Genomic DNA, 56568 nt, shown 5'->3' with positions numbered 1-56568 from the left:
GCACCTTATCCCAATACTAAGGTAATTGAGTTGGGTACGAAGCACTTCTTGGGCCGTGCTCCTCGCAATCAAGCGGAGATTCGGACTTATAACCAAATCTTGGCAAGTAAAGGGATTAAGGGCTTTATCAACGCGATGTTGAACAGCGTTGAATATGCTGAGGCTTTTGGTGAGGATACTGTTCCTTACCGCCGCTTCCCGACTCTACCTGCTGCTAATTTCCCGAATACTGAAAGACTGTACAACCAGTTGACTAAGCAGAATGGTGAAATTGTGGTTCCGAGTTTTGAGCCTGTGGCTGCGATCGACAGAAGCTAACAACAAACTGCAAGAAAGTTGATTTTGTAGGTTGACAAAAATCCCTCGCTATGGTAATGCTGTAGCGGGGGATTTTTGGTAATGTTACGCTGTTGATCGATCGGCGAGTCCCATAGTCCGACAGGGATTGAACTCCCTGTGTCCTAGCTAAAGTCCTTGCTATGAGGACTGAGGTGGGCGATCGTTTGATTTGGCGTTTCAGTCGGTTTTAACTGATATCTTGCACCATTCTCAATTAGCCCTAGGGGCGGGTTCGCCAACAGCCTTAAAGCTTGCAAATAGGTTCTATAAACCCGCCCGACCCCACGAAAAATCCTCTTATTGATATTGCTGCAAGATGTCAGTTAAAACCGACTTTAACTCTCTCGACGGGGATTTCTATCACTGCTAGGACTCAAAGCAAAACCCGATCGCCCCAAAAGTGCGATCGGGGTCGATCGATGAGTCCGAGAGTCCGACAGGGATTGAAATCCCTGTCTCATAGCTGAAGTCCACTTAAGTGGACTAAATTGAACCACAGTTTGATGAGACTGAGAAATTTGATAACGGGCAGGCAAGCGTGAGAAATGGTTGGCAATTCAGTATGGTCTCTGACCACGAATTTCTTGATGGTACCCGCCACGTGATTTATCCGTGGAATCAACCCAAAATCGAAAATCGAAAATCCTCAAGAAAGAGCATTTATCCGTGGGGTCGCCTCTAAAATCTAAAATCTAAAATCTAAAATCGATTGACTGTACTGAGTATATTTAGGATTTGAATAATTAAACTAACTGCCACTCAAGAATACCAAACTACAAAGTATAGGACGAAAAGAATATGGGTTTGTCGATCTAAGCTGTTGTGCATTTAATTTGTATGTTAACGGCGGGCTTTCGGGCCCAAGCCCTACTTCCCACAAGAGAAAAAATTTATTTTACTATGCAATTTAAATGCGGATTAGCTTATTGATTTCGCTAATCTTAGGATTATTAATTACAGCCATGATTAATCGGTTAATGGCGATATAGCAACCGCCTTGGCGGTTTCTATACTAGCGTGTTTTTTTATTCAAACTGACAACAAGTATTTTTTGTATCGGAGGCGGAATATGGATAATTTATCGGACAATTCAGCATAGAAAACACAATATATTGGTTTATGAAGTCGGGGCGGAAACTTGCACCCGCCCTTTAGATATTCGGTTAACCGTACTCAAATAGCCACTTTAACGCGAGAACATTACCGCCCACTCTTCGTCGTTGATTTCAATATACAAAATTGCGATCGGCACAGACAGATCCATTACCTAGTTATCGGGCATTAGTGATTTCCCTTCATTCCCTATAGGCAAAAATTAGGTATAATTGGTTAGCGCGTATTATGATAAAAGTTTAAAAAAAGAAGGGCCAGGGAGGGAAGAACCCAAACGCGATAGTGATGAGTCATTACCCATCTAAAATCTAAAATCTAAAATCTAAAATCTAAATTTGTATGAGCTACATCAAGATATTGACCGCAAAATAAAACAGCACAATAAACGGGCCACTTGTTCTGATTAGTAAAGTAGCGAAATGAATAAGGTATTAGGGCATAATGTTGTGAAAGATGGAACAGGGTATGGAACTAAATTTACAGAAATTTTATAGCGCCTGCAATCCCAGCTACACCCTGGCAGTAGCAAATCAACAAGACCGACAATACTATATCGATTTCTCTTCAGTGCGGGGCGGCACGATCGTAGAACAATTGGAGCGCACCATCAGCCGTCTGTCCCCCGATTCACCTACCTGTCAATTATTCACCGGTCACATCGGCTCTGGTAAATCAACTGAATTGCTGCGGCTACAAGCTCAATTGCAGCAACAAGGATTTCATGTTGTTTATTTTGAGTCGAGTAAAGACTTAGACATGGCAGATGTAGATATCACTGACATTTTATTGAGCGTTGCTCGTCAGGTGAGCGAAAGTATCGAGAAAATGAAAATCAAGCTGCAACCGACGGGTTTTAAAGCTTTGCTCAAAGGGGTTGCTGATGTTTTTCAAACTCAAATAGACTTGAGTGCTGAAGCTAATGTCCCTGGTTTTGGGGAAATAAATGCCAGCACGGAGGGAGAATTTTCTCTGTCTTTGGGAATTGGGAAAATTACTGCTAAGGCGAAAGATGCTCCGAATCTGCGATCGGAGTTAAGGCAATATTTGGAGCCGCGAACTAACGTAATTTTAGATGCACTGAATAAGGAGTTGCTGGAACCGGCTAACCAAGAACTGAAACGCCAGGGAAAACAGGGACTTGTGGTAATTATCGACAATCTCGATCGCATACACCTGTGCGCGAAACCGACGGGGCGACTGCAGCCGGAATACCTGTTTGTCGATCGCGGCGAACAATTGGCAAGACTAAATTGCCACGTCGTGTATACAATTCCTTTGGTGCTGATTTTCTCTAACGATTTGGGCCAGTTGACCAATCGATTTGGGGTAGATCCGAAGGTTTTGCCGATGGTGCCGGTGCAGTTTAGCGATGGTTCTGAGTGTTCTGAGGGTGTGGAATTGCTGCGGCAAATGGTTCTGGCGCGGGCTTTTCCAACGGTGCATCCTTCACAGCGCTATGCTTTGGTGGGCAAAGTTTTCGACTCTGCGGAAACTCTCGATCGCCTGTGTCGAGTCAGCGGCGGTCATGTCCGCAATTTGCTGCAACTACTGTATGGCTGTCTGCAGAAACAAGACCCTCCTCTGTCGCGGGAAACTTTGGAAAATGTGATCGTCCAGCGCCGCCACCAGCTTACTTTGGCGATCGAACCTGATGAGTGGCAATTGCTGCGCCAAGTATCCGTTACCAAAACTGTGAACGGGGAAACTAAATACCAAATATTGCTGCGGAGTCTCTGGGTGTTTGAATACCGTTACGGCGAAGATTATTGGTTTGATGTCAATCCGATTTTGGCTGACGCCAAAGAGTTTCGGGAAACAGTTGAGAGTTGACAGTTGACAGTTGACAGTTGATGGTTGAGAGTTGATGGTTGATGGTTGAGAGTTATCTCCGCCTAATCATAAACAGTCAACAGTCAACTAACAAAAATGATTAAAGGCACGACTAAACTGTTAGGAGTAATTGGTCATCCCGTCGAACATTCTTTGTCGCCGGCGATGCACAATGCTGCTATTTCCCACTTGGGAGTCGATTTTGTTTACTTGCCGTTTCCGGTAAAACCAGGGGATTTAAAAGCTGCTCTTGCAGGATTTGCGGCGATCGGCGTTCGGGGATTTAGCATCACGATTCCCCACAAACAAGCAATCTTACCGCTGTTGTCAGAAGTTTCCCCGATCGCCCGATCGATCGGCGCAGTCAATACCGTATACCTGACTGACAAAGGTTGGTGCGGCACAAATACAGACGTTGAAGGCTTTCTCGCGCCCCTGCAAACCCCCCCAACCCCCCCTTACCAAGGGGGGGCTAGGGGGGATTCCGAAGAAACGGGCAATACGGCAGTCGAATCCTGTCCCCCCCCTTACCAAGGGGGGGCTAGGGGGGGTTCCGAAGAAACGGGCAATACGGCTGTTGAATCCTGTCCCCCCCCTTACCAAGGGGGGGCTAGGGGGGGTTCCGATTGGAGTCAGAAAGTAGCGGTAATTTTGGGGAATGGCGGGGCCGCGAGAGCTGTTGTGGCTGGATGCGCTCAATTGGGATGTGCAGAGATTCACGTTGTCGGCCGCAACGAACAAAATTTAGGGGAATTTCAGCAGAGTTGGGTCAATTCTCCGATGCCCGTGCATAATTTGCAGGTGCATACTTGGGATAATTTGTCAAGCTTAATCTCGCAGGCAGATTTGCTGGTGAACACGACGCCTGTGGGGATGTATCCGCAGGGGGAAAAGTCGCCGGTTGCGGCTGGTGAGATCGATCGAATTTCAGCAGGTGCGATCGTCTATGATTTAATTTACACCCCTAATCCTACCCAGTTTCTCAAAGATGCGAAGCTTCGGGGAGCGCGAGCTATTGACGGACTCCCCATGCTAGTTCAACAAGGAGCAGCCGCCTTAAAAATTTGGCTGGATCAAGAATCCGTCCCAGTCGATGTGATGCGCCAAGCCTTGCGCCAGCATTTAGGTCTAGATTAATGCCATTTCTTCAAAAAGTAGCTGTAGTTTTCAGAATTCCTATAAGCAGGAATTTGAGGCCCAATTCGCGCTAAGCTGAGAATTAAAATATACTTGCCCCCCCATTTATGAAATTTCGAGCTATCAGCCTTTTTTTTGCTACTTGCCTAATCGGAATTTTTAGTTTGGTATTCACTCCACCTGCTTGGGCTTTGACGCAGATTAAACTTTCAGACCTTTCTTATCGCGAATGTCCGGCAGAAATGGGAGAAGGAACAGTCACCAGCGGCAGTTCTATGGAAGCTACCTGCTTTTTGATTACTGGGAAAGCTGAAAATAGCACCGGCAAACCAGTTGTCAATGCCGATATTTTCGGCCGCATTTATGATGCTGACGACAATCCGGTGATGCAAAACCGGACTCGGTTGGGTTCTATAGAAGAAGTTCCTCCCGGAGTTAGCGATTTTCAGCTCAGAATTTCCGTTGCCGCCAATCAACGAACACCTTTGAAGCTCAAGCAATTTAAAGCTACAGGTTTTACTGGCGTGGTTCGCCGCTAACGAAACTCTTGGAGATTTTGGGTTGGCTGCCGATGAAATTGCGATGCAGTTTTCGATTTTCGATTGTTGAGCGGCCGGCAATTTCTCATTTCTAATTTACGATAAACTCCCCAGCTTTTCAACCGGGGAGTTAATCTAAAAATGTCAAATCTAAAATTTAGTTGCCGGCGGCTAGGTCTGCCAAACAATTTACGCTCGATGCTGAAAAACTTAAGCTTTTCCAACTACAAAGATGTTTGCAGGCTGGTCAAAAGACCGATCAAGAATTCCGAGCCGAATTGCAGTACAAAAAACGCAATTAGTGGTGAAAAGTCAATCCCTCCCAAGGGGGGGATAATCGAGCGGAATAGATTGAGGTAAGGGTCTGTTAACTGACTCAAAATTGAAAACGGGGGGTCGTACCAATTGATGTTAGGGAACCAGCTTAACAGCACCCGAATAATCATCAGGGCTACATAGATTTGCAGAAATGTGGACAGCGTGGTTGCCAAAAGGCCTAGGGAATAACTCATATATTCTCGTTGAAGTTTGAGTAAAGTTTACAGACACTTTAACTTAAAGTTTAGCATAGGTCGGGGAGAGGGGGAGCATGAGGCTGTTTACGGGCGGGCTAGAAGAGTAACGACCCACAATAAAATTCACTCTTGGCTTCACAGGCCCGAAAGGCCTGTTAAGCGAGAATGGTGCAAGATGTCAGTAGCCCCCATCGATCGGCCCGACTAATCTAAAATTTTAAAGGGATTCAGGAGTCTTGGGCGATCGAACCCTCGCTGCCCGACGCCGGCGCGTTGCCGTTTACGTCGCCGAGTTGCAGCCGCACGTCATCTATTGCCTGATTGAGCTGGGCAATTTTATCTTCTAAACTCAGCCTTGCTACTTCCATCCCTTCGGCTTCGAGTTGGCTGGCTTTCCTCTGGCGGATCTTTCTTGTCTTTGCTTCTGAAGGTTCACTCAGCAAAGCTTCAGCAGCGCGCCGCGACAGCACCGCGCCCAAAACGGCACCCACCAAGCCGCCAACTGCGGCTCCGGCAATAAATCCCCCCGTAAAACCCTCTCGATTGCTCATGGCTCAACTCAACAGCGCGATATTTCTTTGATTTGTTTATTTTGACACTCTCCCGGTGAGAAACCGGCAGACGATTTTAGATTTTAGATTTTAGATTTTAGATTGAGATGCCCAGCGCGAAAAATCATCCGCAAAGAGAAAGCCTAATGAGCATCAAGTCGGTTAGTTGTCAGGTAAGGCGAGAATTCCGACTTCCGAGTTAAAGCGGATCATTTCCAAAGATCGATCGCCATACAAATCTTCTATGTGTTCCAAGCAGCACTCGATCGCGAAATCGTTCAATTGGGCCGGCTCAACGCCGTACATTTCCTCAAACACCTCTGAGTCTACCCGACAAAAGCGCGGTCGATCGGCATAAATTCCGCATTCTCTGGTGGTTTTGTCAAAATTGATACACCAACCGTCATCTCCGACTAAGCTCAAATAGAGCGATAATTCGTCTTCTGATAAATACTCGTCTAAGTCTGGGCGCTCTGTTGGGTCGAGGTAACAACAAGCACCGCACTGCTTTACGCAACGCCAAGTAGCCATAGTTTGATTTTAGATTTTAGATTTTAGATTTTAGATTTTAGATTCGGAGCATTATGTGGAAAATGCCAAACTTTAGGAGATTTGGGCTCTTCAAGTATATCAATTGCCAGCGCCGGAGGCCCATATCCCGAAGGGGCGGTTGGATTTGAGATTTGAGATTTGAGATTTGGGAGACTTTCCGGGAAGGGGCATCAAGTCCGCAGTTCCCTGTGACCAAGACTTTCTTCATGTGGTACCCGCCACGTGATTTATCCGTGGAATCAATCCAAAATCGAAAATTGAAAATCCTTGCGTCCCCCGAATTTATCCCTGGGGTCAATCCAAAATCTAAAATCTCAAATCTAAAATCGAATGACTGAGAGGTCGATCGTAGTTTACATTTTGTTGAATTTTGTAAAGTTCCTTAAAAAATATGGTCGATCGCCCGGTAAAATCAGAAGCGGATTTTCTAATGCAACAATCTAGACTTAATCACTACAGTCAGGAGGACAAATGGACTTTATAACCGATCTTTTCAGTGGTATGGGTGGTGTAGACTACCAACTCATTGTTCAGGTAGCTTTACTCGCAGCCGTCGTGCTTTCTGGCCCGATCGTGATTTTTCTCTTGGCAGCTAAAGGCGGCGACCTGTAATTATAGCACGCTAGGCGGCGATCGAGAGTTGGGAGTTTTGAGTTTTAAATTAGGCAAAATTCACAACGCTCGATCGCCAAATTTCCCAGCAGCACGAGCTTTCTTATCAAATACCAAGGGCGTGTTTAGCAGTTTGAATCAAATTCTCAAAAAAAGGTAGAGATACATCGACTTCTCTAGCATCTTTGCGGGAGTTACCTAACAAACCGATGTTTTGTCCGGGTGCAACAGCCAAAACTTGCCCTTGAGAGTTGCGAATTCTCAATTCCTCGATCGAGCCGGCGGGAGACAGACTGCAAGAATAAGTGCGATCGCAATAATCAAACTCAACTTTTCCGAACCTCGGTGGCCTGGAAGTAGCAGCATTTGCCGGTAGCCGAACGCCCAACAATTCTAACTCAACCGATGTCTTGCCATTAAAACTATTTTCCCGCAATCGGTAAGCAAGATCAACCCGCCGAGGCAAAGGAAAATATTCGCCCCAACGCCAAGCAATCGCCTTCACACTAGCCGATACATTTCCATCTTGAGTTGCAGTTAATTTAACGTGACCTCCTTTACCAACAATTTTCTGTTCAGTTATGCAAACATTAGGCGTCCAAAATACAGGAGCCTTATTTTCAATCCCGCAAGGTTCCAGAGCATCAATTTGTCGGTAAAGGTCAAGATTAATCTCAGCCAAATCTGCTCGCACGTCAACTGAAACCAGCGGTTTTAAGTGTTCCGGCTGCAAACATTGATTGGCAAAAATTGACAATTGGCTGCGGAATTGTTCGAGATTCTCAGCAGGCATAGAAAAACCGCCAGCCGCTTTGTGTCCGCCAAATTTAGTTAATAAATCCGCGCAAAAATTCAGCCCATCAAATACATTAAACTCAGGAATTCCCCTCGCCGAACCCCTGATAATTTTATGGGCGATCGTCCCTACAGCCTCGTTTTCGCCAGCCTCATCCTCAAAAGTACCGATAAACACAGGCACGCCGTAGCGTTCCACCAACCGAGAAGCCACAATCCCGATCACCCCGTGGTGCCAACCCGGTTGCACGACAACTAAAACTCGTTCTTGCTGCAAATCGATCGCCTTTTCCTCGCACCAAGCAATTGCTTCCTGCTCAATTTCCTGGCACAACTCCTGCCTGCGCTGATTAATTTGTTCGCACTGCATCGCGTTTTTAAGAGCTAATTCGCGATCGTCCGTAGTCAGCAACTCTATCACAATTTGAGGGTCAGCCAGCCGCCCCACAGCATTAATCCGGGGCCCAAGCCTAAAACCAATATCTTCAGGCTTTAACGAATTTTGAGTAGGGGCGGTGCCCCCGTGCCCGCCCTTGAGTTTTGAGTTGAGAATAGATGAACTTTCCGCACTTCCAGGCTGCACTCCCGCCACCTGAATCAAAGCCTGAATACCCGCCAATTGCGAGTGAGGCAACAGCCGCAAACCCCGCTTTACCCAGCGCCGATTAACTCCAGTCAAAGGTGCTAAATCCGCAATAGTTCCCAACGTGAATAACTCCAGCAGGGGATTTACCAACCCCCCAACTTTTTTCATATCCTGAGCCAAAGTAATAGCCAAAACATAAGCAACGCCTACGCCAGCTAAACCGCGATAAGGCGAAGATTCCGCGATTAATTTCGGGTTGAGAATAGCATCTGCCGGCGGCAGTTTTGGCGGCAAATCGTGGTGGTCTGTAATAATAACTTTGACACCGAGTTCTCGTGCTCTGGCAACCGGGCCGTAGGCTGCAATTCCGTTGTCAACCGTGAGAATGAGAGCGACACCTTCCGAGTGAAATTCTTCTACAATGCGATCGTTAATCCCATAACCTTCTCGCATCCGGCTCGGAATAGCATAATCCACATTCGCCCCCAGAACCCTGAGAGCGCGTAACAACAAAGCCGTGCTCGTCATCCCGTCAGCATCGTAGTCGCCGCAAATCGCAATTTTTTGCCCTCCCGAAATCGCCTCCCGCAACAATTTGACACTCGCAGCCAAATCTGGAAACTCATCCATTGGCGCCGGCAAAACCAGAGATTCCGGTTCGATAAACCCTTGCACTTCTTTAACCGAATCGATGCCCCGGTTAATCAGCACCTGGGCCAGCAAAGGCGACAAACTGATTTCAGTGGCAAACTGTTCGGCTTGCTGTGTTTGAGGCGAATAAATTTGCCACCGTTGGTTTGGCAATCGGTGAAAATGCGGGGGCACAGATGTCGGTAGCTCTTGCACGGAAGCTGAGGTTTAAAGATACATGATTAATCTTACCGAATTAAGTGCCTCAGTCAATCAATTTTAGATTTTAGGTTTTAGGTTTTAGATTTTAGATTGATGCTGATGAGTTTTTTGGGTAAAATCCAAAGGTTGTTTGTAGGAAAGCTTTTTTCGGAAGCTCTCACCGCACCCAAATAGGGATCAAAGCCCTGCCAACAGTCATGGAGACCAAAAAATTTTAGACCAAAGTTCAAACGCCCCAGATTTATCTGTGGAGTCAATCTAAAATCTCGAATCTCAAATCGACTGGTGGGAGCCGAAGAAATAAGTGTAGCAGGCAGTTGTGCCGCCCGTGCTAGGGCGAGGCTAATTTAATTTAATGAGGAGACTTGCATGAGAGACGATCGACCACCTTGGTTTAAAATGGCATTACAGGTTCGGGGGTCTGTCATTCTCTCAATTTTGCCCCGCGTTTTGCTGTGCGGCGGCTTTGGAGTTTTTATTTCCCTACTGCACTTTTTTAAGTGGCCAGTTTCCTTACCAATTTTGTCGAGTATTGTACCCAGTATAGTCCTGGGTCTACTATTAGTTTTTCGGACAAATACAGCCTACGAAAGATTTTGGGACGGCCGAAAAATGTGGGGAACTTTAGTCAACAACGTCCGCAATTTGGCGCGCCAAATCTGGGTAGCAATTGAGGAAAAAGACCCGCAGGATATCGAACTCAAAAAGTCAGTCCTGCGCCTGTTACCCGCCTTTGCAGTGGCCCTAAAACTGCATTTGCGGCAAGAATCAGTCAATCCAGAGTTGGAGCCGTTAATGTCCCCAGCGCACTACCACAAGCTCAAATCAATGAACAATCCGCCTCTAGAAATTGCCTTTTGGATTGAGGATTACTTGCACGAGCAGTACGAGCGCAATTGCCTCGATGTTTATCAGTTAACTGGTATGAATGAGTTGCTCAACTCTATGATTGATGTATTAGGTGGCTGCGAGCGGATTTTGAAGACGCCTATCCCTTTGGCTTACGCGATTCACCTGAAACAACTATTGTTGCTTTACTGTTTAGCCCTCCCCTTTCAAATGGTGAAAGATTTGGGTTGGGGAACCGGCTTAGTTGTGGCTTTAATTAGTTTTACTTTGTTCGGCATCGAAGAAATCGGCATTGAAATAGAAAATCCCTTCGGGCACGATGACAATGATTTGCCTTTGGACAATATTTGTGCTGCCATGCAGCGCAATATCGACGATTTAATTTCTTTATCTCCTAGCGTTCACGAACACGTGAAAGATAAGTAGAGTCATTCGATTTTAGATTTTAGATTTTAGATTGGTACATAAAATCTAAAATCTAAAAGCTTCGGATTAATTTTTTTTAACAATCAACCGCATTAACCCCGCTAATACTAACAATACAGGTGTCAGCCAATCTCCCCACCGCACGTAAAAAGTCCGAGTTTGCCGCCGATAGATAGTAGCATCTCGGACTTCATAGGTATTAATCCCAGACTTCCAAACCGTCTCGCCGCGAGGATTTACAAAAGCAGAGTAACCCGTATTAGTTGCGATAACTGCCCATCTATCCGTCTCAATTGCCCGCATCACATCTAGAGCGTGATGTTGATCCAACATGGGCGGTTTGTAGTGGGCATTGTTGGAAGCTGTGAGCATAAATTCGCCTCCATTCGCCGCCTGATATCGGAAAATTTCCGCAAAGGCCGAATCGTAACAAATTCCGACAATGGCGCGGCCAAACGGCGTATCAAACAATTGTTGAGAATTGCCGGGTACTAAATGAGCATCTAAGGGCGAAAGTCGATTAATAATCCCGCCTAAGATTTCGTAAAAAGGGATATATTCGCCTAAAGGCACTAGCTTTAGTTTATCGTAGCGGCCGACAATTTCTCCAGTGCGATCGATCGCCAATAAGCTGTTAGTGATACTATTATCTTGCTGTCCGAATCCTCCAACCCAAGCCACAACGCCGCGTTCGAGAATAGCTTGGTAAAAGGAAAGAGTAGAACGCTGATACTCGTTTGTCCAGATAAAAGGCAAAGCTGTCTCTGGAATTAACACAGCATCGACTTTTCTGTCGGCTAACTGTTTGTATCCAGTGGTGTAACCTTCTAAAGCGCGCCCCCAACCCGCTGAGTCAAACTTAATCTCGTTAGGAATATTGCCTTGAATAATGCCAATTTTTAATGATGTTCCCGCCTCTTGAATTAAAGGCCGATTGTACAAACTCCAGCCTGCAATATGCAAAACTAAAAATAAACCCGCAGGCAAAATATAAGCAACCGACTTCTTCCCTCGGACTTCTCCCTTCTTACCTCGGACTCTCTCCTGCTTCCATCCATCCGTTACATCCGTTACATCCGTTACGTCCGTTGCCGAACTTCCTTCTTCCTTCTTCCTTCTTCCTTCAATAAAAGCTTCTGCGATTAAGCCATTTACTGCTACAATAGCCGCTGTTACTGCGCTGGGCCCGGAGAGTTGACCGAGGTGCAATATTGCTAAATTGTGCGGGCTTTGCGTGTAAGATAGTGATGTCCACCACAGCGAACCTGTACTCCAAATACTTTCTAAGGCACACCACAAAGCTGTGCCAATTAAAACGCGAGTTAATGCTGAAAATTTAGAGCTACCCCCCCCAGCCCCCCCTTGTAAAGGGGGGGAGTTAGGAATAGGATTTTTGCTGGGTAAAGTGAGGGAGTTGAGAATTACAAATAGCCACGCCCAAACGGCGACTAAGGCTGCTCCCCAGAGGGTGATGAATGCCCAGCAAAAAAGTGCGATCGCCAAACTCGGCCACCAAGGAACTCCCAACCAAGTCATCGGGTGAATTCCCATAATCCAAGATAAAGCTAATCCGTGATAGCCAATTCCCCAGAGTGAAGGAAGAAGGAAGTTCGGCAACGGATTCTGTAACGGATGTAACGGATGGATTTTGAGGAAAGAAGGAAGAAAGAGAAATTTTTGTTTTTGTTGTTCTATTTTTGGCTTTTGATAACTGACAACCAAAACCCACAGCGGAGCTAATGCTACCCAAGCCAATAGCCAAGCATTTACTGGTGCGGTTGTCAATGCCATCAAAATGCCGCTGAAAAGTGGGATCGCCCAGGCTAATGTTTTTGATTTATGAACCACGAGTTTTTCAAATTTGTGCCTGTTAAATATCGCCACTTTGATGCTTGCCAAAAATAATAATTCTTAATCAATATATCAGATCGATCGGGAAGAAGGGAGTTTGGCAACGAGCAGTGTACGGAATTTAACGGATTTAATGAATTTAACTCACATTTTGCACCCTTCTCAAGAACAGGCTTTTCGGCCTGTTCCACAAAGAGTTAGTTTTCTTGTGGAACAGGCCGAAAAGCCTGTTCCTAAACAATTAATTGAGAATGGTGCAACATCTCAGATTTAACGGATTTAACCGAAAAAAATCTCTCAAATTCTACTTGCTCAAACAAAAAGCGCCCCTATTTCTAGGAGCGCTTTTTGTTAAATCAAAAGCTAAATTTAGCCGTTGATGGAAGGAGCAACCATTGCTACTGGGGTGACTTCACCGGCGGCCAAGTCGAGGGGGAAGTTGTGAGCGTTGCGCTCGTGCATTACTTCCATGCCCAAGTTAGCGCGGTTGATGACATCAGCCCAAGTGTTGATGACGCGACCTTGCGAGTCGATAATCGATTGGTTGAAGTTGAAACCGTTGAGGTTAAACGCCATCGTGGAAATACCCAAAGCGGTAAACCAGATGCCGACAACAGGCCATGCACCTAACAAGAAGTGCAAAGAACGGCTGTTGTTAAAGCTCGCGTATTGGAAAATCAAACGACCGAAGTAGCCGTGGGCTGCAACGATGTTGTAGGTTTCTTCTTCTTGACCGAATTTGTAACCGTAGTTCAAAGATTCAGTTTCGGTTGTTTCGCGAACCAAGCTAGAGGTAACAAGAGAACCGTGCATGGCGGAGAACAGAGCACCGCCGAAGACACCAGCTACTCCCAACATATGGAAGGGGTGCATCAGGATGTTGTGCTCGGCTTGGAACACGATCATGAAGTTGAAGGTGCCGGAGATACCCAAGGGCATACCGTCAGAAAAGCTGCCTTGTCCGATCGGGTAAATCAAGAATACTGCGGTGGCTGCTGCAACAGGTGCAGAGTAAGCGACGCAGATCCAAGGACGCATACCTAAGCGGTAGGACAGTTCCCATTCACGACCCATGTAGCAGAAAATGCCAATCAGGAAGTGAAATACTACCAATTGGTAGGGGCCGCCGTTGTACAACCATTCGTCTAAGGAAGCTGCTTCCCAGATGGGATAGAAGTGAAGCCCGATCGCATTCGATGAAGGCACAACAGCACCAGTAATGATGTTGTTGCCGTACATCAAGGAACCAGCTACTGGTTCGCGGATGCCGTCGATGTCCACTGGAGGAGCAGCGATGAAGGCGATGATGTAGCAGATGGTGGCACTCAGCAAGGTGGGAATCATCAAGACGCCGAACCAACCGATGTAAATCCGGTTTTCAGTGCTTGTGACCCATTCACAAAAGCGTTCCCAAACGTTGCCGCTTTCGCGACGCTGTACGGTTGTTGTCATTTGGTTTATGATGGCTTAATTGAATTTTCAAAGTTCGTTGTGGGGATGCCCCACGCTTATATTAGTAACACCATTCCCTAAAGTTTGCCAAGGGATTTCTGCTGACAATTTCAACATTTTACAAACTTTTACAAAAACTGGATTCTTGGTAAATATTTGTAGTTTTTTACAAAGCAATATTACCCACATAACAGGTAAAATATAGCGGCCTGAAGAACTGAATTTATTAGCTGTAGATGGGTTCAGCAGTTTTAGCAAATTATTTTTGTTCAGGTCGATTCTCTTTCTGTTTAAATATCTCTTAATTACGTCTGGGATAGAGAATTTTTAATATTTATTCACATATACCCTGTGGATTCTGCGAGGGAAAATTTTTATCTGGAGAATAGTGAAAACCGGGTTTCTAGTGCGGGCTGCATTCTCAATAATCTCCAATCAACCGGGTTTATTGACGAAAAAAGAAACCCGGTTTCTGAGGCGCTTGGCAATAGAAATCAACCGGGTTTCTGAGGATGAGTCCGCAAGTTCGGCGTAAAAATTAGGATTTAGCCTGGGGGCCAGTTCATCTGCCGACCGCCGAGAATGTGAAGGTGCAGGTGGTCTACAGTTTGGCCGCCGTCGCTGCCGCTATTAATGACGACGCGATAGCCGTTGCTAAGTCCGAGTTGTTCTGCTACGTGCTTGACAGTCAGCAGCAGGTGTCCCATGAGAGCATGATCTTCCGACTCGGCATCGGCTAATTTGGCAATAGGCTGTTTGGGAATGACGAGGATGTGGACGGGTGCTTGCGGATTGATATCTCTGAAGGCGAGGGCCAAGTCGTCCTCATAAACGATGTCTGCGGGAATCTCTTTGCGGATGATTTTGCTGAAAAGCGTTTCTTGAGTTGTCATCAAAAGTCCTTGGGTCTGAAACCCCGTCCTTACAGGACGGCTTTACGTTGTAATTGAATCCCCTTGCGGGGTAGGGGGGTATGGTTGCCCCCCCGTGAGGATATGGTTGTCCTCAATCTCCCATTTCTGGGGTAAAGTTAGCTTCGCCAATGTTTAGTGAGCTTGTTAGGCTAGCAGCACTGTTCCTGTTACCTGAGAACTGTTTAACCACTAGCGACAGAGCAAGGGACTAGCTTCGTATCCCAGGGTGTCGTGACTCAAAAAACGTAGTCAGTTAAGACTTAGGCTGGTCAGAATGGCTTGTTAGATTTCTCTTTCAAGCCTCATGCCGTCAGGGCTGAGGTTCCTGACGGGTGTTAACGAAGGAAGAAGGAAGAGGGAAGAAGGCCCAAGTGGGAAGTGGGAAGAGGGAAGGCCCAAGTGGGAAGGGAGAAGGGTTCGAGGGAAGAGGGAAGACCCAGCAGGATAGAAGGAAGAGGAGAAAAAGAAGAGGCAAGGAAAAGTTTTTCTTGCCTCTCCCGATATTCATTAGTCATTGTTAATCATAATAGATGATGAATCAAGGACAGGCAAATTAAGGATAAAGAAAAATGCTTGCTAGGGTTTGGAGTGCATCGATCGTTGGAATTGACGCGGTAAAGGTGGGTGTTGAGGCTGATGTGTCAGGGGGGCTACCGAAAATCGTCGTTGTGGGGTTGCCCGATTCTGCGGTGCAAGAAGCTAAAGAAAGGGTTAAGGCTACGCTGAAAAATTCGGGATATGCTTTTCCGATGCGGAGTATTGTGATTAATTTGACTCCGGCGGATTTGCGGAAGGAGGGGCCGAGTTTTGATTTGCCGATCGCCATTGGCATTTTAGCAGCATCAGAACAAGTCAGCGGTCAACTTTTAGGAGATTATTTGTTTTTAGGGGAACTTTCTTTAGATGGGAGTTTACGGCCTGTGGCTGGGGTTTTGCCGATCGCCGCTGCTGCTCAAAAAATGGGTATTTCAGGATTAGTTGTACCGGCTGGTAACGCGCAGGAAGCGGCTTTGGTGCACGGAATATCTGTTTATGGTTTTGAGAATATTTTTGCAGTTACTGATTTTTTGAACAATCCTGAAGTTTATTCGCCTGTCGAAGTAAACGGTCGAGAAGAGTTAGCTAAAACGCGGTTTTCGGGTTTAGATTTAAAGGATGTAAAGGGGCAAATTCACGCGCGGCGGGCTTTGGAAATTGCGGCGGCGGGGGGACACAATTTAATTTTTGTGGGGCCGCCAGGGAGCGGTAAGACGATGTTGGCGAGGCGTTTGCCTGGTATTTTGCCGCCGCTGACTTTTGATGAAGCTTTGGATGTAACTCAGATTCATTCGGTGGCTGGGTTGTTGAAGGATAAGGGAAGCTTGGTGGGCGATCGGCCTTTTCGCAGTCCTCACCATTCAGCATCGGGGCCTTCTTTGGTAGGTGGCGGCAGTTTTCCGCGTCCGGGTGAAATTTCTTTAGCACATCGCGGCATTCTTTTTTTGGATGAATTAACTGAGTTTAAAAGAGATGTTTTGGAGTTTTTGCGACAACCGCTGGAAGATGGTTATGTGACGATTTCTCGAACTAGACAATCCGTGATGTTTCCGGCTCAATTCACTTTAGTTGCGAGTACAAATCCTTGCGCTTGCGGTTATTACGGGGATTCGATTCAACAGTGTACTTGTTCGCCGCAAAAGAGGGAGCAATATTGGGCAAAACTTTCGGGGCCTTTGATGGATCGGATTGATTTGCAAGTGGCCGTAAATCGTTTGAAACCCGAAGAAATTACGCGACAGCCGACGGGGGAGGAGTCGGAACCGGTGCGGGTGAGAGTACAGCGGGCGCGAGAGCTCGCAACTCGCCGTTTTCAGTCGGAATCTAGTTTGCGCTGTAATGCGGAAATGCAAAGCAGTCACATTAACAGATGGTGTCAGTTGGATGATGCTTCTCGGAATTTATTGGAGATGGCGATTCGGAAGTTGGGGCTTTCGGCGAGGGCTAGCGATCGCATTTTGAAGGTTGCTAGAACTATTGCTGATTTGTCGGGGGATGAAAGCTTGAAAACGAATCATGTGGCGGAGGCGGTGCAGTATCGGACGATCGATCGAATGCAGTAAGTCAATCGATTTTAGATTTTAGATTTTAGATTTTAGATTTTAGAGGCGACCCCACGGATAAATGCTCTTTCTGGAGGATTTTCGATTTTCGATTTGGGATTGATTCCACGGATAAATCACGTGGCGGGTACCACATGAAGAAATTCGCTTGTCAGCAGCGGCTCAAAAGACACAATCCCCCGATCCCCGACTTCTTAAAGAAGTTGGGTATTTAACAGTTGATTCGGCGATTTAAATTGCTTCTAAACATACGAAGTCGCAGCAGAGGGGGACGAAGGGATTGAGGGGGTATTGAAGCTCGATTGATGTTGTCCCATTATTTAATTGAGCCACTGAAACGCCCCGATGTTCCCATGTTTATTGTCTGATTTTGTGCTGCATGGTGCCAGTATCACTTGTGACCGAAAGCATCCAGGATACCCGCCACGTGATTCATCCGTGGAGAAATCAAAAACGTGTATCCGATAAGCAAGCCCCCGAATTTATCTCGCGCAAGTCAATGCTTCAATCTAAAATCTAAAATCTAAAATCTAAAATCGATTGACAGTTGCGTAAGTTCTGTTAGTGTTAGATTGGGGGAGGTCACAGCAAACCAAGGCAGCAGTTAAAGTGGCGAGCGAGGAAGCTTTAGACCAACTGCCCGAAAGCTAATCAACTGAAGTTTATCAGCACGTCTAGGAATCTTATTCTGAGGCCACACGCAGTATTTAGACCACCGCAGCTTGAAGCTGGTGTCAATGCCACCCACCCACAGCTTTTGTCAAAAATCCCTCATAATTTCCTCAAAAATTCATCAAGTTTTTACCCACTTTTTGTCATTTTTACTGTAATTTATGATACCGATCGCCCAAGTTGCCCGAATCTCCACAACGGCAGAATTTTTAATACTTAATTTCTCTCCCTCGCTCTCCCTCGCTCTCCCTCGCTCTTCCTCGCTCTTCCTCTTTCCCTCGCCCCCTCTCCCTGTTTCACCCTAAAATTTGAAATTTTTGAGTGACGAATTATGGCACGATCGCAGCGCGTTTTGATACCATGCAATCAAGCGCAAGACAATCAGGGAATGCACTGGAGGTGTGTAAATGGAGCTTTTGGCAGAACAAAAACGGTGCTTGGATTGCTTGGTAAGCTCGATCGAGCAATTGGGAGGTCAAGTAGACATTCCCAAGCTGGAGCAGATAGCTGAGCTAATTATTCAAACGATGAGAGGGCCTTGGCGCTACTTTCACACGTCGGAACACATTTTTGAGGTCGGGGGGTCAGTCGATCCGATCGAGGTGCTGGCTGCCCTGTTTCACGACCTCGTGTACGTGCAAGTCGATCAGGGGGTTAGTTTCAATATTAGCAGCGCCCTTTGTCCTTTTGTCAAAGAAGTGCGATCGCAGTTAGTTATTAGAGATGAAACCGAACTGCCCGACGATGCCATGTATCACCTAGTGGCCTCAGTATTTGGGTTTATTCCCGGCAAGACTCTCTCTCCGTTTGGCGGCCAAAACGAATTTTTGAGTGCCGTTATTGCTGCCAAATCTTTGGAGCCTTTTTTGCCAGCTAGTACGATCGCCGAAATCGCCGCTTGCATCGAAGCTACTATCCCTTTTCGCCCCGTTTCGCCCAGCGGTTTGAGTGCGATCGAACTTTTGTACCAGCGTTTAGCAAGTGCAAATCGCGATTTTAACTTGGGATGGAGCGATGCCCAAACCTTAGAAATTGTCAAGCGTGCAGTCAGGTTAGCAAATAGAGATGTCGAGAATTTTGCATCTCCAAATTCCTCTAATTTCTTAGACAATACCTGGAATTTGATGCCAGAAACCAACCACGAATTGACCAATGTTAATTCCTATACTGTTGCCGGATATCGCAGGTCTCTGCAAAAAATGGAAGGATTTTTGAACTTCCTCAAACCCGAGCTGGTTTTCCAGCAGTTTATGCAAGAGCCGGACGATGCAACCTACGCTAACCTGATTGCCCGAACTCGCAAAAATATCGAAGTTGCTAAACTTTATCTGGGTATCAAGCTAATTACCATCGCCATTTTAGAAGCTCTTTCCTACCGCTTGGGGCGCGATATTCCGCTTTCTACTATGATGGGAGAATTGCGCGCACCCGGATTTAAGACCTCAGTTTTGGAGGATTACTTGCCCAACAAACAGATTGCCTACCCATTAGAAACTCAGTTGGAAAAAGAGGTTTTAAATTTGTTAGCAATAGGACGAAATCAAGAATCTCCCTATGATATTAAAAACTCTCCCGTAGCTACGTTTATTATCAAATCTATCGGTTTTGCTGAAACTGAAAACTTTTTGAAGAAAGCTCAAGAGTTTTTTGCCGGTCATATTTCCTCGGAAGAGTTTCTCTCTTACTGTTCTCCCGATGTCATCGAGACCATCTCCTCCGGGGTGATGAAACTATTTGACAGCAGAAAGACGGCTTTAGGGAAAGTTAAATTAGTTCACCAAACAGTTTCTTAGGATAGATTGGCAAAATCTTAAAACGTTTTCCATCGCAGAAACCTGGTTTTTTGAGTTCAGCCACAATGTGCGGTTAGTCTGAGATGTTGCATTATTCTCGCTTAACAGGCTTTCGAGCCTGTTCCACAACAAGTGCATTTTCTTGTGGGGAGTAGGGGTTGGGCAGGATATCCCGCCTATAGCAGGCTTATTGATAATGGTGCAAGATTTCACTTTAAACCCTAAAAAAAGTCCTCTTTAACTAATATGTTGCACCATTATCAATAAGCCTTTTATGAACAGGCTTTTCGGCCTGTTCCACAAGAAAATTTATATTTTGTGGAACAGGCCGAAAAGCCTGTTAAGCGAGAATGGTGCCAGATATCAGCTTTAAAGGACTTTAGCTATGAGTCTGGGGTTTGAACCCGTAGCGGACTAATTCGACATCAAACTTTTATTGTGGTGAACCAGTCGCACCCTCTGCGCCGGAGTTGCTATTAGGTACAGCCGTATCCGTAGGATTAGAATCGCTCTGGCTTTCCGTATTAGTTTGGCCACTGGTACCTGCTCCAGAAGCACCATCATCTTGAGTTGGAGATGGAGTAGCTGAACTCTCAGGTGCTGGAGTTGTTGGAGTGGAATCTGGCTCATTCTGCGGAGTCGGAACCGTAGTATTGGTATTATTTGACGGCGAAGATGGAGACGGCGCTGCTTCCTGAGCGGGTGCATCTTGCTGCTGTGAATTTGGAATTGTAATATTGATATTGGGAGCCGGACTTGCTTGAGGAGCCGGAGTTGCGTTTTGAGCTGGACTTGGTTGAGGATCAGGCGTAGGGTTTTGAGCTGGAGATGGTTGAACCGGAACCGGAACAATCTTTTGAATGATCGTTTTTTCTCTCTCTATAGTCCGAGTCGGAGCTGGTGTTGCTGAAGGCTGATTCGCTTTCGGTACAACAATCACAGGAGCAGAAGCCGGAGTAGGAGCCTCCTCACTCCGATTGAAGTAATATACACTGCCCAGAACTAAGCCTGCCAAAGAAGCAAGAAGAATTCCTAACAGTAACCCGCGACCAGCATTCTCATTATCGCGGACTTCTTGGACTCCAACTTGGCGGTGATTTTCCGCCATTTGACCCTGTACATAACCTTGGTGATGAGCTGCTTCTTTAGAAGCCTTCCCCGTTGTACTCGGAACACTTGTAGTGGTTCGCGTTGTACTGACGTGACCGTTAGTTGCATCGGTGTGAACTTCTTGATGAATTTCACGGCTAGAGCTATTTTCTTCGTTAGGTTTCATAATTATCTTCGCCACAACTATTCAAAAAATATTGTCTGTAGGAGATGCCCTGGTTTGAAAACTTGAGCTAAGCTGTTGAGCATTTAAATCACTTATTTCGATTTACCGTCAAGATTCAGGTGTAAGCGTTGGGTGTTTGGCTCATGAGTTTAATTGCTTAACAGCTTTTAGCTTAGGGAGTTTAGAGAACTTTTGGTTTTTCCTTCATTTGTATCCAATGTAACTCGTTAAGGTATTAACCAGGCTCTACCCTCAGAGTGATTCCCAAGTCCCCAAAGGCATAGAATTAGCCGTACTTCAACAAAGAATATCGGCTAAATGAGTGATTTATAATGCTTGCGGTGCAAGCATATAGCAATCCTTGCAGGAGTCGTGATTTTTTACGACTCCTGCAAGGATTGCTATAGTAGTTGTAGGTTGGGTTGAGGAACGAAACCCAACTTGTTACTTTCACAGAGAGTTGGGTTTTGCTTAGCTCAACGCAACCTAGGAATAAGTACATAAATGACCGATCGCACTAAAGACAATTACCCACCGATTTGAGACATGGTGCGACTGTAATTTCCTTGAGTAGTTCCCGAATCCCGCTGTTTGAAATTAATTTCCGGTTTCATCTCTAATATGTGCCGCACTCGATCGCGCAATTCAACCGTAGACACCCCATTCCGCAAAGCAGTTTTCAAGTCAATTTGCCCGGTTTCGTTCAGCAGACAAGGCCGCAGCCACCCGTCAGCAGACAAACGCATCCGGTTGCAGCGATCGCAAAAACACTCGGACATTTGGCTGATAAATCCTAAAGTGCCCTTCGCCCCCGGAATTTGAAACACATCCGCCGGCCCATTTCCGCGAACACCCGACTCCGCTAACCCGTATTTGTCGCTAATTCGTTGCCGCAATTCGGCTGAGGCTACCCAACCCTTATCGCCAAATAAATCCCCATTGCCGATCGGCATAAACTCAATAAAACGAACGTGCCAATTCCGGTTAATAGTTAACGCCGCTAAATCCAATATTTCGCCGTCATTCACACCGGGAATTACCACAACATTCAGTTTCAGCGGGTCAAATCCTGCGTGATAAGCCGCTTGAATTCCCTCCCAAACCTGCGTCCATCGCGATCGTCCCCGACTGCCAATTATCTTATCAAAAGTCTCCGGTTCCAGCGAATCCAAACTAATATTAATCCGGCGCAAACCAGCATCGTAGAGATTTTGGGCCATTCCCGCCAGCAAAAAGCCATTAGTTGTCATTGACAAATCTCGCGTTTCCGGCAAAGATGCGATCGACCTTACCAAATCCACCACCCCAGGGCGCAGCAGCGGTTCCCCACCCGTCAACCGAAACTTGGTAAATCCCACGGGTATAAAAACTTCCCGCAGCAGAGTTAGCAATTCCGAGTGAGTTAACAACTGCTGCTGCAATACATAGTCCAACTCACTACCTTCCGGCATACAGTAGAGACAGCGGAAGTTGCAGCGGTCTATCAAGCTAATCCGAAGGTAGTCTACGGTATCCATGTCAATAGTTTGTAATATTATTTAATTATAAATGCTGACTCGATTTTCTGCAATTATTGATAGAAAGCAAAAAACCTGCATAGATTTCTCTCTCTTCTCTTACTCTGCGCTCTCTGCGCCCTCTGCGGTTAATAAAAAAAAATCTCATTCACAAATTTGTATATTTATGTTCTTTGAATTTGAAGCCGATTTTGTAGAAGCCCTGCGGTGCATCCCGATGCAAGTACGTCTCAAGTTAGATACTTGTGGCATTAAATTAAAGTTGCAGGATTGGAATCATTTTAACCAAGCAGAACGTCAAATGCTTGTAGAGAAACCTTGCTTGACAGAAGCAGAAATTATCGATTACCGAGAACAGCTAAACCAAGTATTAATTCAACAGACAGGCAAACCGGGAACAGATTTGACCGTTGATGAAAATCCCCCGTGGATGGATGCTGCAACTGTACCGGAGTCTGTTTCTGCAAAAGCGCAAGAGTTCGGCGTCACAATAACTTTGGCACAGTGGGCGAGTTTGCAGCCGCTACAGCGATTTGCTTTGATTAAGCTTAGTCGATCGAGCCACGAGAATAAAAACTTTCTCCCCGCTGTTCGAGAGTTTCAACTTATTGAATAAGTATATGGTAAAAAGTTTGTAGCCAGCACGAGCAATCGCTCAATGTAGGTTGTTGGTTGGCAGCGATTTCTTTACCATATCGCCTCATTTTCAGCGAGAATATAACTTTTAAGTAGCATTTACTTTCAAGACACCATGTCTAACAATCCTCAGTTTTTTGATCCACTGCCCTACTGGGCTTTCAACAATCCATCAGCAGGAAGTGCCATCAGCCCATTTAGCCCAGTTAGGTTCACTTACTTTCATTTAGAAGACTTTGAAGACGGCGCTTTAAATACACCGGGTGTTACTGTTTCTGAGTTTGCCACAACAAATATCACAATAGGGTTCAGCGACTCGGTGGACGGCGATGACGGAGTTATTGATGGTCAGGGCAGAGGAAACAGCAGCAGCTTATTCTCGAATTTGAGGACTAGCAGCTTTACCTTCAACTTTTCTGCTAATGCACTTGGGGGTCAATTACCAACCCATGCTGGAATTGTCTGGACGGATATTGGCAGGAATGGTGGCGGCACACCCCTGTCTGGCGACCTGCTAAATAACACGTTATTTGAGGCGTTTGGGCCATCGGGAGAATCTCTGGGGGTTATCGGTCCCTTTTCGCTGGGTGATGAGAGTATTTCGCGTACAACCTCAGAAGATAGATTCTTTGGAGTCGTCAATCAAAACGGGATCTCATCAATTCGATTGTCGATGCCCGGTAAAAATAACTGGGAAGTCGATCATCTTCAATATGGTTTCACACCTGGAACCATTTCTCCTTCCCCCTTGGGCCCCAATGACCTCTTCTTCAACCTCTCCACCAATGCCGATAACTTTACCATCGATCCAGCTCTAGTCGGCAATCTATTGGTTCAAGGTTTAGATGGTAACGACTTGATCCAAGGGTCGCCATCGGTCGATCGGGTAAATGGCAATGCCGGCAACGATACTATACTAGGAGGCGACGGCAACGATACGCTCTGGGGCGGTCGCGATAACGATCGCATCGATGGCAACGCCGGCAATGACACGATCGCTGGAAACCTCGGAAATGATACGCTCTCTGGCGGTGCGGGTGACGACCTCCTACGTGGCGGACAAAACAACGATGTGCTCAATGGAGGAGAGGGTAACGACCAATTGGTAGGTGACTTAGGTAGAGATATTCTGACAGGTGAAGCTGGAAACGATCTGTTTGTACTGCGGGTGAATGCAGCCGCCTCCAATGTATCTGAAGCCGATGTTATTGCGGATTTTACGGCGGGTCAAGATGCGATCGCCCTCACCAACGGACTTGCATTTGCAGGAATTGCCTTAGATGCTTCGGGTAGCAATACAGCGATTCGGATTGTTGCTACCGGACAAATTTTAGGGGTTGTTACCGGAGTCCAACCTGCTGCTCTAAGCGCAGCCAATTTTACCACGTTGAATGGGGACTTTTAACTGTTATCAGTTATAGCAATCCTCAAGCTGAATGCGGTGAAGTAGTTTTCTGAAGACGACTGCAAGAAGACTAAAAATTATAGGATTTCAGTCGGTTTTTAACCGACTTGTGCTATGAGACAGGGAATTAATTCCCTGTCGGTCTTCTGGACAATCCGACAGCCCGACAATCCGACAATCCGACAGCCCGACAGTCCGACAGTCCGACAGCGGGTTGCAAACCCCTGTCTCATAGTGAAAGTCGTCGGTCGCCGACTCAAAATGATGATGCGTTCAGTCGGTTCTGCCTCGTAACGCAGATAGGCGAGAAGAGCCTCCAATTTACCCTTCGCCACGCGAGGCAGAGCAAGAGTGACATCGGTTCCCAGGCTCTTCCTAGAAACCAGTAAAGTAAAAAATATGATTAATTTTATTTTAAGTATTGTTACCGCAGCGTGGTATTATTTTTCTGAGTTTGCAAAGCACTCGCCTGCTACCTGCATTAGTTTCTGAGCTTCGTGAACACGCAAAACACACCCACCGAACCCACACCAGCAACCGAGGATATTCCTCAAGCTGGCACAGTCTCAACAGTCTCGACAGTCTCGTCCGAGACAACGAATCCCATGCAAGACTTTTATCGCCTCCAACAAGAGTTGTTGGCGTACACCCTTGCGTTTACGGCGATTATTTTTATCTCCGTTTGGATTTTTTACTCGCTCAATATTGCCCTGAATTATTTGCTTGGGGCGAGCACAGGTGTGGTTTACTTAAAGATGTTGGCTAGAGACGTTGAACGAATCGGCAGCCAAAATCAACGCATCAGCAAGACAAGGCTCGGTGTGTTTTTAGCGGTGATGATAGTAGGAACACAGTGGAATCAGCTACAGATTTTACCGATATTTTTGGGATTTCTGACTTACAAAGCTGCGCTGATGGTTTACGTGATCCGAAGTGCATTAGCACTAGACTACAGGTAAGTCAGGCAATTCGAGCAAAACTCAACTCATCGATTTGTATGGGGAAGCCCGTTGAATGGCAATGCTTGACGTTCTAAACACCTTTAATCGTTTCCCCCTCGCCGAATTGGAAGTTGGCCAGCAGTTGTACTGGCAACTGGGCAATCTGAAAGTGCACGGGCAGGTTTTTCTAACCTCGTGGTTTGTAATTGCTGTTTTAGTCGTAGTTTCGATTTTAGGAACCAGCAAAATCCAGCGAATTCCCAGCGGAATGCAAAATTTTATGGAGTATGCGCTGGAATTTATTCGGGACTTGGCTAAAAACCAAATTGGGGAAAAAGAATATCGCCCTTGGGTACCGTTTATTGGTACATTATTTCTGTTCATCTTTGTGTCAAACTGGTCTGGCGCTCTAATTCCTTGGAAGCTGATTAAGCTGCCATCAGGGGAATTGGGAGCTCCTACCGCTGACATCAACACGACGGTAGCATTTGCACTGCTGACTTCTCTAGCATATTTTTATGCAGGTCTCAGCAAAAGCGGCTTGGGGTATTTCGCCCACTATGTTGAACCGGTGCCTTTTATGTTGCCGTTCAAAATCATAGAAGATTTCACTAAGCCTCTGTCCCTGAGTTTCCGTTTGTTTGGCAACATTCTTGCGGACGAATTGGTGGTCGGAGTGCTAGTGTTGCTAGTGCCTTTATTTGTTCCTCTGCCAGTGATGGTTTTGGGACTATTTACGAGTGCAATTCAAGCTTTGATTTTTGCTACCTTAGCCGCCGCCTACATTGGTGAAGCTCTAGAAGGCGGTCACGGCGAAGAACACCACGATTAACTAACGATAAACGGCGAAGCATGAGGGAGGAAAAAATAAATTTCTGAACTTAAACTTTCGGCCGTAAAATCGGACAATTCTCTAGACTTTCTGTTCTCAATTTTGTACTTTAGATAAGGAAAATCATCATGAACCCAACAGTTGCTGCCGCTTCCGTAATTGCCGCCGCTTTGGCAGTAGGTTTAGCTGCAATCGGCCCTGGCATCGGTCAAGGTAATGCAGCAGGTCAGGCTGTAGAAGGTATTGCCCGTCAGCCGGAAGCAGAAGGTAAAATTCGCGGCACCTTGCTGTTGAGTTTGGCGTTCATGGAAGCGCTCACAATTTACGGTTTGGTCGTAGCCCTAGTGCTGCTGTTTGCCAACCCCTTCGCATAATAATTGGAAATTTTAGATTTGAGGTTTTGGCGATTCTAATCCAAAATCTCAAGTCTAAAATCGATTAAGCGAATTAGATGGAAGCCGTCAAAAAATCATGATGCACTGGACAGTATTACTAGCAGTTGAAGAAGCGGCTAAGGAAGGGGGACTGTTTGATATAGATGCTACGCTGCCTCTGATGGCGGTGCAGTTTTTAATTCTAGTCGCAGTCTTGAATGTAATTTTTTACAAGCCGCTCAGCAAGTCAATTGACGATCGCGCCGATTACATTCGCAACACTCAAGTCTCCGCCAAAGAACGCTTGGCAAAAGCTCAGCAACTAGCGCAGCAGTACGAGCAAAAACTGGGAGAAACTCGCAAACAGTCTCAATCAGTAATTGCTGCTGCTCAAGCTGATGCCCAAAAAATTGGGGCAGCAAAAGTAGCTGAGGCTCAACAAGAAGCTCAAGTCGCGCGAGAAAAAGCTGGGCAAGAAATAGAGCAGCAAAAGCAAGAAGCAATGCGCTCACTAGAACAACAAGTAGACGCGCTCAGCGGCCAAATTCTCGAAAAGCTATTAGGGCAGTCGTTGGCCAAATAGCGAGACCGAAGAGTTTTAGATTTTTGATGGAATCTCAAATCTAAAATCGCTTCACCCAATCTGCACGCGCAATTATGGAAGAGTATCATGGGGACTGTTTTATTGCTAGCCACAGAAGCTAGCGGCGAAGGTGGTTTCGGTTTAAATTTCGATATTTTAGAAACCAACCTGATTAACCTGGTCATTATTATTGCAGTGCTGTTTTATTTCGGGCGCGGATTTGTAGGTAAAATCCTGACAGAGAGGCGTTCGGCTATCCAAGAGGCGATTCAAGATGCAGAAAAACGCCAAAAAGATGCAGCAGCAGCTCTAGCAGAGCAACAGCAAAAACTGACTCAAGCGCAAGCAGAAGCCGAACGAATTCGTGCCGCTGCTGAAGAAACTGCCAAGAAAGCAAAAGAAGCAATTCTAGCTCAGGCAGCGCAAGACGTTGAACGAATGAGAGCAACAGCAGGTCAAGAGTTGGAAGCGGAGCGGGAAAGAGCGATCGCCCAACTGCGATCGGCTGTTGTATCTCTGGCATTAGCAAAGGTGGAAAGCCAGCTAAAAACTAGCTTAGACGACAGCGCTCAACACCAATTAATCGATCGCAGCATTGCGTTACTGGGAGGCTAAAACGTGAGTACAGTCAGCACAGAAGTCTTACAGCCTTACGCATCTGCCTTGATGTCACTGGCTCAGTCCAACAATCTCTCAGAGAAGTTCGGCGAAGATATTCGTTCCTTGCTGAGCCTGCTAGAAGGTTCGGAAGATTTGCGTCAATTTTTAGCCAATCCGCTGATAAAACCGGATGCTAAAAAAGCCGTAATTGGGCAAATAGCGGGTGAAGAAATGAGCCCCTTGATGCACAGCTTTCTGAAGCTATTAGTAGACAAAGGAAGAATTCTTTTTTTAGAAGGGATTGGCAAACAATACTTGGCAAGGCTCCGAGAACTAAACCAAACAGTATTGGCTGAAGTTACATCGGCAGTCCCGCTTTCAGACGCTCAACAGCAGACTGTTCGCGAGAAAGTGCAGGCGATGACCAGCGCTAGAAGCGTAGAAATTGAAACCAAAATAGACGCAGATTTAATCGGCGGTGTGGTAATCAAAGTAGGCTCTCAAGTAATTGATGCCAGCCTGCGGGGACAATTGCGCCGTCTAGGAATTCGCTTGAATTCCTGAGAGTTAATAGCTGATGACTATTAGCTAATTTAATTAGCAGTTAACGGTTGGTAGTTTTGAACAACTGATAACTGACAACTGACAACAAACAACTGACAAAAAACAACTGACATGGCAGCAATCAGACCTGACGAAATTAGCAGCATTATTCGCCAGCAAATTGAACAGTACGACCAAGACGTAAAAGTCTCTAACGTCGGTACTGTTCTGCAAGTAGGCGACGGCATTGCTCGGATTTATGGCTTGGATAAAGCTATGTCTGGGGAATTGCTAGAATTTGCCGACGGCACCGTGGGCATTGCACTGAACCTCGAACAAGATAACGTGGGTGCAGTGTTGATGGGCCAAGGCCTCGGCATTCAAGAAGGTTCGGCAGTTACTGCTACTGGCAGAATTGCTGAAGTCCCCGTGGGTGAAGCAATGTTGGGACGGGTAGTTGATGCTTTGGCCCGTCCGATTGACGGCAAAGGAGAAATTAAAACTACTGAATCTCGCTTGATTGAATCTCCGGCACCGGGGATTGTTTCTCGCCGTTCTGTTTACGAACCCATGCAAACAGGAATTACCGCTATTGATGCGATGATTCCGGTGGGAAGAGGACAGCGGGAACTGATTATCGGTGACAGACAAACCGGTAAAACTGCGATCGCGATCGACACAATCATCAACCAAAAATCGGAAAACGTGATCTGCGTTTACGTGGCGATCGGTCAAAAAGCTTCTACAGTAGCTAACATCGTCAACGTCCTGCAAGAAAAGGGCGCGATGGACTACACGATCGTAGTAGCAGCCAACGCTAGCGACCCCGCAACCCTGCAATACTTGGCTCCCTACACAGGTGCTAGCTTAGCCGAGTATTTCATGTACAAAGGCAAGCACACTTTGGTCATTTACGATGACCTTTCCAAACAAGCACAAGCTTACCGCCAAATGTCCTTGTTGCTGCGCCGTCCTCCCGGTCGCGAAGCTTATCCCGGAGACGTGTTTTACCTGCACTCTCGCTTGCTAGAACGCGCTGCTAAATTGAGCGACGATTTGGGCGAAGGCAGCATGACTGCTTTGCCAATTATCGAAACCCAAGCTGGTGACGTTTCTGCTTACATTCCGACGAACGTAATTTCGATTACAGACGGTCAAATCTTCCTTTCTTCTGACTTGTTTAACGCTGGTTTGCGTCCTGCAGTAAACCCCGGTATTTCGGTATCGCGGGTAGGTTCGGCGGCTCAAACTAAGGCTATGAAAAAAGTAGCCGGTAAGGTGAAATTGGAATTGGCACAGTTTGAAGAACTGGCAGCATTTTCTCAGTTTGCTTCTGACTTGGATAAAGCTACTCAAAATCAATTGTCGCGCGGTCAGCGCTTGCGGGAACTGTTGAAACAGCCCCAAAGTTCGCCTCTGCCGATGAACGAACAAGTTGCTGTAATCTATGCCGGTATTAACGGCTATATGGATGACATTCCTGTGGAAAAAGTCAGCAAGTTTACTGTTGGTTTGCGCGACTATTTGCGGACTAGCAAGCCGAAGTACGGCGAAATTGTTCAAGGCGGAAAGGCCTTGACTGATGAAGCTGAGAAGCTGCTGAAAGAAGGCATCACTGAATACAAGCAAAGTTTCTTGGTTTCTGCGTAATTAGTCTTTAGTCATCAGTGATTAGCGGGTGAAATTGTTAGGGACACGGCTCTTGGAGTGTCCCTAGATTAAGGACACGGCATTGCCCATTGGTGTCAACAAACACGTTAAACCCGCAGTCCGACAGGGGTTAAAACCCCTGTCTCAAAGCAAAAGTCCTCTGAAGAGGACTGAAGAAATTATTAGTCCTCTTCAGAGGACTTTCGCTATTAGACAGGGACTTCAGTCCCTGGCGGGCTTTCGGCTTAAGTTGACACGAATGGGCAGTGCCGTGTCCCTACGGTGGGTTAAAAAATGCCGTTTCTCGATCGCGCACAAGCTTAAAAATTGATGACTAGGAACTAAGAACTCAGAATAAAAGCTAAGAAAAAAGGAGAAAATTATGGCAAATCTGAAAACTATTCGCGATCGCATTAAGTCGGTCAAGAACACTAAAAAGATTACAGAAGCAATGCGCTTGGTGGCCGCTGCAAAGGTGCGCCGCGCTCAAGAACAGGTGACTGCTACTCGACCTTTTGCCGATCGACTGGCAGAGGTATTATACGGTTTGGCGGAACGCTTGCAGTTTGAAAACCTGGATTTGCCGCTGCTGAAAAAACGCGAAGTGCGATCGGTGGGACTGTTGGTAGTTTCGGGCGATCGGGGTTTGTGCGGCGGCTACAACAGCAACATCATCAGATACGCCGAAAATCGCGCTAAGGAAATCAAAGCTGAAGGCTTAGACTACAAATACGTGTTGGTAGGACGCAAAGCTACTCAGTATTTCCAGCGCCGCGAACAGCCGATCGATGCTACTTACGCTAACTTAGAACAAATTCCCACAGCACCGGAAGCGGCACAAATTGCTGACGAATTGCTTTCTTTGTTCCTGTCGGGAACTGTGGACAGAGTTGAGCTAATTTACACCAAGTTTGTGTCATTAATTAGTTCGCGTCCGGTAATTCAAACTTTGCTGCCCCTCGACCCCCAAGGTTTGGAAACTCCCGATGATGAAATCTTCCGCTTGACATCGCAAGGCGGACAGTTTCAAGTATCGCGCGAGAAGGTTGCTTCACCTACGAAGAGTTTGCCCAGGGACATGATTTTCGAGCAAGATCCGGCGCAAATTCTGGAGGCTCTTTTGCCCTTGTATTTGAACAACCAATTGCTGCGGGCTTTGCAAGAGTCTGCTGCTAGCGAGTTGGCTGCGCGGATGACGGCGATGAACAATGCTAGTGAGAATGCTAGCGATTTGATCGGTAGTTTGACGCTGACTTATAACAAGGCGCGGCAAGCGGCAATTACTCAGGAAATCCTGGAAGTTTGCGGCGGTGCTGAGGCTTTGAATGGTTAGGTTAGGGTTGACAATTTGTTGATTTTATGGTATGCGTCTGAGGAAACTCAGGCGCTTTTTTTAAGATAATTCGGCGGTTGAAACCGCTTTTACACAAACGAAGTCCTTCTCTAAGAGACTAAGAAGGGTATTTAAGCCAGATTTGTTATTAGACTATCTTCCCGCGTTCCTCTAACCACCGCTGAAATGACTTCTGACTTTCTCCAGAGGGTTTACCGAGAATGATATTTTTGATGCTAATGTCTTCGTCAATATCAGACCAGTGGATTCCCTCATTTCCACCAATAAATCGCCAATTATTGCGTTCGTTTGGTGTGCTGTGCAATAGCCGAGGATACCAAGCTAAAGGAACAGAAATAGTACGACCATCGGATAGATCGACTGTTAGCGCGTCGTCTGTAAGGACTACGTTTTGTGCTTGGGGAATTTCTAGTAACTCAACCATTAAAGAAGTCATTCCAACCTGCTAATAACTGCTGTTGATGTTCTTCAACAAGTTTCTGAATGCCATTGATTTCTGTACGATTGAAGCCTTTATTATTTTGAAGGCGAACTGGACTAAGCCAAAACTTAGCTTCTTCTCGATCGCGCTCAACGTGAACGTGCGGTGGTTCATCCCGATCGCCCGCATAGCAGAAGAAACGGTATGGGCCGACTCGGAGTAACGTAGGCATTCAGACTTATCGATCGCAAAATTACTTCTCTATTTTAACCGATGCACGAGCTTTCATCTCTGATATAGTCGAAGTATTGAACGCGATTGTGCGATCGTCTTTAAAAAAATGGCAAAAAAAATCTGGATTGTCTACAAAACCGAAAGCATGAGTGCTCCGGGCTGGGAAGAACGTCAGCTTATGCCGAGGGGCGGTCTCACTAATATACTTTGGGAAAATTGGACTTGGGAAGAAAACCCAGAAATTCCTCAAGTAGGGGACAAAACCCGCGATTATGAAAACCTATCTGACCCCGGTAATGGAGTCACCCACGGGAAAGATGGAGATTGGGTAGTTACTCGCGTTCAGCAGTTTTCTGCTTCCGATACTGAGGAGCGAATTGTGGTGTGTTACTGTTCTTACCAACCTGTTACATCGGATTGGGAAGCACTACAACGGGGTGAGTCTGTCAATCAGATGCTAGCAACTGTCGAACAATATTGAGTGGATAATTAGTTCGTAAAAGCGATCGACTATTCCTGCACAATCTCATACAAATCTTCGATCGACAAATCAAAAGTCCTCGCTTTCCTTGTGCAAGGCCGTCACGTCAACTGTTGCTAATCCGGGCGATCGGGCATAGGTTCTGAGGGTACTGTAGACTACGCCCGATCGCTCAGAAACCTCTTTGATCGTCGGGCCTTTCTCAGCAGCCAACTCTCGAACCCGCAATCTAATTAAACCCATCGACAGAACACTAGATTTAGTCTGGGATAAAATTTTATCCTAAAAAGCGATCGCTCACTCTTGCACAATTTCCACCAAGTCTTCAATCATTACATCAAAAGTGCGAGCCAATTTGTGTATAGAAATAAAGTCAATGGTTGACACTCCCGGACAGCGGGCGTAGTGTCTGACGGTGCTGTAAATTACTCCCGATCGTTCTGAAACTTCTTTCAGCGTCCAGCCTTTCTCGCTAGCTAGTTCTCGGACTTTTAACCTGACTAAACCCATACTTGACAAATGATGGTGTACCATCATCGGATAGTTTTATCCCAAAAAGCGATCGACTACTCTTTGACGACCTCAACCAAGTCTTCCACCATCACGTCAAAAGTACGTGCCAACTTGAGCAGACAAGTAAAATCAACCATTGCCATTCCTGGAGAACGTGAATAGGTGCTGAGGGTGCTGTAGTTGACTCCCGATCGGTCAGAAACCTCTTTGATCGTCCAGCCTTTCTCACCAGCAAATTCTTTAACCCGCAATCTAATTAAACCCATTGACAGACCACTAGATTTAGTTTGGGATAATTTTATCGTAAAAAGCGATCGGCTAATCTTGGACAATCTCATACAAATCTTCGACCATCACGTCAAAAGTCCTCGCCAACTTGTCCAAGGCTGTCACGTCAATTGTTGCTAATCCGGGCGATCGGGCATAGGTTCTGAGCGTACTGTAGACTACCCCCGATCGCTCTGAAACCTCTTTGATCGTCCAGCCTTTCTCAGCAGCAAACTCTCGAACCCGTAATCTAATTAAGCCCATAAGCTCTTGACAGATGATTGATATAGGTCATACAATTATAATGTAAAAAGCGATCGCCCCTAGGCCTGGAAAACTCAAGGACGATCGCCTATCCAAATTCAATCCCTTTACAAAAGTTTGCACTCTTTACAAAGGATTTGCTTAACATCATGTTAACAAAATTTTCGCGAAAATCAACCCCCAGACACAGATTGAGCCGGTTTGTGACGAAAGAGGCGATCGCGCGGCTGCTCAAAATCAAGGTAGAACAAATATATCGCTTCGAGTGCTGGGCGCATATCCTGTACGTGCACGCTAAAGGGATGAGTCGGTTTGTGAGTTATGCCGACTTTCCGCCTGTTTTGGGAGTGGAATCGCCCTCTGGTTTAGATTTTGGTTATTGGAAGCGGCGGATAGCGAGTCAGAAACAGAGACACGCGCCGGATTTTTGGGTGGATTTCTATGCGGATAGATTTCATAAAGCTGTTTCTGTTTCTGAATTGTTCGAGTGGGGAAATTTGGTGGGGGTGATTAAATTGATGTTAAGTCGAATAGCCCTGGAGTCGCTGCGAAAAGTTTACGCCCAAGAGAAATCTCTGCTGGAACATTTCTAAATGCTGTGTTTTTTTATAACTGGACTTACGAACTCGTGACCTAAAAAGTAGTGCTACAAGATTGTACCCCATATCCGTAGGGAAACGGCAATGCCGTGTCCGGTGCCGGGAGCTACGACTTTTAAGAATTGGCATAAGTTCAGGGCAAGAAACCAAAGTGATGATACCATGCAGCATCATTCCAGTCTAAGAGTCAATAATATCTTCCTCTCCTATTCCCACACTCGGCAAACTGCTGACAATTTGCACAGTTTCCAAACTGACTGCGATGACTTGGCCAATTAACCGGACAATGTATTGTTCGTCATCCAAGCGATTCGGGTCATTAACAATTCCACTCCGTTTATCAGTTTTGAATTGATACTGGTCTATTACCCAATCTAACGCAGAACGGTTCCCCAGACGGTACTCAAATGCTGAAGAGGGAATGCCGCTTAAGGTGAGAAAATCGTTGTAAATCAGTTGAGTTTTATCTTTACTCAATCTCATCTTTTCTACCCGCCAATTTAACGGCACGTCAGTATTTTCTATCCACTTAAGCGGATATTCGGGTTGCTGTTCGTAATTGACGTGAATTTCTGCTAAACGTTTGCCCGCATTAGCGAAAGAATGAAAATCGGGAGTGTAGGGAATATGGGGCAATTCCCGTTTCAAATTGGCCGCGTAGCGAGTGCAATAGGTGGGATGGTGCAAAACAGCATAGACGTAATAGAAAATATCCCATTTGGTAATCCTGTCGTCTTCGTAGTGGCTGCGGAATTCTGTTAGCGCCCAGTCTGTGATATTTTCGCGGCGGTTTGTGCCGTCTTCATCGTAGATGTAGAATGGGAAACATTGTCCGGGACGCCCCCCTACTCCCACATCAGACATACAATCAGTCATCTGTACTAGAAAGGGAATTTGGGAGTGATTTGTCACGGCAATTACTCGATTCTCTTTCTCAGTATCTGGTACAGGAAATATATAGGGAAATTGACCGCGACGATGAGTTAAAACTTCATCAAAATACAAAAATTGCAAACTGAAAGGGCGATAAAGTGCAAGCCGGATTTTTTCAGGATTAAAATCGGTTTTGACATTGGCTGCAAGGCATTCTTTTAGACGGCTACTCCACTTGATTTGAGTATCCTCATATTCCACAAAGTTATCAATAGTATCCCCCGGTTTTCTTAGATGATGCCAGCGATAAACTTGGTGATTATAATTGTCTATAAATAATCTAATATTTTCCACTAAATCATCTTTTGTAAAATTATATGCCCAGGTATCGCGATTGGTTTGGACTCCATTACTATATAACGTAAAAATGACTCTTTCATCCATTTTCTTAGAAGCTTTAGCTTCTTTACCACCAATCGGTATCAACGTCTCAAAATCATCCTGCAACCCTTCAGTTAGCCAATTATTTTTTTTATCGGGGGTGATTTCTTGCCATTCTAGCTTTTCAATTGTTCCTGCTTTTTCCAGCAACTCAAACTTTTCTTTCCTAGTTGCTTTCCAATCCACCTCATTATAAAAGATTTTACAGCCTTCAGTTTGTTTCCTTTTGACAAAAAATGTTACAGATATACCCACCATTGCTCCCAAACCAAATATGGTATGTTTTTCTCCGATGGCTATGCCTTCACGCATTGAGTCTTTTCTGACATTACCTTTTAAGTCTAAAACATAAATGCTATTAAAATCTTTCGCTAAATTTTTTCTCATTCCATCAAAAGCAATATCATTGACAAAGCTGTTATTAGTTACAAGAGCTAAAATCCCCTCATCACCAATTCTATCCGATGCCCAGCGAATCGCTTTCACATAAGGATCTGACAGTGCATTTTTATTAGTTGCTTTCGAGTCTTTAGAATAAGTTTCGGCAACGCGGCGGTCTATTTCTTCATACTTGCGATTTTTATTGTTATCATTTTCACTAATTTGAAAAGCATTGTAAGGTGGATTGCCAACAACAACAAAAATCGGCGAACTTCTCTGCCTCTCTACCCTAGCTGTATTTGCCGCCGTAAACAAAGAAAGTTGCTGTACTTTTTGGTCAGAAAAAGTATCAACTAAACAAATACCTTCAAATGGTTGATAAGTCCCCGTTGCCTCAAAATACTCATGTTCGATATTCATCGAAGCAATGTAATAAGGCAGTAACATCAATTCATTGCAGTGCAATTCGTCAGCATATTTCTGCGGTAGTGCCGTTTTCCGAATCTCCCGCATTACCCGCATCATAAAATTCCCCGTCCCCACAAAAGGATCTAGGATATGCACTCCTTTATCGCTTAAGGATTTGCCAAACTCTTTTTGCAAGATATCCTCAACACTTTTGACCATGAAATTCACAATCGGTTGAGGAGTGTAAACGATGCCGTGAGTGTCCGCAACCTTGATGGCAAATCCTTGGAAAAACTTCTCGTAAATGGTGTTTAGAAAGTGCTGTTTTTCGCTAAATTCATCAATTGTAGCGGCGGTTTCTTCTAAGGCACGGTAAAAATAGTCAACTTCTCCGAGGAAATGGTCGCGGCTGAAAGATTTAGAAGTTAAAGCATTAATAACTTTTTCGATTTCAACAGCGATGATATTGCGGTTGGTAAAATCTTGGTTGTCAAAAATGCGGCGAAAAATGCGTTCCGTGAGGATGTGCTGAATTAGCATTTCCTCGACAGCAGCTTCGGAGAGATTGGGGTTAATTGATTGGCGGCAGACGGCGGTAAAGTCATTAAATGCTTCAATAAATCTTTTGTTAGTTTTGCGTTGTCCGTCAATCAAACTAATCATTTTTCCGGCTAAATCTTTGACTCTGCTGCCAAATTCAGCGGCGGCGACTTCCCACTGGGCGATAGCGGGAGTTCGGTATTCAAAAAATAGCTTCAGCGTATCGACTAGGGATTGCGGTTTTGTGATATCTTCATCACAGAGTTGCTTGCCGCCTTGCCAAATAATTGCCCGTTCCGGTGCTTGAAAAATAATGTTATCTTTGGGATAGCCAACAGCAAATTTTTGTTTAACTTCGCGTTCCAGCTTGTCATGGGTGTCTTTTGCTTCCCAGATACCGTGTCTGAGACTGTCGGCGCGCACTAATTCCCCATCAACTCTGATCCGCTTATTGTTGCCGATTTTCATCTCTTTTTCCGGCACCAGCGTCCACCCAAATTGCTGACAGCAAGACTTTAGCAAATCGGCAAAAGCATCCTTTACTGCTAATTCGTGAGATATCCCCAATTTCGCAAATTGTCCCAGGGCATTGTAATATGCTTTAACAGGTTGGTGGGTTGGCTTGAGGTTGAGATTTGGCATGGGGGATGGGCGATCGCAAATTGCTGATTTAATTTTAAGCGATATTGTAACTTTTTTACCGTCAAACAAAACAAAATAAAAGTACACGCGGGGTAGCTATCCCGTAGGGAATTGCCCGCACCTATCGCCCCCAACAATTCCCACGGCATCAGCGATAATAGTATTAGCGAACTATTTAAAATCGAGGAAACACCTATGCGAGCGACTGCCGCCCTACAGGATAATCTTACCATAGAAGAGTTCATCACCGAGCCACCCGACAACATGGAATTGGTAGACGGCCAACTTGTGGAGAAAAATGGCATGACACTAAAGACGGGTAAAATTCAGTTAAGCCTGGGGGATGCTTGGAAAAATTACAAAGATTCAAGCGGCCAAGGGGGAGAGGCTTATGTCGAGGTTCCTTGCCGTACCAACCGACAAATTCGCCGTCCCGATGTCGCCTATCTCACACCCGAATTAGTTGCACAATTTGGCAATCTTGCCACTTTACCCCAAAGTTTCCCTTTAATTGCCGAAATAGTTTCACCCACCGATATCGCTGAAGATGTCTTTCTCAAAGCACAGGAATATTTAGAATCTAGCTGTCAGGAAGTTTGGCTAGTTTTTCCCGAAAGTCGTTTAATATTCGTGATGACTCAAAATCAAATATTGACATTTCGAGCCGGCGATACCGCCAGCACCCAACAAATCCTGATCGGTTTTAGCATCGATGTCGATGGATTGCTAGGTTAAACTAAATTATGAAATCCGAAACTCAGTAGGTTGGGTTGAGTTTACGAAACCCAACAATTTCTGGGATTTGTTGGGCGGAGCATTTAGCGGAGGGTTCGCTGTCGCGGTTCCTGAGCGGAGTCGAAGGGCTACGCAACCTACTACTACAATATTCTTAGGTTGATGACCAAGAAATGGAGTCAAACAAAATGACAACTATCCAATCAATAACAACTGCAATAACATCTCTTTATGAACGGGATTTTTATCTTTGGTTACAGACAACAATCAACTTATTGAAAGAGGGAAAGTTTTCTGAAATAGATTTAGAGAACTTACTAGAGGAACTGGAAAGTATGGGAAAAAGCGATAAGAATGCTTTAAAAAGTAATTTAAGGGTACTTTTAATGCACTTACTTAAGTATAAATATCAGCCAGAAAAACGAACAAATAGTTGGGTGTACACCATTCGTGAACATCGTCAACGCATCCGAGATACCTTCAAAACCAGTCCAAGTTTATATCGTTTTTTTGAAGAAATTTTTAATGAATCTTATCAAGATGCTAGGGAATTAGCCGCAGATGAAACAGGTTTATCTATTCAGATATTTCCCCCAGAGTCTCCATTTACTGAAGAAGAAGTTCTTAATCCTGATTTTTTACCGCCTGACAGCGAGCAGCCTGAAAATCCTGAAAATATTGAATAATTGAATCAGATATCCTTTCCACTGGTTCTGAAATCAAATTGCTACAATATATTTAATACTCCCCCAGTCCGCCTTTGCGGACTTCGTTTGTAGAGCATCGGAATTCTATTCGGTGGTATTGAATTAATATCCCACCATTATCGGAGCAAACCGCCATGTCAGACGACTTTTCCTTAGACGAGCTTTTAAATAGAAGTTATTACGCCTTCAAAGACGCAGAAGACCAAGTGGGACAGTGCAATGTTTTAGTCATCGGCAAAACTGGCGTCGGCAAAAGTACCCTAATAAATTCCGTTTTTCGCCAACGCTTAGCAGAAACCGGAGTCGGCCGCCCCATAACTCAAGGCATTCGCCAATATACAAAACCGAATTGCCCCATTACAGTCTACGATACTCCCGGACTCGAACTTAACGCCGAACAAATTAAAGTTATTCAATTAAACGTTGCTAAACTGATTGAAGACCAAAGACTCCTGCACCCAAAAGAACACATTCACGTCATCTGGTACTGCATCAATCACAGCGCCAATAGAATAGAATCTGTGGAGGAAAGCTGGCTAAAAGAAATGGAAGTCAAAGATGTACCAGTTCTTTTAGTGCTGACTCAGACCACATCTAAAAAGCCGAGCGAGTTTTTCAAGCAACTGGAACACATGAATTTGCCAGTCAGTCAAATCATCCCCGTCATGGCTGAACCGGAAGAAATTGATGAGGATTATACAGTAAAATCTCACGGTTTAGATAAGTTGGTAGATGCAACTTTTCAACTGCTGCCGGAAGTAGCTAAAAAAGCTTTTGTTAAAGAACAAATTGCAAATATTGCGCTCAAATCCGATATGGCATTTAAGTATCTAAGTGCTTATGTTGCAGGTTCTGCAATTGTCGGTGCGACTCCTGTACCCTTTGCTGATGCGCCGATTTTGATGACGATGCAAACGGCCATGATTGCTAATATTACTGTGATTTTTGGAATGCCCTTTGATAAGGGGTTTATTTCGGCGATGCTGTCTGCTATTAGCGGCGCTGGTGGGGTGACTGCTGTTGGCAGAAGTATTGTTACTAATTTGATTAAAATGATTCCTGGTGCGGGTACAGTTGTCGGCGGTGCTATCTCTGGTGCAACGGCGGCAACTCTCACGCTTGCCCTCGGTTTGGCTTACATTGAAGTGCTTAAAGCTTATATGAAAGCTCAAGTTAATGGGGAACAACTTTCTTTGCAGCAGTTGACAAAGATGTTTGTGGATTTGTATAAGGATTATGCTAGTTCTGGGCGTAAAACTTTGAAGGATGACAAACCGAATCAACCTAAACCACCCAATCAAATTAATATTGAGTAAATTGGGCATGGGGCATGGGGCATGGGGCATAGGGCATAGGGCATGGGTTATTTTGTTACTCCAACTGAGATATTGCACCATTCTCAATAAGCCTTTTATGAACAGGCTTTCCTGCCTGTTCCACAAAGATATTGATTTTCTTGTGGAACAGGCCGGAAAGCCTGTTGCTGAAAATGGTGCAATATCTCAGTTCCAATTACCAATTACCAATTACCAATTACCAATTACCAATTACCAATTACCAATTACCAATTACCAATTACCAAAGATTGCTATAATTTAGTGAATTCTGCAAAAGGGAGTAAATGGCTATGGTAATGACAGCCGTTTTATCAGACAATGTTTCTCTAGAAGACTTTATAGCCAGTCCCACCGACGATATGGAATGGGTGGACGGGCAAATCGCGGAGAAAAATGGCATGACAGTAAAACACAGTCGAATCCAATCTAGACTAGATCGTGCTTGGGGAAATTACAAAGATTCTAGCGGACAATGCGGCGAAGTCTATACAGAAGTTCCTTGTCGTACTGACAGGCGAGTGCGCCGCCCTGATGTAGCTTATCTGACTGCTGAACTTGTTGCTGAATATGGCGATGTTCCTACTTTGCCTCAAAGCCCGCTGTTAATTGCTGAAATAGTTTCTCCTACTGATATTGCGGAAGAGATTTTTCTTAAAGCACAAGAGTATTTAGATTCGGGTTGTCTGGAAGTTTGGATAGTTTTTCCAGAAAGTCGCTGGATATTGATAATGACTCAAACTCAAAAGTTAACTTTTAACCTGGGTTCTACCGTCAGCACTCAGCTAGTGCTGCCGGGTTTTAGTCTTGCGGTTGATGAGTTGTTGGCTTGAAGGCAAAAAATTAATTAGGTATAAGTGCTTTGTGGCACAGTTCCGCCGTGAGGTTTGTAATAATTTGTGAAAAAGTCATTGACAAAATGCCACTCACTCGCCCGGCCAATTAATAAAAAAAATTATCAATAAAAAATGCAGTTGTAAAATTGCACAAAAGCACCAACAGCGGTAAAATACTGATTGCTTTGTTTCCAAATCTAGCGTAAATTCCAATTGGGGAATTAAAACCAATAATTGATATATGTCTAAGACTTACACTGTTGAATTGATCCACCAAGGCTCTACCTATACCGTAGAAGTACCCGAAGATAAACAAATTCTCCGCGCCGCCAACGCCGCTGGCATTGAGTTGCCGAGTTCTTGCAATGCGGGGGTTTGTACTACTTGCGCTGCTAAAATTATTGAGGGTCAAGTTGATCAAGTTGATGGCATGGGCGTTAGTCCCGAACTTCAGGCAGAAGGTTATGTGTTGCTGTGTGTTGCTTATCCCCGATCGAACTTGAAGATAGAAACAGAAAAAGAAGACATTGTTTACGATCGCCAATTCGGTAAATCCTAGCACTAAGCTAAAATTGACCTAAGTACCGTTAGCGGTAAAACCACTATGGATCGCCCTATGACCACCCATTTCATTTCCGCAGAAGTTGACCTCCACGATACCGCCGAGCAACTGCACTCGGCTATTGAAATTGAACTGCAAAAGCACGGCGAACCCCTACGGTGGGCAGTCACAGACGTGGATGTCGATCGGCAAAAGGCTGTGGTAGAAGGCTACGTGCTCGTGGAAGCATCCCCCGCAACATCGTGAACCCCCGCCCTTTGACAGTGGTTTTGATAGTCCCCACAGGCGTTGGAGCCTCGATCGGGGGGTTTGCAGGAGATGCGCTGCCCGTGGCTAGGGCGATCGCCCAAATTTCAGACACCCTGATCACTCACCCCAACGTCCTCAACGGCGCTCAACTTTATTGGCCGATACCTAACGCTCTCTACGTTGAAGGTTACGCTCTTGACAAATTTGCTGCGGGATGCTGGGGACTGCAACCGGTACATCAAAATCGCATCGGCTTAATCCTCGATGCCGGCATTGAACCAGACTTGCAGTTGCGCCACTTGCAAGCGGCTGATGCAGCGAGAGCTACATTGGGTTTGAATATAACCGATTGGGTTTTAACCGATCGCCCCCTGCAAGTAGAATTGCGTATTTCCGAATCCGGGGCATCCTGGGGGACGATCGGCAATCCAGACAGTTTATTGCGCGCGGCAGAAAAATTAATCACACAAGCAAGAGTAGAGGCGATCGCAGTTGTAGCCAGATTTCCCGACGATGAAGGCAGCCTCGCCCTCGAAAACTACCGCCGTGGCAAAGGAGTTGACCCCCTCGCCGGCGCGGAAGCTGTGATCAGCCACCTCATCGTCAGGACGTTTAAAATCCCCTGCGCCCACGCCCCTGCGCTTTCCCCACTTCCCCTCGATCCGCACCTGTCCCCGCGATCGGCTGCTGAGGAAATCGGCTATACTTTCCTACCTTGCGTGCTTGCCGGACTCAGCAAAGCTCCTCAATTGGTAGCGCCAGAAAGCCAGCAGCACAATCAATTATCAATTACCGCCGATCGAGTCGATGCGGTAGTGATACCCGCCACAGCCTGCGGCGGCAGTGCTATTCTGAGTTTGAGTGCGCGATCGTCCGTACAAATCATCGCTGTCGGCGACAACAAAACCCAGATGCAGGCGACTCCAGAAAAACTCGGAATCAAAGCTTTGCAGGTAAACTCATATTTAGAGGCGATCGGAGTTTTGGTCGCTTTGCGATCGGGCATCAGTCCAGCTTCCTTGGGCGCAGACATCTCCCCCCTGCGTTGTTTGTCTGACTCAACTAAACAAATCTCAAATCTCAAACCTCAAATCTAAAAGTGATTAAGTGGCAGAAAAACTTCCCGGAAATCCTGAAATTGAACCCTTGACGCGCACCCAAATTTTAGTAGCAATGGGCGTGACAGCAATTATGTTGCTGGCGGTAGCTAAATTGTGGTTACTATTTGGATCGGTATCGCTTTTGCCAGTCAAATTGATAGGAATGGACTTGCTCAAAGGATGTGCGCTCGGACTGGCAATTACAGGCGGCAGTGCGATCGTTTATCAACTCTGGCCCGGTTATCGCCGCAGTGCGGATGTTTACTTGGAAGTAGTGCTCAAACCTTTGTTTTGGCCGGATTTAATTTGGCTGGGACTCCTGCCGGGACTTAGCGAAGAATTGCTATTTCGAGGCGTGATGCTGTCTGCTTTGGGATTGAATGTTACCGGTTTAGTTTTATCGAGTTTTTGTTTCGGTATTCTGCACTTGGGAACCCTGGATCAGTGGCCTTATGCTGTTTGGGCAACGGCTGTCGGATTGCTGTTGGGTTACAGTGTTTTAGCTACTGGGAATTTGTTAGTGCCAATTACGGCTCATATCTGCACAAATTTGATTTCTAGCTGTGTTTGGAAGTGGGAACACAATCTCGTGAAGCGTTAGCTCGATCGCACTACAATATCGAGGTTGGGGCGGGTTTAATGAATCTCTCACTCGATTGGAGAGATGGGTGAACCCGCCCCTACGGGAATTATGTCTATTTAACGTGATACCGAGTCATTCTATTTTAGATTTTAGATTTTGGATTTTGGATTGACTTGCGCGAGATAAATTCGGGGGCTTGAGGATTTTAGATTTTGGATTGATTCCACGGATAAATCACGTGGCGGGTACCATGAAAAAATTCTCGGTCAATAAACGTAAATTTTGTAGGGGCGGGTTCACCCGTATCTCTGCTTAATAACCAAGGTATTTTTAAACCCGCCCCCACCCAGCGACAGGATTTTATGAGGGTCACACTTACCGGAAACGAGAGTTGAAAACCTTGTTAAGGCAGTTTGTAACTGCTCGATCGCACAATCAACTCACCTTGACTGGGGTTACGGCTGAAAATAAAAGCTCCTTCTTGAGTTTCACCGCTTGACAAAAAATCTATTTGTTGGTCGCCGGATTCTACAACTTCACCGTTGACGCGGAGTTCGGCCATAATTTGCACTGATTCTGCCGTTTCGCCGCCCGTATTAGTTACTGTAAACGGCACGTAAAATTGCCCTTGATTTTCGCGAATAGGCGTGTTCCGAGTGACAGAAATAACCGGAGGTTCCTGCTTTTTAGTCACCCAGTTGTAGAGTACGAGTCCGGTGAGGGCAAAGAGGATCAAGCCGGCGATCGCAAATGTCACCCATTCAGCAAAAGTTCTTTTTTGTTGCTGTTCGTTATTACTTTCACTCATACCGCCAACCTCCCCGCGGCGCCGCCAACAGCCGCCGGCAATCCCAATACTAACGTATAGTTCAACCACAGCGACCACGGGTCGTCAAAAGTGAGTTTGTGGAAGAAAAACATCATAAATGCAGAAGCCGCCAGGGACACTAAATAGGCCATGACAGTTTCGCTGAGAGGACGCTGAAAAATCCCTTGCTGCTGCTGCCTTTTTGCTTGATAAGTAAAGCCTGCTACAAATACTATACCGTAAGAAATTAGCAGGGAAGCGGCGATAATTGCTAATTGCCTAGGTGGCGAAATACCTGCCGCTAGCATGGGAATTTCGTCAGTTGGGGCGATGTTGAAAGCAATGATCATCGCGCCGATTAAAGTAGCGCCGATATCTGCTACAGTTGCATTAATGGTAGGTTCCTGTTCACTGTCTGAACTTTGATAGCGATCGCCGCTCAAGAAACCGTTGGCCAGGGCTACTCCCAAGGCAAACGGCAGGCCTTCAAAGATGATTTTCCCCAAAGTTTCTTGCAGCGGAGTCTCCGGGGTAATTTCCCTGAGCAAAAACAGGACAAAAGCCGCGCAGACAATGCCAAGGGCGATCGCTTCTACGGTATCGATTGCAGCATCTAGCCAGCGGATCTCTTGAGTTTTGCGAAAACCTTCCGTGCGAGTCAACAAGAAAACGACGAGAAAAGTAGTTGCGATCGCGATCGACATTTCCGCTGGTGTAGTATAGGAACCGATCCACCAAACCTCCATCGTATAAAGCAGCGGAATTCCGAACAAAAAGCCACCAGATGCACCTCGAATGATGTCGTTTAGTTCCTTTGACCACTGATTTTTAAGTCTTTTTGATTTTTTCATGTTTCGTGAAAACGCACGTCAAAAATTGGGCAAGTAAATATTTTTTTAAACTGGCTCAAATAGAATACCATATTTGTTGTATTCTTTCTCTAACTTGCGTCCAGTCGCTAGCGGTTAAAATTCCCAATCGACGATTGACCAAACGCTTTTCTATTGTGTTCACCTTATGGAGTCGAACCACTGACGAACGCAAAAAACCTGCCTGCTCCCATTCTACAATCTCAATATCAAAAACAGTCTTAGTTGTTTGACTTGTCACTCGTGCAACAACAATATCTTCATCTCCTGCATCCAAAAGTACCAGCACAGGACGGAGTTTTGATGTTGTTACATCGGCAAACGGTAGTGCCAGTAAGAGAACTTCTCCTGATTGATAATTGGGCATATTTCAAATATTGTCGTAGATAGCATCTTCCTCGCTGTAACCAGCCAATAATTGCTCAGCAGCAAGGATCTGCCAAGCAGCGTTTTCCTCTTCTGTGTCAGTTGGTTCTTGCACCAGAACAATAACTCGGACTTCTTGGTTAGCTGCCAAGTATTTTAAGAGAGTATCGGGAAATTCTATTTTCCCTTCATCTGTGACTTTTGCTGGAAACTCGTAGGCTTTCATGGTAGGTTTTAATCTGTATTGAACTTAATTTTATTAAGACAGTTATAGTGCGAGTTTAATCTCAGAATAATCTCCCAAAGCTTCGTTGATTACAATCAGTTTTCCTTGACTATCTGCCCCTAATTGTTGATTTGCATTGAGTAATTCAATTCCATAAATAGTACCGTCTGGGGCAATATCCACATTCATTTGCTCCCTAACCTGGATAGTTTTTACCTGTGCGGTTTTTTCTTGCAGGTATATATAAGCTAGGTTGTATCTCGGATCGTAACTCAGTTTCACGGGAACCTCCTGCTCAAAAGAATTTGACAATTACAGTGATAATCATCTAGTCTTCGCCTTCTGACGCTGCGATCGCCTCCACTTTCTTAATAGCATAAACTTTTCCCTGCCACTCAGCATTGAAGGAAAAGTTGCGCCTAAATCCGGTTCTGCCAAATTGAGCCGGAAAAGTTGTGCCACTTTCAACAGTAGCAATTACTTCTGCCTCAGTTGCACCTCGCTCAATCAATCGTGCTTGAGCATGGGGATGTAATCTAACGCTCACGTTGCTATTACCTCCTTTTTGCCTCTTTATTTTTGCACTAACTTAATTCACCACACTCGTGCGATCATCGCATAAGCATCAAAATAAAGGCATGAGTGTCCAACAACAACCTCATTCCATGTACTCCTTAAACTCTTCTAGCGGTTCGTCAAAATCATCGGACATCCAAACCATTCCTTTGGCACTTCCTGCTTGCCGATTGGGTTTAGCTTGTTTGGGAATTCCTACCAATTTTACAACAGGCTGGTTATCTTGAGTAATCGCCACTTCTTCGCCTCTCATTGCCGCTTCGATTAATTCCAGAAGCTTTTCTTTTGCCTCAACAATGTCTACTTGATACATAATTCGTGCCTCCTTACTATCAATTTATAACATCACAATTCTAACTCAATTCAACAAATCCTCTTCCTCCAAATCAACAGACTGTAATTCCATATCAGCCGACTGCAACTGAGCCGGTGTAGCCGGAATCGCCGCAATTATTGCATCGATTACCTTCGCCACCGGAATAATCTCCATCCCTAACTCTGGTACGGGTTGATTCTTAGGAATAATCGCCCTTTTGAAACCCAATTTCGCCGCCTCCCTCAGCCGCAACTCTAATTGCGAAACCGGCCGCACCTGTCCTCCCAAACCAACTTCTCCAAGCAAAACTGTGCGCGCATCAACAACCCGATCGCGAAAACTGGCCACAACGGCGATCGCAACTGCCAAATCCGCCGCCGGTTCGTCCACCTTCAACCCGCCCACCGACGCCAAAATTACATCTAATTTAGATAAAGGAATCCCCACCCTTTTCTCCAAAACAGCTAAAATTTGCTGCAATCTACCATTGTCCACACCAGTAGTAGTACGGCGCGGCGAACCGAAACTTGCAGGGCTGACTAGCGCCTGAATTTCTACTAAAATAGGTCGAGTTCCTTCGCAAGTAACAGTCGTCGAAGTACCGGGCGAAAATTCATCTCTATTCCCTAAAAATAACTCCGACGGATTATCTACTTCTCGCAAACCGTTGGCTACCATTTCAAAAACACCAATTTCGTGAGTAGCGCCAAAACGGTTTTTCATCGATCGCAAAAGTCGATGAGAAGCAAAGCGATCGCCCTCAAAATACAGTACAGTATCTACCAAATGTTCCAAAACCCTCGGCCCCGCCAAAGCTCCATCTTTCGTAACGTGACCGACAATAAATAAAGTAATATTTTCCCTTTTCGCAACCTGCATCAAAGCAGACGTACATTCCCGCACCTGAGCCACCGAACCCGGAGCCGATGTTAAACTAGCAAAATAAATAGTTTGGATGCTGTCAATCACCGCCACATTCGGTTTCAGCGCTTCTAACTCCCGCAAAACAACTTCTAAATCCGTCTCTGGAAGCAAATAGAAATTCTCCGCTGAATTGTCCTCCGAATCCTTTTTAGCTTCCCCGTTACTGCCAGATTTATGCCCGCCGTTGCTTGACAATTCAACCGGATTAGCCACGCCCAAACGCTGCGATCGCAACTTCACCTGCTGGCCGGACTCCTCCGCACTGACATACAGTATCCGATCCTTGCGGGCCAACATATTCGCCACCTGCAACAGCAGCGTCGATTTCCCGATTCCCGGTTCCCCCCCAATCAACACCAGCGATCCCGGCACAATCCCGCCTCCCAAAACTCGATCGAGTTCCCCGTAACCAGAAGGCCAGCGAGACTGAGTTTGGTCAGCAATCTGCGATAATCTGAAAGATACCCTTGGTTGACCCTTCGACTTATCAGGGGGCGAACCGCCCACTGTCTTAGTTGTCACCCCAGTTAAACCAGCCCGCGGCACACCAGCAGTAGGTTGTTCTAACTGCTCGTCAAAAGAATCCCACTTCTGACAGCTAGGACATCTGCCAAAATATTGTGGTGAATCATACCCGCATTCCCGACAAATATATTGTATTCGAGGCTTAGGCATTGTTTACTATGATAAATAGTCACCCTAACATTTAGAAAAGTCTGATTTAAAGCAATTATCAAGCTTTCAGACCGATCGCCGCCCATGATTCAATTTGTGTCCTCTATGATAGGGTACAAAAAAATAACATTATCTGAAATGTAACTTAAGGAGTGCTCGGTAACTTGGAAAACCATAAAGAAAAAATTCTGGTAGTCGATGACGAAGCCAGTATCCGTCGCATTCTGGAGACTCGCCTTTCCATGATTGGCTACGATGTCGTCACCGCTGCTGACGGCGAAGAAGCTCTCGAAACATTTCGCAACACCGAACCCGACTTAGTGGTTTTGGACGTGATGATGCCGAAGCTAGACGGTTACGGCGTCTGTCAGGAGTTGCGAAAAGAGTCAGACGTGCCTATCATCATGCTAACTGCTTTGGGAGACGTAGCCGATCGCATCACCGGTTTAGAATTGGGCGCCGACGATTACGTCGTCAAACCCTTCTCTCCCAAAGAACTAGAAGCCCGTATCCGTTCGGTATTGCGCCGGGTAGACAAAAACGGCGCATCGGGAATTCCCAGTTCTGGAGTCATCCACGTCACCAACATTAGGATTGACACCAACAAGCGCCAAGTTTACAAAGGCGACGAGCGAATTCGCCTCACGGGCATGGAATTCAGCCTGTTAGAACTGCTTGTCAGCCGTTCTGGAGAGCCTTTTTCGCGATCGGAAATTTTGCAGGAAGTCTGGGGATACACGCCAGAACGCCACGTAGACACCCGCGTAGTGGACGTTCACATCTCGCGGCTGAGGGCAAAGTTGGAAGACGACCCCAGCAATCCCGAATTAATTCTCACCGCCCGCGGCACCGGCTATCTCTTCCAGCGAATTGTCGAAATTGGGGAAGTAGGATAAAGTCAGTTGGCAGTTGGCAGTTGGCATTACTTAAATTACCAACTACCAATTACCAATGACTAATGACTAATGACTAATGACTAATGACTAATGACTAATGACTAATGACTAAATCTGATCCCAATAAAGTTTTGCGGCAATTGCCCTTAGTTGCAGGAGGGTTAGCAGGTACGCTGCTAATGGTAAACCGATTGCTGACAGAGCAAATTACAGATTCTCAAGCTCGATCGGACGCTTTGGGAGTAATTATCAGCGCTCTGCTGATTTTAACAGGTTTGCTGTGGCAGCAGGTGCAAGCGCGATCGCCCGATTCGGTAAAACTTATCGGCGAAGAAGGTTTTGAATTTGCGCCGGATTTGCCGGATGCTGTGAAAATAGAATTAGCCTGGGCGTCGCGTTTGCTGTTGACAAATACCGCCACAAGGTCGATCGTAATTGTGTATCAAGGAAAAGTCCTATTGCGGCGCGGTATTTTAGGCATCAATCCCGAAGTCAAACCGGGGCCGATTTTGCAGCGAGTGCTCGACAAAAACAAACCAATTTATTTAGTAAATCTCAATATTTATCCCGGCAAAATTGAATTTGACTATTTGCCAGAAAATACCCAAGGAGTCATCTGTCAACCTATCGGCAGCCAAGGCGTTTTAATCTTAGGTGCTAACGCGCCCCGCAGCTATACAAAACAAGATGAAAACTGGGTAGAAGGCATTGCCGACAAACTAGAAAATACCATCAATCGATTTTAGATTTTAGATTTTAGATTTTAGATTGTGGATTTTAGATTTTAGATTGTGGATTTGAGACTTGAGATTGTGGATTTGAGATTTTAGATTTTAGATTTGAGATTGTCGATTGCACAATGCCAGCACTTTGACACTCCTCGACTATCAGGTACGAGGATTCTTCCTTCACCGGGATTCCGACGAATTTACTTGCAAGAAAGCATCTTGACCGTATGCCCTACGGCTGCAAGTCCTCTAATAAGAACTACTTGAGCTGCTGCAATATCCCTATCAGTTGTGTAGTTACAACTTGAGCAGGTGTGGGTGCGCTCTGACAATTCTTTTTTGCCCGTTTCTACACCACAACTAGGACAAATCTGACTTGTTTTATGAGTGCTTACTTTCTGGAAGTACACGCCATGCTTAAAACAGGTTTGCTCTAATATTGTGAAGAACTGACCCCAGCTTGCCTCTAAGCAATGTTTACCTAGTATTGCTCTAGACAATCCTACTAGGTTCAAGTCCTCAACAAATATCATCCCCACATCTTTACAGAGTTGGTGAGACAATTTCCAGTGCCAGTCTTGGCGACAGTTTGCAATGTCCTCGTGCAGTTGAGAAACTTTCTTCTGAGCCTTTTTCCAATTATTTGAGCCTAACTTTTTCCGACTGACGCGCTGTTGCAGCAATTTAAGCTTGCGTTCGGCCTCAACAAAAAACTTTTGGCGCTTGACTAAAAGACCGTTAGAAGTTGCTATGAAATTAGTTAAGCCAACATCAATCCCAATCCCCTCGCCGTGTGGCATAACCGACGGCACTGACACGTCCCATTGTAGGGTTAGCATTACATACCAACCGCTGGCTCTCTTGACGATTCTGGCTTGTTTGATAGTTGCCCCATCAGGAATAGGACGCGATTGGTGAAGTTTAACCAATCCAATCTTGGGTAATTTTACTTTTCCATTCTGAACCGGATCAACCCCCAATTGAGGGAAGACAAAAGACCGCATTGTTCCCGCTTTTTTAAAGCGAGGAAAACCGTGCTTTTGTTCCCACATACTGACAAACGCTTTTTCAAGCCGTCTCAATGTTTGTTGCAAAACGTGTACGGCAACGGCACCCAAAGCCGATATACTTGCCCTGGCTGCGGTTAAGTTCTTGCACTGACTAGCATAAGTTGGTCGTTTTGTTTCGGCCCCAATAATAAATTCAGAGCGGATAGAGCAAGCGTTAACCTGGCAACTACGAGAATGAAACCAATGCTTGCGCTCTGCCAGCGCGTAGTTATAAACGCGACGACACTGTTCCAGCCAATCTTCAAAAATGGCTGCTTGCGCTGGCGTTGGTCTTAATTTGTACTCGTAGGTTAAGTTAAACACTTGCTCTATCCTCCTACTCTGATTATACAGTCGTGAAGAAAGGCCGGAACGCTTATTCACAAGTTTTAACTAAAGTCGCCCTAAAAGGGCGAGGCTTGTACCCAGTTTCTTGGTCAAGGTGCGTTCCTCTTCGAGGGCTGCGCTAACAAGCGATTTGCCTCATTCTCGGTGTTGGCTATCGGCAATAAACAAGATTTATTACCGATAATATCTTTTGAAAAGAAGAAGAGGGAGCGCTGCCCCCAACGAAATTTCCAGGGTTTGAGGGTCTTTTTAACCACCAAGACGCGGGCTGCGTGTACAGGGCAGGGCGCACCTTAGTCCTCAACAAGTCTCTCCGGGTGCGCTAGGCGCACCTTACTAGCTCAAAACTCGCAACTCAAAACTCAAAACTACTAGCGAGCCCAGTCAGTACCGCGCCACAGCGTAAAAAACAAAACACTAGAAATCAGCGCGCCCAGCAGCCACTTAATCGCATTTTTAAATAACCCCAAGCGCTGACTTTGCTGAACCGCAGCACTTTGCGTCTGTAACCGTTCCTTAGCCGGAGTAATTCTCGAAAGAATTTGCTCTTTCAATTGCTGTGGGTTTTGCGTATCCGCTTGTACCCCCAAACGGGTAAGTTCCCCCGCCAAATTCCTTAAATCTTCAGGACTACCCTTATTCAGCCGTTCTTCCACCTGCTGCAACTGAGCTAATTGTTGGTTTGCTTGAGTAGTAATTTGCTGGTTGTTTTGATTGTTGACGTAGATAGTGCCAAAAATTCCCAAAGGTAGCATCAACAGAAAAACCAGACCTAGCAGCAGACAAACCCAAGACAAAACCTTCAAAAAAAGGTCTTCCAAACCTCGGCGTTCGTATCCTTCGCCAAAAAATATCAGCGCCATTGCCAGTAAAGGAACTGGCACCCGTTCCACTACAGCCCCAATCGTTTGCAATTCCCAGAGGCGATTGCCAAAATTGGCTGGTATAAGAACTGCAATCGTATCTAATACAGACAAAATTAATAGACCGTAGCCAATCCAACGCAGTCTGTAGATAGAAAAACCTTGTTCGCCTTGTAAGTCATTCATAAAATAATCAGAGTTGTTGTTAAGAAAAATCTCTCTTGACGCCGCCCAATAACGGATACAAGCCCCCGACCAAAGTCGTGGATAGTCAAACATTTTAGACTCTTGTTCAAGCTTCCAGATTCACCTGTGGATTAAATCTAAAAGCTAAAAGCTAAAAGCTAAAATCGACTGAATCGAGTCAAGGTTCGGGGAATCGCGGCTGCCACCACTCATACCAAGAAACCCAAGCATTCTCTAGAATTTTTTTGGCATCTTCTGGATTTGTTTTATCCAAAGGCACAGACATCTGAGTCCACAAACAGCGCCGGTCTTGAATATTTCCCCTACCCAACAACCAAAACAGAATACGGTTTGGCTGCCAATCTCGAGTATTTCGATTATATCTAAACTGTTGGGAAGTTACTGTAGCACTGCCATTAGGATTGATACACGAACTCAAATACAGTCGATTTTGCTGTTGCAAAATTCCGTGAAACCCTGCGCCTTGAGTGTTTGCCAATGCTAGTTTACCAGGAGACGACTTGAGAACAGTATGTCCCCTCATCATACCTTCCACATCCCCAATGGTGTCTACTGCATAGCGCATCTCTATTTCTAGAGCCATGCTATTTTTTTGATATTCATATTTCCTGGCAGCTTTGAATTCTGAATTTTCCTTGATTTCCAGAAGCGCGCTCTTGTTTAGTTTCCAATCGGCTAGAGGCACCGACTCGGGAAACTCAAACGGGGTTGCCACATTCTTGCCGTCCGATGGATAGAAAACCAACTTTCCGGCAACCAACAAAACCCCTCCCAAAGTAACAGCCAACAGGGAAAGCCTAAGTGGTTTCCAAGAGGTAATAGCCATTAGCAATTCTGTCCTTCCTGATTTGGGGGTTGGTTTTTCAAAATTGCAAACCAACAGAATAACCCGAAAATAAATACAGCAATCATCGAAAATATTACCGAACCATTTCCTTCGTGCCAGTATTTAAATGCTTCGGGTTGAGATAGCGATACCAGCACGGCCAGGAGACCAACTCGCGCGGCATTCACTACAAATGCAGTAATTATTGCCACGAATGGCAATACCATTTTCTGACCCGTAGTGGTAGGAAACATCAGTAAGAAAACCAGAGCTAGTCCTAACAATTGTAGCATCGCATTCACCCCGGAACAGCCGTGATTCACTTCCACGCTTCCCTTTTCCAGGATTAGAAAAACCCCTTTCCGCACTACTTCAAATCCTACATAGTGCAGGATGAAAGCTGAAAATTTAGCTGTTAATTTTGGAACATCAACAAATACTCCGATCAATCCGGGAGGAATAGCTGTATACGCAAGAATTAGAAGTTCCTGCCAATATTGTTTCAGTCCTTTTGTGCCGGAAGCCAGCAAGGCGAGACTGATTCCAGACAAAAAAGGCGTTGCTCGGATAAAAAAGTCGTATCCCGATATCGACGAACTTTTGAGCAATATTAAAGCAATTAACGCTGTCCCAAAAAAGCTGGCGAAAATTCCGCTTTCAAAATTTAAAGACTCGTGCCTTTCCCAAATTAGAAATGCTACGACTCCCCAAAACAGTAACATTGTACCGAACAGGTCAGTGTCGTTTGTTCGGGAAGTCAGAGTTAGGTGTATGGCAATCAAACCGGAGGCGATGCCTAACAGCCAGTATTTAGGTTCTTGGATGTGCTTGAGCGAGTTTATTTCGGTCATTGCTGCTTTTTGTTTTTCCTAAAAGCTTCTAAAATGCTTAAGCTTGTAACTCTATTAAAATTATCAGCTACAAACACTTAAATTTATGCGTTTGGGATGATTTTTCACTAAATCTTCACAAAGATTGACAAGAGCAAATATGTGTGATATCTACCTTCACCTAATTAAATCTGAAGTTAGGAGCAAAGACAAAAGAAAACAGGTTTTTTAACTCAGATCGATCGCACTCAACTAAAAATTTTCCTTTCTCTAACCCGGTTTCTGCGGCGAGAGTTTAAATGTAAAGCTTGAAGGCAAGACAGAAACCTTTGTTGGACGCACTCTTGAGCTGGAAAACCAGTTTTTTACTGGTTCTGGTTTTTTGTAGCCGGTGCGTCCAGGAGGAGATTAGTTAGAGTAGACTTTCCGGTAGTAAGTTTGATATTCCTCCGAAAGCAGGGGTTCCCACCACTCCCGATGGGCTAAGTACCATTCTACAGTCTGTCGCAAACCTTCTTCAACGGTTACTGAGGGAGTCCAACCTAACTCTGTTTTAATTTTGGTGGCATCAATAGCATAACGCCGATCGTGCCCGGCTCTGTCTTTGACAAATGCGATCAATTGTTCGCAAGGACGGGCGGGTAAATCAGAAGCTAATTCGTCCATTAGCTGACACAGCATTTTCACTAAATCGAGATTTTTTACCTCGTTGTTGCCGCCAACATTGTAGGTTTCCCCAGGCTGACCACGGTGAATAACGACATCTAAAGCGCGGCAGTGGTCGAGAACGTACAGCCAATCTCGCACGTTTTGACCGTCGCCGTATACTGGCAGCGGTTTGCCCAATAACATATTGATGCACATTAATGGAATGAGCTTTTCTGGGAAGTGATAGGGGCCGTAATTGTTGGAACAGTTGGTGATAATTGTCGGGACGCCGTAGGTGTGGAAATAGGCGCGGGCGAGGTGGTCGCTACCAGCTTTGGAGGCTGAGTAGGGACTGTTGGGCGAGTAGGCCGTTGTTTCTGTGAAGGCTGGGTCATCGGGGCTGAGACTGCCGTAAACTTCGTCGGTAGAAACGTGGAGGAAGCGCATTTGGGTTTTGAGAGATGCCTCATCAATGGCTTCAAAATGCTTGCGGAAGGCTTCTAAAAGTGTGAAGGTTCCGACAACGTTGGTTTGAACAAAGGCGGCAGGCCCGATAATTGACCTGTCAACGTGGGATTCTGCGGCAAAGTGGGCGACTGTGGTGATGTTTTCTTCTTTGAGCAAGGTATCGACTAAGGTACGATCGCAAATATCCCCCTGCACAAATCGAAAATTTTCGCCTCCTTCCAAAGTTGCCAGGGTTTTTCTGTTTCCGGCGTAGGTTAAAGCATCGAGTACCACTACTCGATCGCCCGGATAGCTGCTGCACCAGTGATGCACAAAATTCGAGCCGATAAATCCAGCCCCGCCCGTCACCAACAATCGGCGAGGAGCTCGGTCAATGCCTTGATTCGCGCTGTCTGTCATAAAAATAAGAGTTTTTCCAATAACTAAGCCTTTACAAAAGTAGCCTTAAAAGTAGTTTGTCACCAAGTGTTTGCCGCTCTGTAATTAAAATTTCTACTGTCTCACCTCAGATTTTCTAATTTGGGCGCGATCCAAGTATGGGTTCACAAAACTTGAACTTCCACCGATCTGTTCGCCCAAATGCTTACATAATAACCATTCCAGTTTTTTAAGCGGGCAATTTTAAATTTGAAGTGCGTGAGGCTATAGCTGACTTTTGCGATCGATCCGCGATATGGACGGCGCGCAGAGTTGATAGATTTGTAAAGAGCTGTTACCATTAATTTTTTAATTATCCTTTACAATCTCCCAAGCATCATGAAGAAGTTTCAAGTGTTAGCTGGCATTGCTTCCGTAGTCGCGATCGCAAGCAGCATCGCCATAGGTGACGCCGCATCTGCTTTCCCCTGTTCCTACAGCAAATCTAGCGCGTCTAAATCTGGTTCTGCGACAACCCTCCTAGGTTCCGGCGGCTCGGAGCGCATTAATCCGTGGAAATCCTACAAAACAGCAGCTATCGGTTTCCTCGGTTTGGCTGGAGTTTTGGGTGGCGGTGCTGCTTACATGAGCTACCGTGCCGGCAAGCGCGCTTCTGCTGCTTGCGCTGCGATGACCGATAATTTTGAAGTTTTTGAAGAGTCGGCTCCGATCGCAGATGCAGGTGTTTCTGGACACTTGGAAGTTCCGGCGTTGCTCGATTTGGCGGCGGCGGGTGCTGTAGCTGAGTCAGCAAATGCGGTTGCAGTCGTTCGCGAACACCCAGAAGCTCCAGGTGGCGAGCTGGATTTGCCGGTTTCGCCAGTTGCTGAGTTGAGTTCTGAAATTGCGATCGAACAAGTCCAAAGCGCGATCGTCAAATAGTTATCTCAAACCAACGTATTCGCTTAGCGCACCTCCAATCTTGCAAGATTGGAGGTTTTTTGAGTCTAAATTATCTACCCTACAATTTCTTGTCATGGCGATCGCGAAGCACTGCAAACAATAGACAGATGAATCGATCGCACCAGTATCATATTCCGGCTCAGCAAACGAGCGCTGAATTAATATCAATTAAAAAAACTCTTGCTACCATCGTAAGGATTCAGGTCTGAAATTCGGGAATGAGGTCAGGCATAGGAAAGTAGTCACAAGAATGGGCATTCATAGCCT

64 protein-coding genes (1 of these 64 only partly in view) are annotated in these 56568 nt (G+C 45.6%); 33 read left to right on the top strand and 31 right to left on the bottom strand.

What is annotated here, in order from left to right; genetic code table 11:
- Positions 1 to 318, top strand: partial view of a phycobilisome rod-core linker polypeptide gene (locus QT984_RS11750; protein ID WP_333054505.1) — the end only. The gene continues 2454 nt to the left of window position 1, outside the view; the window shows 318 of its 2772 coding nt (coding positions 2455–2772); the start codon falls outside the window, past its left edge; it ends in the stop codon at positions 316 to 318.
- Between the two features lie 356 nt (positions 319 to 674).
- On the opposite strand, the gene QT984_RS11745 is transcribed toward QT984_RS11750, so the two are convergent.
- Complete coding sequence (locus tag QT984_RS11745; protein ID WP_333210192.1) at positions 675 to 800, bottom strand: hypothetical protein; 126 nt, start codon at positions 798 to 800, stop codon at positions 675 to 677.
- A gap of 1117 nt (positions 801 to 1917) precedes the next feature.
- Here QT984_RS11745 and QT984_RS11740 point away from each other — a divergent pair.
- The 3 genes from QT984_RS11740 (at position 1918) to QT984_RS11730 (ending at position 4958) form a co-directional block, all read left to right on the top strand.
- Positions 1918 to 3282: a P-loop NTPase fold protein gene (locus tag QT984_RS11740; protein ID WP_333054506.1), complete on the top strand. Its 1365-nt coding sequence runs from the start codon at positions 1918 to 1920 to the stop codon at positions 3280 to 3282.
- 96 nt (positions 3283 to 3378) lie between these two features.
- A complete protein-coding gene (locus QT984_RS11735) occupies positions 3379 to 4419 on the top strand; it encodes a shikimate dehydrogenase (protein ID WP_333054508.1) in 1041 nt (346 codons plus the stop codon).
- Between the two features lie 107 nt (positions 4420 to 4526).
- Entirely contained in the window at positions 4527 to 4958 is a 432-nt protein-coding gene (locus QT984_RS11730) for a hypothetical protein (RefSeq protein ID WP_190657424.1), read from the top strand.
- Between the two features lie 224 nt (positions 4959 to 5182).
- On the opposite strand, the gene QT984_RS11725 is transcribed toward QT984_RS11730, so the two are convergent.
- The 3 genes from QT984_RS11725 to QT984_RS11715 form a co-directional block, all read right to left on the bottom strand.
- Positions 5183 to 5470, bottom strand: a complete 288-nt coding sequence (locus tag QT984_RS11725) for a YggT family protein (RefSeq protein ID WP_333054509.1) — start codon at positions 5468 to 5470, stop codon at positions 5183 to 5185.
- A 230-nt stretch (positions 5471 to 5700) separates the two neighbouring features.
- A complete protein-coding gene (locus QT984_RS11720) occupies positions 5701 to 6024 on the bottom strand; it encodes a hypothetical protein (protein ID WP_333054510.1) in 324 nt (107 codons plus the stop codon).
- Positions 6025 to 6186: 162 nt separating this feature from the next.
- On the bottom strand, positions 6187 to 6555 hold the full coding sequence (locus QT984_RS11715) for a YkgJ family cysteine cluster protein (RefSeq protein WP_333054511.1): 369 nt from the start codon (positions 6553 to 6555) through the stop codon (positions 6187 to 6189).
- 492 nt (positions 6556 to 7047) lie between these two features.
- Between QT984_RS11715 and psb30 the strand changes: the two genes are divergently transcribed.
- Entirely contained in the window at positions 7048 to 7188 is a 141-nt protein-coding gene (gene psb30, locus QT984_RS11710; RefSeq protein ID WP_333054512.1) for a photosystem II reaction center protein Ycf12/Psb30, read from the top strand.
- A 106-nt stretch (positions 7189 to 7294) separates the two neighbouring features.
- Here psb30 and QT984_RS11705 read toward each other — a convergent pair whose 3' ends face one another.
- Complete coding sequence (locus QT984_RS11705) at positions 7295 to 9415, bottom strand: DHH family phosphoesterase (RefSeq protein ID WP_333374050.1); 2121 nt, start codon at positions 9413 to 9415, stop codon at positions 7295 to 7297.
- Positions 9416 to 9790: 375 nt separating this feature from the next.
- Here QT984_RS11705 and QT984_RS11700 point away from each other — a divergent pair, with 375 nt between their 5' ends.
- Entirely contained in the window at positions 9791 to 10696 is a 906-nt protein-coding gene (locus tag QT984_RS11700; protein ID WP_333054515.1) for a bestrophin family ion channel, read from the top strand.
- 66 nt (positions 10697 to 10762) lie between these two features.
- Here the strand turns inward: QT984_RS11700 and lnt are convergent, their stop codons facing one another.
- Entirely contained in the window at positions 10763 to 12580 is a 1818-nt protein-coding gene (gene lnt, locus QT984_RS11695) for an apolipoprotein N-acyltransferase (protein ID WP_333271410.1), read from the bottom strand.
- Positions 12581 to 12644: 64 nt separating this feature from the next.
- Between lnt and QT984_RS11690 the strand changes: the two genes are divergently transcribed.
- Complete coding sequence (locus tag QT984_RS11690) at positions 12645 to 12821, top strand: hypothetical protein (RefSeq protein WP_333054517.1); 177 nt, start codon at positions 12645 to 12647, stop codon at positions 12819 to 12821.
- A gap of 95 nt (positions 12822 to 12916) precedes the next feature.
- On the opposite strand, the gene psbA is transcribed toward QT984_RS11690, so the two are convergent.
- Entirely contained in the window at positions 12917 to 13999 is a 1083-nt protein-coding gene (gene psbA / locus QT984_RS11685) for a photosystem II q(b) protein (RefSeq protein ID WP_333160757.1), read from the bottom strand.
- A gap of 545 nt (positions 14000 to 14544) precedes the next feature.
- Entirely contained in the window at positions 14545 to 14892 is a 348-nt protein-coding gene (locus QT984_RS11680; RefSeq protein ID WP_333233759.1) for a histidine triad nucleotide-binding protein, read from the bottom strand.
- A gap of 590 nt (positions 14893 to 15482) precedes the next feature.
- Between QT984_RS11680 and QT984_RS11675 the strand changes: the two genes are divergently transcribed.
- Both QT984_RS11675 and QT984_RS11670 read left to right on the top strand, forming a co-directional pair.
- Positions 15483 to 17012, top strand: a complete 1530-nt coding sequence (locus QT984_RS11675; protein WP_333054521.1) for a YifB family Mg chelatase-like AAA ATPase — start codon at positions 15483 to 15485, stop codon at positions 17010 to 17012.
- A 1079-nt stretch (positions 17013 to 18091) separates the two neighbouring features.
- The gene (locus QT984_RS11670) at positions 18092 to 19477 is read left to right on the top strand and encodes a hypothetical protein (protein ID WP_333054522.1); all 1386 of its coding nucleotides are present in this window, start codon (positions 18092 to 18094) and stop codon (positions 19475 to 19477) included.
- 433 nt (positions 19478 to 19910) lie between these two features.
- On the opposite strand, the gene QT984_RS11665 is transcribed toward QT984_RS11670, so the two are convergent.
- The gene (locus tag QT984_RS11665) at positions 19911 to 20753 is read right to left on the bottom strand and encodes a hypothetical protein (RefSeq protein WP_333054524.1); all 843 of its coding nucleotides are present in this window, start codon (positions 20751 to 20753) and stop codon (positions 19911 to 19913) included.
- A 527-nt stretch (positions 20754 to 21280) separates the two neighbouring features.
- Positions 21281 to 22270 (bottom strand): GTP 3',8-cyclase MoaA, encoded by a 990-nt coding sequence (gene moaA / locus QT984_RS11660; RefSeq protein WP_333054525.1) that lies wholly within the window; start codon positions 22268 to 22270, stop codon positions 21281 to 21283.
- A 166-nt stretch (positions 22271 to 22436) separates the two neighbouring features.
- Here moaA and QT984_RS11655 point away from each other — a divergent pair, with 166 nt between their 5' ends.
- Both QT984_RS11655 and QT984_RS11650 read left to right on the top strand, forming a co-directional pair.
- Positions 22437 to 22886, top strand: a complete 450-nt coding sequence (locus QT984_RS11655; protein ID WP_333210182.1) for a nitrate reductase associated protein — start codon at positions 22437 to 22439, stop codon at positions 22884 to 22886.
- A 135-nt stretch (positions 22887 to 23021) separates the two neighbouring features.
- Positions 23022 to 24311 carry a hypothetical protein gene (locus QT984_RS11650; protein ID WP_333054527.1) on the top strand — a complete coding sequence of 430 codons (1290 nt, stop codon included), beginning with the start codon at positions 23022 to 23024 and terminating at the stop codon, positions 24309 to 24311.
- Between the two features lie 98 nt (positions 24312 to 24409).
- On the opposite strand, the gene QT984_RS11645 is transcribed toward QT984_RS11650, so the two are convergent.
- The gene (locus QT984_RS11645) at positions 24410 to 24646 is read right to left on the bottom strand and encodes a hypothetical protein (protein ID WP_333210178.1); all 237 of its coding nucleotides are present in this window, start codon (positions 24644 to 24646) and stop codon (positions 24410 to 24412) included.
- 162 nt (positions 24647 to 24808) lie between these two features.
- Here QT984_RS11645 and QT984_RS11640 point away from each other — a divergent pair, with 162 nt between their 5' ends.
- From QT984_RS11640 to QT984_RS11605, 8 genes are all read left to right on the top strand, one after another.
- The gene (locus tag QT984_RS11640; RefSeq protein WP_333054529.1) at positions 24809 to 25270 is read left to right on the top strand and encodes an ATP synthase subunit I; all 462 of its coding nucleotides are present in this window, start codon (positions 24809 to 24811) and stop codon (positions 25268 to 25270) included.
- Positions 25271 to 25325: 55 nt separating this feature from the next.
- The gene (atpB, locus tag QT984_RS11635; RefSeq protein WP_006631104.1) at positions 25326 to 26084 is read left to right on the top strand and encodes a F0F1 ATP synthase subunit A; all 759 of its coding nucleotides are present in this window, start codon (positions 25326 to 25328) and stop codon (positions 26082 to 26084) included.
- A gap of 128 nt (positions 26085 to 26212) precedes the next feature.
- Positions 26213 to 26458, top strand: a complete 246-nt coding sequence (atpE, locus tag QT984_RS11630; RefSeq protein ID WP_006631105.1) for an ATP synthase F0 subunit C — start codon at positions 26213 to 26215, stop codon at positions 26456 to 26458.
- 97 nt (positions 26459 to 26555) lie between these two features.
- Positions 26556 to 27041, top strand: coding sequence for a F0F1 ATP synthase subunit B' (locus tag QT984_RS11625; protein WP_333054530.1), 486 nt, complete (start codon positions 26556 to 26558; stop codon positions 27039 to 27041).
- 87 nt (positions 27042 to 27128) lie between these two features.
- Entirely contained in the window at positions 27129 to 27656 is a 528-nt protein-coding gene (locus QT984_RS11620; RefSeq protein WP_333054531.1) for a F0F1 ATP synthase subunit B, read from the top strand.
- A 3-nt stretch (positions 27657 to 27659) separates the two neighbouring features.
- Entirely contained in the window at positions 27660 to 28205 is a 546-nt protein-coding gene (gene atpH / locus QT984_RS11615) for an ATP synthase F1 subunit delta (protein WP_333233762.1), read from the top strand.
- Between the two features lie 111 nt (positions 28206 to 28316).
- The gene (gene atpA, locus QT984_RS11610) at positions 28317 to 29834 is read left to right on the top strand and encodes a F0F1 ATP synthase subunit alpha (protein ID WP_333037344.1); all 1518 of its coding nucleotides are present in this window, start codon (positions 28317 to 28319) and stop codon (positions 29832 to 29834) included.
- 382 nt (positions 29835 to 30216) lie between these two features.
- Positions 30217 to 31167, top strand: a complete 951-nt coding sequence (locus tag QT984_RS11605) for a F0F1 ATP synthase subunit gamma (protein ID WP_006631110.1) — start codon at positions 30217 to 30219, stop codon at positions 31165 to 31167.
- Between the two features lie 148 nt (positions 31168 to 31315).
- Here the strand turns inward: QT984_RS11605 and QT984_RS11600 are convergent, their stop codons facing one another.
- Positions 31316 to 31624, bottom strand: coding sequence for a DUF2442 domain-containing protein (locus QT984_RS11600; protein ID WP_333054533.1), 309 nt, complete (start codon positions 31622 to 31624; stop codon positions 31316 to 31318).
- On the bottom strand, positions 31605 to 31841 hold the full coding sequence (locus QT984_RS11595) for a DUF4160 domain-containing protein (RefSeq protein ID WP_333054534.1): 237 nt from the start codon (positions 31839 to 31841) through the stop codon (positions 31605 to 31607). Before QT984_RS11595 ends, QT984_RS11600 begins: the two co-directional genes overlap by 20 nt.
- Before the next feature lie 108 nt (positions 31842 to 31949).
- Between QT984_RS11595 and QT984_RS11590 the strand changes: the two genes are divergently transcribed.
- Complete coding sequence (locus QT984_RS11590) at positions 31950 to 32324, top strand: hypothetical protein (protein WP_333054535.1); 375 nt, start codon at positions 31950 to 31952, stop codon at positions 32322 to 32324.
- Between the two features lie 69 nt (positions 32325 to 32393).
- Here the strand turns inward: QT984_RS11590 and QT984_RS11585 are convergent, their stop codons facing one another.
- From QT984_RS11585 to QT984_RS11570, 4 genes are read right to left on the bottom strand one after another with little or no spacing between them, the layout of a single operon-like run.
- Positions 32394 to 32567: a helix-turn-helix domain-containing protein gene (locus QT984_RS11585; protein WP_445243019.1), complete on the bottom strand. Its 174-nt coding sequence runs from the start codon at positions 32565 to 32567 to the stop codon at positions 32394 to 32396.
- A gap of 54 nt (positions 32568 to 32621) precedes the next feature.
- Positions 32622 to 32834, bottom strand: a complete 213-nt coding sequence (locus QT984_RS11580; RefSeq protein ID WP_190735550.1) for a helix-turn-helix domain-containing protein — start codon at positions 32832 to 32834, stop codon at positions 32622 to 32624.
- Between the two features lie 56 nt (positions 32835 to 32890).
- Positions 32891 to 33103 (bottom strand): helix-turn-helix transcriptional regulator, encoded by a 213-nt coding sequence (locus QT984_RS11575; RefSeq protein ID WP_333054536.1) that lies wholly within the window; start codon positions 33101 to 33103, stop codon positions 32891 to 32893.
- Between the two features lie 52 nt (positions 33104 to 33155).
- A complete protein-coding gene (locus QT984_RS11570; RefSeq protein ID WP_333054537.1) occupies positions 33156 to 33368 on the bottom strand; it encodes a helix-turn-helix transcriptional regulator in 213 nt (70 codons plus the stop codon).
- A gap of 149 nt (positions 33369 to 33517) precedes the next feature.
- Here QT984_RS11570 and QT984_RS11565 point away from each other — a divergent pair, with 149 nt between their 5' ends.
- Complete coding sequence (locus QT984_RS11565; protein ID WP_333054538.1) at positions 33518 to 33961, top strand: hypothetical protein; 444 nt, start codon at positions 33518 to 33520, stop codon at positions 33959 to 33961.
- Positions 33962 to 34147: 186 nt separating this feature from the next.
- Here the strand turns inward: QT984_RS11565 and QT984_RS11560 are convergent, their stop codons facing one another.
- A complete protein-coding gene (locus QT984_RS11560) occupies positions 34148 to 37339 on the bottom strand; it encodes a type ISP restriction/modification enzyme (protein WP_333054539.1) in 3192 nt (1063 codons plus the stop codon).
- A 108-nt stretch (positions 37340 to 37447) separates the two neighbouring features.
- Here QT984_RS11560 and QT984_RS11555 point away from each other — a divergent pair, with 108 nt between their 5' ends.
- The 9 genes from QT984_RS11555 (at position 37448) to QT984_RS11515 (ending at position 43376) form a co-directional block, all read left to right on the top strand.
- A complete protein-coding gene (locus QT984_RS11555; protein WP_333374045.1) occupies positions 37448 to 37987 on the top strand; it encodes a Uma2 family endonuclease in 540 nt (179 codons plus the stop codon).
- Between the two features lie 188 nt (positions 37988 to 38175).
- Positions 38176 to 38673: a DUF29 domain-containing protein gene (locus tag QT984_RS11550; protein WP_333054540.1), complete on the top strand. Its 498-nt coding sequence runs from the start codon at positions 38176 to 38178 to the stop codon at positions 38671 to 38673.
- A gap of 155 nt (positions 38674 to 38828) precedes the next feature.
- Positions 38829 to 40010 (top strand): GTPase, encoded by a 1182-nt coding sequence (locus QT984_RS11545; RefSeq protein WP_333374043.1) that lies wholly within the window; start codon positions 38829 to 38831, stop codon positions 40008 to 40010.
- Positions 40003 to 40293 (top strand): hypothetical protein, encoded by a 291-nt coding sequence (locus QT984_RS11540; RefSeq protein WP_333054542.1) that lies wholly within the window; start codon positions 40003 to 40005, stop codon positions 40291 to 40293. Before QT984_RS11545 ends, QT984_RS11540 begins: the two co-directional genes overlap by 8 nt.
- Before the next feature lie 22 nt (positions 40294 to 40315).
- Positions 40316 to 40861 carry a Uma2 family endonuclease gene (locus QT984_RS11535; protein ID WP_333298245.1) on the top strand — a complete coding sequence of 182 codons (546 nt, stop codon included), beginning with the start codon at positions 40316 to 40318 and terminating at the stop codon, positions 40859 to 40861.
- Between the two features lie 244 nt (positions 40862 to 41105).
- Positions 41106 to 41423 (top strand): 2Fe-2S iron-sulfur cluster-binding protein, encoded by a 318-nt coding sequence (locus QT984_RS11530; protein ID WP_333054544.1) that lies wholly within the window; start codon positions 41106 to 41108, stop codon positions 41421 to 41423.
- A 57-nt stretch (positions 41424 to 41480) separates the two neighbouring features.
- Positions 41481 to 41672, top strand: a complete 192-nt coding sequence (locus QT984_RS11525) for a hypothetical protein (protein WP_333076025.1) — start codon at positions 41481 to 41483, stop codon at positions 41670 to 41672.
- Positions 41669 to 42772, top strand: coding sequence for a DUF3326 domain-containing protein (locus QT984_RS11520; RefSeq protein WP_333374041.1), 1104 nt, complete (start codon positions 41669 to 41671; stop codon positions 42770 to 42772). The genes QT984_RS11525 and QT984_RS11520 overlap by 4 nt, the downstream gene beginning before the upstream one ends.
- 10 nt (positions 42773 to 42782) lie before the next feature.
- The gene (locus tag QT984_RS11515) at positions 42783 to 43376 is read left to right on the top strand and encodes a CPBP family intramembrane glutamic endopeptidase (RefSeq protein ID WP_333374039.1); all 594 of its coding nucleotides are present in this window, start codon (positions 42783 to 42785) and stop codon (positions 43374 to 43376) included.
- A gap of 385 nt (positions 43377 to 43761) precedes the next feature.
- On the opposite strand, the gene QT984_RS11510 is transcribed toward QT984_RS11515, so the two are convergent.
- The 8 genes from QT984_RS11510 to radA form a co-directional block, all read right to left on the bottom strand.
- Entirely contained in the window at positions 43762 to 44166 is a 405-nt protein-coding gene (locus QT984_RS11510) for a TIGR02588 family protein (protein ID WP_333054548.1), read from the bottom strand.
- Positions 44163 to 45017, bottom strand: coding sequence for a TIGR02587 family membrane protein (locus QT984_RS11505; protein WP_333054550.1), 855 nt, complete (start codon positions 45015 to 45017; stop codon positions 44163 to 44165). Before QT984_RS11505 ends, QT984_RS11510 begins: the two co-directional genes overlap by 4 nt.
- A 55-nt stretch (positions 45018 to 45072) precedes the next feature.
- Entirely contained in the window at positions 45073 to 45402 is a 330-nt protein-coding gene (locus QT984_RS11500; RefSeq protein WP_333054551.1) for a type II toxin-antitoxin system PemK/MazF family toxin, read from the bottom strand.
- A gap of 3 nt (positions 45403 to 45405) precedes the next feature.
- Positions 45406 to 45627 carry a hypothetical protein gene (locus QT984_RS11495; protein WP_172184599.1) on the bottom strand — a complete coding sequence of 74 codons (222 nt, stop codon included), beginning with the start codon at positions 45625 to 45627 and terminating at the stop codon, positions 45406 to 45408.
- A gap of 42 nt (positions 45628 to 45669) precedes the next feature.
- Entirely contained in the window at positions 45670 to 45909 is a 240-nt protein-coding gene (locus QT984_RS11490; protein ID WP_333054552.1) for a DUF2283 domain-containing protein, read from the bottom strand.
- Positions 45910 to 45955: 46 nt separating this feature from the next.
- Positions 45956 to 46174, bottom strand: coding sequence for a hypothetical protein (locus QT984_RS11485; protein WP_333054553.1), 219 nt, complete (start codon positions 46172 to 46174; stop codon positions 45956 to 45958).
- A 111-nt stretch (positions 46175 to 46285) separates the two neighbouring features.
- Complete coding sequence (locus QT984_RS11480; protein WP_333058140.1) at positions 46286 to 46516, bottom strand: type II toxin-antitoxin system prevent-host-death family antitoxin; 231 nt, start codon at positions 46514 to 46516, stop codon at positions 46286 to 46288.
- A 45-nt stretch (positions 46517 to 46561) separates the two neighbouring features.
- Positions 46562 to 48118 carry a DNA repair protein RadA gene (gene radA / locus QT984_RS11475; RefSeq protein ID WP_333313103.1) on the bottom strand — a complete coding sequence of 519 codons (1557 nt, stop codon included), beginning with the start codon at positions 48116 to 48118 and terminating at the stop codon, positions 46562 to 46564.
- A gap of 164 nt (positions 48119 to 48282) precedes the next feature.
- Between radA and rpaB the strand changes: the two genes are divergently transcribed.
- A complete protein-coding gene (rpaB, locus tag QT984_RS11470; RefSeq protein ID WP_071587789.1) occupies positions 48283 to 49014 on the top strand; it encodes a response regulator transcription factor RpaB in 732 nt (243 codons plus the stop codon).
- A 104-nt stretch (positions 49015 to 49118) separates the two neighbouring features.
- Positions 49119 to 49760, top strand: coding sequence for a cofactor assembly of complex C subunit B (locus QT984_RS11465; protein WP_333374036.1), 642 nt, complete (start codon positions 49119 to 49121; stop codon positions 49758 to 49760).
- 182 nt (positions 49761 to 49942) lie between these two features.
- On the opposite strand, the gene QT984_RS11460 is transcribed toward QT984_RS11465, so the two are convergent.
- The 5 genes from QT984_RS11460 to rfbB form a co-directional block, all read right to left on the bottom strand.
- On the bottom strand, positions 49943 to 51115 hold the full coding sequence (locus tag QT984_RS11460) for a transposase (RefSeq protein WP_333058143.1): 1173 nt from the start codon (positions 51113 to 51115) through the stop codon (positions 49943 to 49945).
- A 395-nt stretch (positions 51116 to 51510) separates the two neighbouring features.
- The gene (gene hpsJ-A / locus QT984_RS11455; RefSeq protein ID WP_333374034.1) at positions 51511 to 52281 is read right to left on the bottom strand and encodes an HpsJ-like protein, cyanoexosortase A-associated; all 771 of its coding nucleotides are present in this window, start codon (positions 52279 to 52281) and stop codon (positions 51511 to 51513) included.
- 85 nt (positions 52282 to 52366) lie between these two features.
- Positions 52367 to 53035, bottom strand: a complete 669-nt coding sequence (locus tag QT984_RS11450; RefSeq protein ID WP_333058145.1) for a cyanoexosortase A system-associated protein — start codon at positions 53033 to 53035, stop codon at positions 52367 to 52369.
- Positions 53035 to 53886 (bottom strand): cyanoexosortase A, encoded by an 852-nt coding sequence (gene crtA / locus QT984_RS11445; protein WP_333058146.1) that lies wholly within the window; start codon positions 53884 to 53886, stop codon positions 53035 to 53037. The genes QT984_RS11450 and crtA overlap by 1 nt, the downstream gene beginning before the upstream one ends.
- 387 nt (positions 53887 to 54273) lie before the next feature.
- A complete protein-coding gene (gene rfbB / locus QT984_RS11440) occupies positions 54274 to 55380 on the bottom strand; it encodes a dTDP-glucose 4,6-dehydratase (protein ID WP_333058147.1) in 1107 nt (368 codons plus the stop codon).
- 357 nt (positions 55381 to 55737) lie between these two features.
- Between rfbB and QT984_RS11435 the strand changes: the two genes are divergently transcribed.
- Positions 55738 to 56280, top strand: coding sequence for a hypothetical protein (locus tag QT984_RS11435; RefSeq protein ID WP_333058148.1), 543 nt, complete (start codon positions 55738 to 55740; stop codon positions 56278 to 56280).
- Positions 56281 to 56568 lie beyond the last annotated feature (288 nt).

Origin of the sequence: Microcoleus sp. Z1_B2 (genome assembly GCF_036700325.1) — a bacterium.
Lineage (GTDB): Bacteria > Cyanobacteriota > Cyanobacteriia > Cyanobacteriales > Microcoleaceae > Microcoleus.
Note: the sequence above shows the minus strand (reverse complement) of the source record. Positions and strands in the feature narration are given on the sequence as shown.

Coding starts and splice junctions, on each gene's coding strand:
- QT984_RS11715 (WP_333054511.1), bottom strand. CDS start 6,555: ATGGCTACTTGGCGTTGCGTAAAGCAGTGCGGTGCTTGTTGTTACCTC.
- QT984_RS11665 (WP_333054524.1), bottom strand. CDS start 20,753: ATGAAACCTAACGAAGAAAATAGCTCTAGCCGTGAAATTCATCAAGAA.
- QT984_RS11740 (WP_333054506.1), top strand. CDS start 1,918: ATGGAACTAAATTTACAGAAATTTTATAGCGCCTGCAATCCCAGCTAC.
- QT984_RS11670 (WP_333054522.1), top strand. CDS start 18,092: ATGGAGCTTTTGGCAGAACAAAAACGGTGCTTGGATTGCTTGGTAAGC.
- QT984_RS11575 (WP_333054536.1), bottom strand. CDS start 33,103: ATGGGTTTAATTAGATTGCGGGTTAAAGAATTTGCTGGTGAGAAAGGC.
- QT984_RS11655 (WP_333210182.1), top strand. CDS start 22,437: ATGTTCTTTGAATTTGAAGCCGATTTTGTAGAAGCCCTGCGGTGCATC.
- rfbB (WP_333058147.1), bottom strand. CDS start 55,380: ATGACAGACAGCGCGAATCAAGGCATTGACCGAGCTCCTCGCCGATTG.
- QT984_RS11585 (WP_445243019.1), bottom strand. CDS start 32,567: ATGGGTTTAATTAGATTGCGGGTTCGAGAGTTGGCTGCTGAGAAAGGC.
- QT984_RS11555 (WP_333374045.1), top strand. CDS start 37,448: ATGCGAGCGACTGCCGCCCTACAGGATAATCTTACCATAGAAGAGTTC.
- QT984_RS11730 (WP_190657424.1), top strand. CDS start 4,527: ATGAAATTTCGAGCTATCAGCCTTTTTTTTGCTACTTGCCTAATCGGA.
- QT984_RS11675 (WP_333054521.1), top strand. CDS start 15,483: ATGCTTGCTAGGGTTTGGAGTGCATCGATCGTTGGAATTGACGCGGTA.
- QT984_RS11735 (WP_333054508.1), top strand. CDS start 3,379: ATGATTAAAGGCACGACTAAACTGTTAGGAGTAATTGGTCATCCCGTC.
- QT984_RS11590 (WP_333054535.1), top strand. CDS start 31,950: ATGGCAAAAAAAATCTGGATTGTCTACAAAACCGAAAGCATGAGTGCT.
- QT984_RS11620 (WP_333054531.1), top strand. CDS start 27,129: ATGGGGACTGTTTTATTGCTAGCCACAGAAGCTAGCGGCGAAGGTGGT.
- QT984_RS11580 (WP_190735550.1), bottom strand. CDS start 32,834: ATGGGTTTAGTCAGGTTAAAAGTCCGAGAACTAGCTAGCGAGAAAGGC.
- QT984_RS11480 (WP_333058140.1), bottom strand. CDS start 46,516: ATGTATCAAGTAGACATTGTTGAGGCAAAAGAAAAGCTTCTGGAATTA.
- QT984_RS11725 (WP_333054509.1), bottom strand. CDS start 5,470: ATGAGTTATTCCCTAGGCCTTTTGGCAACCACGCTGTCCACATTTCTG.
- QT984_RS11530 (WP_333054544.1), top strand. CDS start 41,106: ATGTCTAAGACTTACACTGTTGAATTGATCCACCAAGGCTCTACCTAT.
- QT984_RS11495 (WP_172184599.1), bottom strand. CDS start 45,627: ATGAAAGCCTACGAGTTTCCAGCAAAAGTCACAGATGAAGGGAAAATA.
- QT984_RS11505 (WP_333054550.1), bottom strand. CDS start 45,017: ATGAAAAAATCAAAAAGACTTAAAAATCAGTGGTCAAAGGAACTAAAC.
- QT984_RS11500 (WP_333054551.1), bottom strand. CDS start 45,402: ATGCCCAATTATCAATCAGGAGAAGTTCTCTTACTGGCACTACCGTTT.
- QT984_RS11680 (WP_333233759.1), bottom strand. CDS start 14,892: ATGACAACTCAAGAAACGCTTTTCAGCAAAATCATCCGCAAAGAGATT.
- QT984_RS11605 (WP_006631110.1), top strand. CDS start 30,217: ATGGCAAATCTGAAAACTATTCGCGATCGCATTAAGTCGGTCAAGAAC.
- QT984_RS11600 (WP_333054533.1), bottom strand. CDS start 31,624: ATGACTTCTTTAATGGTTGAGTTACTAGAAATTCCCCAAGCACAAAAC.
- QT984_RS11545 (WP_333374043.1), top strand. CDS start 38,829: ATGTCAGACGACTTTTCCTTAGACGAGCTTTTAAATAGAAGTTATTAC.
- QT984_RS11510 (WP_333054548.1), bottom strand. CDS start 44,166: ATGAGTGAAAGTAATAACGAACAGCAACAAAAAAGAACTTTTGCTGAA.
- QT984_RS11700 (WP_333054515.1), top strand. CDS start 9,791: ATGAGAGACGATCGACCACCTTGGTTTAAAATGGCATTACAGGTTCGG.
- moaA (WP_333054525.1), bottom strand. CDS start 22,270: ATGGATACCGTAGACTACCTTCGGATTAGCTTGATAGACCGCTGCAAC.
- crtA (WP_333058146.1), bottom strand. CDS start 53,886: ATGACCGAAATAAACTCGCTCAAGCACATCCAAGAACCTAAATACTGG.
- atpB (WP_006631104.1), top strand. CDS start 25,326: ATGGCAATGCTTGACGTTCTAAACACCTTTAATCGTTTCCCCCTCGCC.
- QT984_RS11465 (WP_333374036.1), top strand. CDS start 49,119: ATGACTAAATCTGATCCCAATAAAGTTTTGCGGCAATTGCCCTTAGTT.
- QT984_RS11745 (WP_333210192.1), bottom strand. CDS start 800: ATGAGACAGGGATTTCAATCCCTGTCGGACTCTCGGACTCATCGATCG.
- QT984_RS11650 (WP_333054527.1), top strand. CDS start 23,022: ATGTCTAACAATCCTCAGTTTTTTGATCCACTGCCCTACTGGGCTTTC.
- QT984_RS11565 (WP_333054538.1), top strand. CDS start 33,518: ATGTTAACAAAATTTTCGCGAAAATCAACCCCCAGACACAGATTGAGC.
- atpE (WP_006631105.1), top strand. CDS start 26,213: ATGAACCCAACAGTTGCTGCCGCTTCCGTAATTGCCGCCGCTTTGGCA.
- psbA (WP_333160757.1), bottom strand. CDS start 13,999: ATGACAACAACCGTACAGCGTCGCGAAAGCGGCAACGTTTGGGAACGC.
- QT984_RS11525 (WP_333076025.1), top strand. CDS start 41,481: ATGACCACCCATTTCATTTCCGCAGAAGTTGACCTCCACGATACCGCC.
- QT984_RS11535 (WP_333298245.1), top strand. CDS start 40,316: ATGGCTATGGTAATGACAGCCGTTTTATCAGACAATGTTTCTCTAGAA.
- QT984_RS11450 (WP_333058145.1), bottom strand. CDS start 53,035: ATGGCTATTACCTCTTGGAAACCACTTAGGCTTTCCCTGTTGGCTGTT.
- QT984_RS11550 (WP_333054540.1), top strand. CDS start 38,176: ATGACAACTATCCAATCAATAACAACTGCAATAACATCTCTTTATGAA.
- QT984_RS11570 (WP_333054537.1), bottom strand. CDS start 33,368: ATGGGCTTAATTAGATTACGGGTTCGAGAGTTTGCTGCTGAGAAAGGC.
- QT984_RS11435 (WP_333058148.1), top strand. CDS start 55,738: ATGAAGAAGTTTCAAGTGTTAGCTGGCATTGCTTCCGTAGTCGCGATC.
- atpA (WP_333037344.1), top strand. CDS start 28,317: ATGGCAGCAATCAGACCTGACGAAATTAGCAGCATTATTCGCCAGCAA.
- QT984_RS11720 (WP_333054510.1), bottom strand. CDS start 6,024: ATGAGCAATCGAGAGGGTTTTACGGGGGGATTTATTGCCGGAGCCGCA.
- radA (WP_333313103.1), bottom strand. CDS start 48,118: ATGCCTAAGCCTCGAATACAATATATTTGTCGGGAATGCGGGTATGAT.
- QT984_RS11625 (WP_333054530.1), top strand. CDS start 26,556: ATGATGCACTGGACAGTATTACTAGCAGTTGAAGAAGCGGCTAAGGAA.
- QT984_RS11595 (WP_333054534.1), bottom strand. CDS start 31,841: ATGCCTACGTTACTCCGAGTCGGCCCATACCGTTTCTTCTGCTATGCG.
- psb30 (WP_333054512.1), top strand. CDS start 7,048: ATGGACTTTATAACCGATCTTTTCAGTGGTATGGGTGGTGTAGACTAC.
- hpsJ-A (WP_333374034.1), bottom strand. CDS start 52,281: ATGTTTGACTATCCACGACTTTGGTCGGGGGCTTGTATCCGTTATTGG.